The following is a 57,258-nucleotide window of genomic DNA, read 5'->3' as shown; positions in this document are numbered from 1 at the left end:
GCGGCACCAGGCCGGCCCCGGCCATCACCTCGGCGGTGTCGATCGCGAACACGTCGGAGTCGTGCCGGGCGTCGTACCCGATGACGACGGGGGTCCCCGGAGGCGTCCCCTCCGCCAGGAGGTACGACGCCAGGCCGGCCGCGGCGCGGATGACGACGACGCGGTTCATCCGGTTGGGCCCGGCGCCGAGCGCACCGCGCAGACCCGCCGTCCCGAACTCGAGCGTCCCCCGGAAGCGGTCGGCGAGGTCGTCGCGCGCGTCCACATCTCCGGCCTGCACGGCGGCGATCACGCGGGTCAGCTCGTCGCGGGTGCGCTCGTCGGGGTCCTCGGCGAGCCATGCTCGGGCCCGGGAGATCAGGAGGTCGGTGTCGGGCGTGGTCACCGGGCCACGGTAGCGGCCCGGTGACCCGGTGCCCGTCCGGTCAGGCGTCGATGGTGCTCAGGTCGGCGTACCGGTCCCCGGCGACGGCATCCCGCGGGACGGCGGCCTCGAGCGCCGCGAGGTCGGCGGGGGCGAGCTGCACGCCGAGCGCGCTGACGTTCTCCTCCAGGTAGCGGACCCGCTTCGTGCCGGGGATCGGCGCGATGTCATCGCCCTGCGCGAGCACCCAGGCCAGCGCCAGCTGCCCCGGCGTGCAGCCGTGCTGGGCCGCGAGGGCGCGGACCTTGTCGACGAGCACCAGGTTGGTGGCGAGGTTGTCGCCCTGGAAGCGGGGGAAGCGGCCGGTCGAGCGGGCGTCGTCGTCGGCGTCCGCCGGGACGGTGCCGGTGAGCAGGCCACGGCCGAGCGGGGAGTAGGGGACCAGGCCGATGCCGAGCTCGCGCAGCGTCGGGAGGACGGCGTCCTCGAGGTCGCGGGTGAAGAGCGAGTACTCCGACTGCAGGGCCGTGATCGGGTGGACGGCGTGCGCGCGGCGGATGGTCGCCGCGGAGGCCTCGGACAGGCCGAGGTGGCGGACCTTGCCCGCGTCGACGAGCTCCTTCATCGCGCCGACGGTCTCCTCGATCGGGACCGTCCTGTCGACGCGGTGCTGGTAGTAGAGGTCGAGGTGGTCGACGCCGAGTCGCTCGAGCGAGGCATCGGCGGCCCTGCGGACGTAGTCGTGGCGGCCGTTGACGCCGACCCAGCTGCCGTCGGGGGTGCGCTCGTTGCCGAACTTGGTGGCGAGCTGGACCTCGTCGCGGCGACCGGCGATGGCCTTCCCGACGAGGCGCTCGTTGGTGAAGGGGCCATACATGTCCGCGGTGTCGAGGAAGGTAACCCCGAGGTCGAGGGCGCGGCGGATGGTGGTGATGCCGCCGGCCTCGTCGGGGGTCCCGTAGAACTCCGACATGCCCATGCAGCCGAGGCCGAGGGCGGAGACGGTGAGGGGGGACGTCGTGCCGAGGATGCGGTTGGGGATGGGGATCGTCATGTCCGCAAGCCAACTCCTTCGAGCGCGCTCCAGGGCAAGCGGTCGGTTCGAGGACTTCCAGCTTGTGCTCGTAGATGCCGATCTTGTGGTCGATCGCACCGAGGTGGCCGGTGACCTCGGCGAGCTCGCGCAGCACCGTCTCGCGGTGGGCGCGCAGCAGGGCCAGGCGCTCCTCCTCGTTGCCGTCGCCCTCCCGGACCAGCGCGGCGTAGCGGCGCACGTCGCGGATCGGCATGCCGGAGGCACGCAGGCGGGTGACGAGCTTGATCCAGCGCAGGTCTGGCTCGTCGTAGGTCCGGTGGCCGCTGGAGGAGCGGGGGACCGGGCGCAGCAGCAGACCGTCCCTCTCGTAGTAGCGCAGCGTGTCGGCGCTCAGGCCGAGCTGGTCGGCCGCCGTCGCGATCGTCACTCCCGTCATCCTCGAATCCTCCACCCTGAAGTGCACTCCAGGTCAAGGGCCCTGGGGTGTCGCGGCATGATGGACGCGTGGCCCGCGCCTACGAGTTCGCCGACACCTGGGAGGTCGCGGCCTCCGTCGACGAGGTGGCCGGCGTGCTCACCGACCTCGAGCACTATCCGCGGTGGTGGCCGCAGGTCCGGGCGGTCGCGAAGCTCGGACCGGACACGGCCTGGGTGCGCTGTCGCTCGACGCTGCCCTACACCCTCGACCTGGTCCTCGACGCGGTCAGCCGTGAGGCGCCCGTCGTGGAGGTCGCGCTCAGTGGCGACCTGGAGGGCTTCGCCCGCTTCACGCTCACCGCGGAGGACGACGGCACCCGGCTGGACTTCGCGCAGGAGGTCACCGTCCGCGGTCGGCTGGCCCTGGCGTCGTACGTCCTCCGCCCGGTGCTGGAGTGGAACCACCGCCGGATGATGACCGGCTGTCGCACCGGCCTGACGGAGTGGCTCAGCCAGCGGCGGCGCGCTGCCTCTCCACGAACTTCGTCCCGGACCTGAGGATGAAGCCGGGCGCCAGGCGGCCGAGGCGCCAGGCGATCCGGGCCTGCACCGGCTCGACGACCAGTGGCCGGTTGGCTCGGACCGCGTCGAGGACCTTGCGGGCCAGCGCGTCGGGGTCGACCGGCCGCTTGATGCCCTGGCCCTTGAGGAAGTAGTCGCGGCCGCGGACCGGGCCCAGCTCGCCCTTGTCGAGGATCGGCGTGTTGACGGCGGCGGAGCAGATCGCGGTCACCCCGACGTTGCGCGAGGCGGCCTCGGTCCGCAGGGCGAGGGAGAGCCCGACGACGGCGTGCTTGGTCATGACGTAGGACGTCAGCAGTCCCGCCGCCATCAGCCCGCCGGCCGAGGCGGTGTTGACGATGTGGCCGCCGCCCTGGGCGATCATCCGCGGATAGGCAGCGTGCACGCCGTGGACGACGCCGCGGATGTTGATGTCGATGATCTGGTCCCAGTGGTCCAGGGTCAGCGACTCGGCGTCGCCGAGCAGGCTGATCCCGGCGTTGTTGAACATCAGGTCGAGGCGCGCGTGCTCGCCCGCGACCTCGTCGACGAGGCTCTCGACCGCGGCGGCGTCGGTGACGTCGACCAGGGCGGCACGTGCCGAGCCGGGGCCGGTGACGTCGGCCGCGACCTTCTCCGCCGCCGGGAGGTCGACGTCGGCGGCGACGACGTGGGCGCCGGCCGCGACCAGCGCGCGGGTCAGCGCCGCGCCGATCCCGGAGCCGCCTCCCGTCACGATCGCGGAGCGACCCTCCAGGGAGCTGACGGGCGTGCTCCTGCGGGGTCCCCGCGGCGTTGTTCGGGGGCGCTAAGCGGAGGAGAAGAACGTCGTGGGGTGCTCATGAGAAGGCCTTCTCGACGAGACCCACGAGGTCGGGATAACGCATCAGGTGGGCTCCTCCGTTGATGTCGAGGGTCTCGCCGGTGATCCACGCCGCGTCGTCGGAGAGCAGGAAGCGGATCGCCGCGGCGATCTCGTCCGGCTCGCCGCTGCGCCCGAGCGGGGTGTTCTCGACGTAGGCCTCGCGGATGCCGGGGATGTCCATCGCCGGCTGGGTGAGCGGTGTGACGACCAGGCCGGGTGCGACCGCGTTGACGTGGACCCGGCGCGGAGCCAGCTCGAGCGCGGTGACCTCGGTGAGGGCCACCAGCCCCGCCTTCGACGCGCAGTACGCCGCCATCCCGCTGCCGGGCTGACGGGCGTTGAGCGAGGTGATGCTGACCAGGGAGCCTCCGTCCGCGACGTGCCGCCCGGCGTGCTTGAGGGCGAGGAAGGCGCCGGTGAGGCTGATGTCGACGACCCGTCGCCACTCGGCGGCGTCGTGGTCGACGACGCGGCTGAGGGTGCTGGTGCCGGCGCAGTTGACCATCCCGTGGAAGCCGCCGTCGGCGACGACCGAGGCGAACAGCGCCTCCACCGAGGCCTCGTCGGTCACGTCGACCTCGGTGTCGGCTGACGTGCCCGCAAGGTCGCCCACCACCACCCGGTGGCCGGCGCCGCGGAGCATCGCGGCGGTCGCGGCGCCGATGCCCGAGGCTCCGCCGATGACGACGATGGTTCGCTCGCTCACTGCTGCTCCTTGACGTTCGTCGGATTCAGTTGACACATGTCAAACGGTGCGCCTAACGTGACGCCCGTCACGCAGGCTTGTCAAGGGTTCACCGGAAAAGGTGACGCGAAGGAGGACCAGGTGGGCGCACCGACCGACATGCCGAGGGTCGCCGTCATCGGTGCCGGCATCAGCGGCCTGACGATGAGCAAGATGCTCGTGGACTACGGCATCGAGTTCGCGACCTTCGAGTCCTCGGACCGCGTCGGTGGCAACTGGGCGTTCGGCAACCCCAACGGGCACAGCAGCGCCTACCGGTCGCTGCACATCGACACCTCGAAGCACCAGCTGTCCTTCAAGGACTTCCCGATGCCCGACGACTATCCCGACTTCCCGCACCACACCCAGATCAAGGACTACCTCGACGCCTACGCCGACGCCTTCGACGTCCGCCGGCACATCGAGTTCGAGAACGGTGTCGTGAGTGCCCGCCGCCTCGACGCGGCCGACGGTGGCGGGTGGGAGCTGGACACCCAGCGCACGGGGACCCGCCGCTTCGACGTACTGCTCGTCGCGAACGGGCACCACTGGGACCCGCGCACGGCGGAGTTCCCGGGCGAGTTCACCGGGGAGACCATCCACTCCCATGCCTACATCGACCCGTGGACGCCGCTGCACCTGATGGACAAGCGGATCCTCGTCATCGGGATCGGCAACAGCGCCGCCGACATCACCGTCGAGCTGTCGCAGAAGGCGATGCGCAACCAGGTCACCCTCTCGACGCGGAGCAGCGCGTGGATCGTGCCGAAGCTGATGTACGGCAAGGCGGCCGACATGAACTTCCGCACCACCCCCCACCTGCCCTTGTCCTGGCAGCGCAAGGCGATGCAGATGGGTCAGGTGATGACCGCCTCCGACCCCACGCTCTACGGCCTCCCCAAGCCCAACCACAAGTTCTTCGAGGCACACCCGACCCAGTCGGGGGAGCTCCCGCTGCGGCTGAAGTCCGGCGACGTGACGCCGAAGGGGGACGTCGTGCGGCTGGACGGGGAGACCGTCCACTTCGAGGACGGCACCAGTGCGGACTTCGACGTGATCATCTACGCCACGGGCTACAACATCACCTTCCCGTTCTTCGACCCCGACCTCATCAGCGCCCCGGACAACGACATCCGGCTCTACAAGCGGGTCTTCAAGCCGGGCATGGACGACCTGGCGTTCGTGGGCTTCGCGCAGGCCACGCCGACCCTGTTCCCGTTCGTGGAGTGCCAGACCCGCATGATCGCGGCCTGGCTGGTCGGTCGCTACGCGCCGCCCTCGATCGCCGAGATGGAGCGGGTCATCGACGAGGACACGCAGCGCTACACCGGCCACATGGTGCAGCGTCCCCGGCACACCCAGCAGCTCGACTACTTCATCTACGAGCACGACATCCGGGTCAAGGAGATCCCCGCCGGGATGGTGCGCGCAGACTCGGCGGCCCGATGACCGAGGAACGCCCCTGGGCTCGGATGGTCGACCGTCGCAGCGTCAACCGCGGCGACCAGCGGCGGGCGGCGCTGCTCGAGGCGCTCGACGCCCTGCTGCGTGAGCAGACGCTGGAGGAGGTCAACGTCGCGGAGATCTCGCGGCGCGCCGGGGTCACCCGATCGGCCTTCTACTTCTACTTCGAGTCCAAGGCGGCCGCCGTGCTCGCCCTCATGGCCGAGCTCTATGACGACGCCTCCGACGCCACCGACCTGCTGGTCAAGGCCGAGGGGGATCCGCGCAGCCGGATCCGCGCGGTCATCACGACGCTCTTCGACTCCGTCGACCGCACGCCGCACACCTACCGGGCGCTCCTGGAGGCCCGCGCGACCAGCCCCGGCGTACGCGAGCTGTGGGATGCCGGGCGGGCCGACTTCGCCCGCCTCGTCGCCGAGATGATCGAGCGTGAGCGGGCCGCCGGCCACGCCCTGCCCGGCCCTGACGCCGCCGCCCTGGCGGCCGTCCTGCTCGACCTCAACGACAACGCCGTCGAGCGGCACGCGCTCGGCGGGACCGCGGAGCGCGACCACCACATCGACGCCCTGACCCATCTCTGGATCACCAGCATCTACGGGAGCACGCCATGACCACCTCCACCCCGGTGCGCCGCACCACCTTCGACTTCCGCTCGGGCGGCGTGCGCTGCGCGGCCACGCACCATCAGCCGGTGGTTGAGGTGCGAGCGTCAGCGAGCCCGCCGGTGCTTGAGGTGCGAGCGTCAGCGACCCTCGAAACCTCCGGCGCCCCGGTCGTCGTCCTGGCCCACGGCCTCGCCGGCACCCAGGACGCCGGCATGGTCGAGTTCGCCGAGCGCTTCGCGGCGGCGGGCCTGCACGCCGTCACCTTCGACTACCGCGGCTTCGGCGCCTCCGACGTCGCGCCGGGCGCGCACCGGCAGGTCGTGTCGCTGGCCGACCAGCTGGCCGACCTCAACGCCGCGGTCGACGCCGCAAAGGAGCTGCCCGGGGTCGACCCGCAGCGGGTCGTGCTCTGGGGCGACTCGCTCGGCGGCGGCCACGTCATCACGGTCGCGGCCGAGCGCGACGACGTCGTGGCGGTCATCTCGGCGGTCCCGCTCGTCGACGGCCTCGCCGCGGCCCGGCTCGCGCTGCGCCATCACACGCCCGCGCAGCTGCTCGCCTCGACCGGGCGCGGCATGGTCTCGGCCGCCCGTCGTCGCCTGGGTCGCGGGCCGACGATGATCCCCGTCGTGGCCCGTCCGGGCGAGGTCGGCGCCCTCACGGTGCCGGGGGCGCTGGAGGACTACCTCGCCATCGCCGGGCCGACCTGGCGCAACGAGATCGCGGCGGACGTGGTGATGGAGCTCGGCGGCCGCGAGCCGGCGAAGGCGGCTCCGGTGCTGGCCGAGCGGGGCATCCCGTGGTTGGTGCAGGTCGCCGACTTCGACCGCTCAGCCCCCGTGCAGGCCGCGATGAAGGCTGCCTTCGCCGGTCGCGCCCAGGTCCGCCACTATCCCGGCGACCACTTCGACCTCTTCGCCGGCAGGCCCTTCCACGAGCCCGCCGTGCGCCACGCGATCCACTTCCTGCAGCGGCTCGGCCTGGCGCAGACGGAGCGGGAGGCGGCCCGTGCCTGACACCGTCCATGGGCTGCTGCACGCGCACCTCGAGCGCGACACCCCCGGCCTGAAGTACGGCGACCGGGTCTGGTCGTGGCGCGAGTTCCTGGCCGAGTCCGCGGCCCGCGCGCACGTGCTGCAGGACCTGATGGCGTCCGCGGAGGGGGCTGCCGGCCATGTCGGCATCCTGCTCGAGAACACGCCGGAGATGGCCATGGCCATTGCTGCCGGAGCGTTGGGCGGCCATGTCAGCGTCGGCATCAACACGACGCGACGGGGGGAGGGGCTCGCCGCCGACATCCGGCGCGGTGACTGCCGCGTCGTCGTCACCGACAGCGCCCATGCGGCCCTGCTCGCGGGCCTCGACCTCGGCGGCGCGGTCGTCGTCGACACCGACACCGACGACTGGAGCGAGCGCATCGCCGCCGCCCCGCGCACGGTCGACGGGTTCCCGACCGTCGGCGCCATGGACACGTTCATGCTGATCTTCACCTCGGGCACCAGCGGGGACCCCAAGGCGGTGCAGGTCGCGAACTTCATGGTGGTCATGTCCGGCACGGTGCTGGCCGACAAGTACGAGCTGACGCCCGATGACGTCGCCTACTGCGCGATGCCGCTCTTCCACTCCAACGCCGTGCTGGCGGGCTTCGCAGTCGCGGCGGCCTCGGGCGCAGCGCTCGCCCTCGCCCAGTTCAGCGCACGGCACTTCCTCGACGACGTCCGGCGCTTCGGGGCGACGTACCTCAACTACGTCGGCAAGCCGCTGGCCTACGTCCTGGCGACCGAGCCGAGGGAGGACGATGCGGACAACCCGTTGCGGGTCGCCTTCGGCAACGAGGCCGCCGAGCGCGACATCGTCGAGTTCGCGGAGCGCTTCGGCTGCACCGTCTGGGACGGCTTCGGCTCGACGGAGACCGCGATCATCATCACCCGCAACGAGGAGACGCCCCAGGGCTCGATCGGCGTGCCCTTCGACGGGGTGGCGGTCTATGACCGCGAGACCCGCACCGAGTGCCCGCGTGCGACGTACGACGAGAGCGGGCGGATCACCAACCTCGACGCCGCCGTCGGGGAGCTCGTCAACACCCAGGGCGCCGGCTTCTTCGGTGGCTACTACAACGATGAGCAGGCGACGGCGGAGCGGCTCGACGGCGGGATGTACTGGTCGGGCGATCTGGCCTACCGGGACGAGGCGGGCTTCGTCTATCTCGCCGGACGCACCAGCGACTGGCTGCGCGTCGACGGCGAGAACCTCGCGGCGGCACCGCTCGAGGCGCTCCTGCTGCGCCACGAGGCGATCTCGCAGGCGGCCGTCTATGGCGTCCCGGATGAACGGGTCGGCGACCAGCTGATGGTCGCGCTGCTGCTGCGCGACGGGGCAGGGCTGACACCGGGGGGCTTTGCGGCGTTCCTGGCCGAGCAGGCCGACCTGTCGGCGAAGGCCTGGCCACGCCACGTGCGGATCGCCACGACGCTGCCCACCACCGCGACCAACAAGGTCCTCAAGCGCGAGCTGCGCGCCCAGGGGACCGAGGTCGGCGCCGACCTGCTGTGGAGCCGGGGTGAGCGGGACCGCGTCTACGTCGTGGTCTGATCCGGACCTCGTTTCACCGGCTGAACGCCACGAGGGCGAGCCGTCCGGCCCGCCCTCGTGGGTGTTGCTGGTGGTGCTGCTCGATCGTCAGCGGGTGACCCGCAGGACGATCTTCCGGTAGGCCGGGCGGGCGACGTTGGCGTTTCCCGTCCAGGTGACGATCGCGCTCCAGTTGCCCTTGGCGAGCTTCGGCAGGTTCACGAGCGCCGTGCCGTTGCGCAGGTTGACGGCGACCTTGCGGGTGACCTTGCCCTTCTTGAGGGTCAGGATCGCGCGCGCCGCGACCTTGTGGCCCGAGCCGGTCGCGAGGGTGACCCGGGCCCGGCCGGTCCGCTTGGTGGTCGGCACCGGGCCTGCCTTCAGCACGGTGAAGCGGCTGGTGGTCTTCTTGACGACCAGGCTGCCGGCGGCGGTGGTGCCCCAGGTCGCGTCGTCGCCCGAGGTCGTCGCGGTCAGGGGGTAGGTGCCGACCGCGAGCGTTGCGGGCAGCGCGAAGGTCGCCGTGCCGTCGACCACGTCGGCAGTCCGGGGGGTGTTCCCGATGCCGGCCAGCGAGACCGTGCCGCCGCCCTGGGCGACGTCGACGGTGACGGTCGCCGGGGCGCCGTACGTCGCGACCGGGGCCGTCAGCGCGGACCCGGTGGTCGACTTGGAGTCGCGGAGCGCGATGAGCTCGGAGGCGTCGACCGGCGTCTCGGTGACCTGACTGGCGTTGGCAGGGATCGTTCCCTGGCCGTGGGCCTTGCGGGTCACGACCGAGTAGAGCTTCTCGGCGTCCAGCGCGGCGAGGTCGTCGAGTCCGAGGTGGATGCTGGTGCTGAACGCGCCGTCGTCGCCGATGATCGCGTTGGCCGCAGGGGTCCCGGTGAGGTCGCCGGGTGCCGTGCCGACCCAGGCCGTCGGACCGTCCATGTCGCCGACGCTGCCGCCGGTGTAGGCCGGGTCGCCCGCGGCGTACTCACGCAGCGAGACATAGACGCCGGGGGCGGTCTTGAGGAAGCCGGTGCCCTCGACTCCCACGTTGATGCCGGTCGAGTCGGTCGACAGGCTCACTGCGGTCTGTGCCGCCGCCACCTCGGCGGTCAGCGTGAAGGGCGCCGGGTAGCGGACGCGGCTGCTGCCGTCGACCAGGTTCTGGAACGTCGTGTGGTAGACGAAGCCGTCGCTGCTGGCGCCGGGCCCCTGGCCGTCCGCGACCCCGTCAGGCCCTGCGAGGTGGGTGACCAGCTCAGGTGCCCACAGGCCGCGCAGGTTGGCGAAGGTGGTGGTGCCCTCGTCGACGGTGGTCGAGAAGCCGTTGGCGTAGGGGTAGTCGTCGTAGGACGCGTCGCCCGGCGTGGGGTTCGGGTTGGCGAGCAGGTCGACGATCTCGACCCGCGTCGGCGCGCCGCCGGGGTGCTCGCCGTTGCCGGGCTTGGCCACCGGCGGCTCGACCCAGGTGCTGGCCGTGGTGGTGCCGTAGGACACCTCGGCGGTCACGGAGCCCGTGCCGGTCGAGTCGAAGGTGAACTCCGGGTCGGCGATGCGGACCCACTGGTTGCCGGTCGACGCCCAGATCGTGAAGTGCCCGTCGTAGCTCAGCGTGGTGACGCCGGTGACGGGGTCGACGCCGCCCTCGCCGTCGGCCCAGTCGATCGTCGAGCAGCGTGGCTGCGGGGTCGGCATGGCGAGCGCATCCGGGTTCGCGTCGACGCACGTCGCGCCGTCGCCGGTCTCGGTTCGCAGGGAGGCGAGCCCCATGCGGTAGTGGCGTGCCAGTTCGCTCACGGCCCAGGAGGCCGTGGCCGTGCCGTCGACGTCGCCCGTCTGGCCGGCGCGGGCCGGAGCGGGGGTCGAGGCGAGCGCGGCGCCGGCGAGAGCCGCAGCGGCGACGCCGGCGAGACCGCGACGTGCGTGGCGACCGTTGAGGATGGTGGTCATGGTTGCCTTCCAGTGGGGGCACCGGCCCGGACCCGATGCGACCTGAACTTAGGTAAGGCTGACCATAGCAGGTTGCTGACGACCTGTCAGAACGGTCGGTCGACGCTCAGCTGTCGAGACGGCGGTAGTCCTCGATGTCGGCCGAGAGCTCGGCGAACAGGGCCTGGTTGAGGTTGAACGCGACCTTGACCTCGGCCACCACGGCCTCGATCCCCGCGGCGTCGAGGCCCAGGTCGTCCAGGCGTGCCCGGTAGGCGTCCTTGTAGGGCTTCGGCTTGGGGATCCCCGGGAACTCGTAGAACGCGACGCCGACGCCCTCGGGCAGGTCGAACGTGCGGGTCAGGATGCGGCCGATGACCTGGCCGCCCGACAGGTCGCCGAGATAGCGGGTGTAGTGGTGCGCGACCAGCAGGCCGCCCCACTCGCCGGCCGCCCGGAGGCGGGTCGCGTAGGCCGACGCGGCCGGCGAGTCGACGCCCGCCGGGTCGGTGCCAGGGGCCCAGTGGGTCAGGTCGGCCTCGATCGCCGCCAGCCGCTCGAGCGCGGCGTCGTGGACTGCCGCGACCAGCGGGTCGGCGGCCTGCTCCCGGACGGCCGCCTCCAGGGCGTCGTAGACCCGATGCAGGCGGAGCAGGAGTGCGGCGTAGGCGTCGGCGTTGAGCTTGCCGTCGAGCAGCTCCGACATGAACGTCGAGTTCTCGGCGGCCTCGTGCTCGGCGCGCGAGCCCTCGCGCATCGCCAGGGAGAGCGAGGGGGTCACGGTGGTGTCAGCGACGGAGGTCACGAGGGGCCCTTCTGGGGGTCGGCGCGAGAGGACGGCGTTATCTTGACACATTGTCAGCAAGATGATGACATGACGTCAAGGAGCAGGTGAGCCTCTCCTAACTTCGAATGATAGCGTGAGCCTCGCACCCAGCAGCGGGATCGGGCCCGCGAGCTTCGGACAGGCCTCGGAGAGGCCTCGAGCCACCCTCGACCAGACAGTGAGACCCATGGCGACCCGACCGAGCCGGTCCCCGAGGCGCCGGGGCCTCCCCGCTGCCGTCCTCCCGGTCATCGCACTGCTGCTCCTCGCACTGGTCAGCGCGTGCGGCCTGAACGCCCCCGGTGCCGGCGACGACCACGGCGGGGCAGGGGGCGGCACGCCCGCACCGGCACTGGCTGACGCGGAGGTGCTCGACGACCCCCGCAGCTGGGACGGCGCGACGACCGCCGTCGTCTCCTCGGCCGAGGTCGACCCCGTCGCCGACGCTCCCGAGCCGCGGTTGCCGGTCACGGTGACCGACGCCCAGGGCACCGAGGTCGAGGTGGCCGACGTCAGCCGCGTGCTGGCCCTGGACGTCTACGGCACGCTGTCGCGCACCGTCTTCGAGCTCGGACTGGGCGACCGGCTGGTCGGTCGCGACATCTCGACCCAGTTCGACGAGGCCGCCGACCTCCCGCTGGTCACCCACAACGGCCACGACCTGTCAGCCGAGGCGATCCTCGCCCTCGACCCCACGCTGATCCTGACCGACACGTCCCTCGGCCCGTGGGACGTCATCCTCCAGATGCGCGACGCCGACATCCCGGTCGTGGTCGTCGACTCCCACCGCGGCCTCGACAACATCACCCGGCTGACCCGCGAGGTCGCCACGGCACTGGGGGTGCCTGACGAGGGCGAGATCCTCGCGCAGCGCACCGAGGAGCAGATCGCGACCACCGTCGACAGCATCGCGGGGGTCGCGCCCACCGACCTGTCCGAGCAGCTGCGCACGGTCTTCCTCTACGTCCGCGGCCAGTCCGGGGTCTACTACATGTTCGGCGAGGGCTCCGGCTCCGACTCCCTGATCGACGCCCTCGGCCTCTACGACGTGGCGGCCGAGCTCGAGTGGGACGGCATGAAGCCGGTCACCGACGAGGCGATCATCGCTGCGCAGCCCGACCTGATCCTGATGATGAGTGGTGGGCTCGACTCCGTGGGCGGCATCGACGGGCTCCTCGATCGGCTCCCGGCCCTCGCCAACACCCCGGCGGGGGAGCACCAGCGCCTCGTCGACATGGCCGACGCGCAGATCCTCGGCTTCGGGCCGCAGACCGCCGCAGTGCTCAACGCACTGGCCGTGGCGATCTATGCGCCCGAGTCCGTCTCATGAAGGTCCGCACCGGAAGGGTCGGACTGATCAGCGCGCTCCTGGTCCTCCTCGGGGTGGCGGTGGTCTTCAGCGCCGCGCAGGGACAGCTCCGGATCCCTCCGCTGGAGGTGCTCGGGTCCGTCCTCCACCGCCTCGGCCTCGACCTCGGGCCGCTCCCGACCCATCCGCGTGGCGAGTCGACCCTGTGGGAGGTCCGCTTCCCGCGGGTCGCGATGGCGGCCGTCGCGGGAGCGGCGCTGGCGACGGCGGGAGCTGTCATGCAGGGCACCTTCGGCAACCCCCTGGCGGAGCCCGCGGTCGTCGGCGTCTCCTCGGGCGCAGCCGTCGCGGCGGGCACGGTCATCGTGTTCGACATCGGCCTCTTCGGCAGCTGGACCATCGCGGTCGCTGCCTTCGTCGGCGGCCTGATCACCACGCTGCTGGTCTATCTCCTCTCCCGCGACGGCGGACGCACCGAGGTCGTCACGCTGGTGCTCACCGGCATCGCCCTCAATGCCCTGACCAGCGCCGGGCTGGCCTTCCTGATGTTCCTCGGCGACCAGCAGGCACGCGAGGAGATCGTCTTCTGGACCCTGGGCAGCCTCAACGGCACCCGCTGGGCGGCGGTGGCCGTTGCCGCGCCCCTCGCCGCCGTCGGGATCGCCGCGTCGGTCGTGCTGGCCCGCCAGCTCGACCTGCTCGCGCTGGGCGATCGCGCCGCGCGTCACGTCGGCGTCGAGGTCGAGCGGCTGCGGATCGTCTCCATCGTGGTCGTCGCGGTGCTCACCGCGGCGGCCGTGAGCTTCTGCGGCATCATCGCCTTCGTCGGCCTCGTCGTCCCGCACGTCATCCGGATGCTCGCCGGCCCCGGCCATCGGCTGCTCATCCCGGCCAGCGCCCTGGGTGGCGCCGTGCTGCTGATGCTCGCCGACCTGTGGGCCCGCACGGCGATCGACAACGCCGACCTCCCGATCGGGCTGCTCACCTCGCTCGTCGGCGGCCCCTTCTTCCTGTGGCTCATCCGCCGCTCCCGGCGCACCGCGGGAGGGGGGGCATGACCAGGACCGCCGACGTCATCCTCCCCGCGGGACTGCTCGCCCGGTCGGTGAGCGTCGAGATCGGTGGCGCCCGCATCCTCGCCGACGTCACCCTCCAGGTCGAGCCCGGAGAGGTGGTCGCGCTCGTCGGCCCCAACGGTGCGGGCAAGTCGACCCTGCTCGCTGCCCTGACCGGCGACGTCGAGCCCGCCAGCGGCACCGTCGAGCTGCAGGGGCGCCCCACGGCGTCGTACCGAGCGAAGGAGGCGGCACGCCAACGGGCCGTGCTGCTCCAGAAGTACGCGATCGCGTTCGGCTTCGACGTGCGCCACGTCGTCGAGATGGGGCGTTCGCCGTGGTACGGCACGGCGCGCAGCGACGAGGACGACGTGGTCGTGCGCCGGGCCATGCGGCACGCCGACGTCCTGCACCTGTCGGAGCGATCCTTCCCGACGCTGTCGGGTGGGGAGCAGGCGCGGACCTCCTTCGCGCGCGTGCTGGCCCAGGAGACGCCGGTGGTGCTCCTCGACGAGCCCACCGCGGCCCTCGACATCCGGCACCAGGAGTCCCTGCTCGCCACCACCCGCGACGTCGCCCGGGCCGGGGCGGCGGTCGTGGTGGTCCTCCACGACCTCTCCCTCGCGGCGGCCTACGCCGACCGGATCTGCGTGCTGGCCCGCGGTCGGGTCGCGGCGGACGGGCCGCCGAGCGAGGTCCTCACCGAGGATCTGCTGACCGTGGTCTATCAGCACCCGGTCCGGGTCATCGACCTCGACGGCTCGCCCCTGGTGGTGCCGCTGCGGGCGCCCCATCGGGGCCTGGCCGACCACGACGTCCCCGACGAGACGACCGACGAGACGACCGACGAGACGACCGACGAGACGGAGGCGCGATGACGGCGCTGCGATGCATTCGACTTCTGCTGGCGATCAACCTCGCCGCCGCTCTGGCCGTGCTCGGCCCGTCGCCCTCGGCGACCGCGGCCGGTCGGGTGACCCTCACGAACTCGGCCGGCGCCGCGGTGATCGACGCGACCTATGCGACGACCCTCACCGTCGAGGGCCGCGGCTTCCAGTCGGTCCGGGGCAGCAGCGGCGGCGTCTACGTCTTCTTCGGCACGGTGAGCGGTCGCTGGCAGCCCAGCCAGGGTGGCGACTCGGGTGAGGACTATCTCTACGTCCCCGACTCCCGGAGCAGCGCCAACCAGGGCTACCAACGCTTCCTCGCCTTCACGCCGGGAACCAGCGGGGCCTCGGGCAGCATCAAGCAGGACGGCTCGTTCTCCACCACCATCACGGTCCCGGGAGCGACCTTCAAGGCCGTCGGCCTCAACGGCCGGGCGCGGACCGTCGACTGCCGCAAGGTCCGCTGTGGCGTGATCACCATCGGCGCCAAGGGCGTCCACAACGGCAACAACGAGACGTTCACGCCGGTGCAGGTCGGCGACCTCCACGACGGATCGTCGCCCAGTGCCGACCCGTCGTCCGGTACGACGGACGCCGCTCCGGCCACGGTCGGGGATGCTGTCGAGAGTGCGCCGCAGGTGAAGGGCCCACGACTCCTCGAGGTCGACCGGACAGCGGCCCACACCGGTCGGGTCATGCCCTTCCGGGCCTCGGGGCTCCCGGCGGGCAGTCAGGTCTCGGCCGTCCTCGACGACGGCGTGGCCGCCGCCGGCCCGTTCCTGGTCGGCGCCGACGGCGCGGTCGCCGGCGTGCTGACGCTGCCGGCGGACCTCGACGCCGGCACCCACGAGCTGCGGATCTACGGCCCGGCCAGCCTGGACGCCAAGCCGGTCACCGTGCGCTTCGCCGTGGCTGTTGACGAGGATGCCGGGTCGCCGCCGGCGACCGCAGCGGAGGGAGAGGACAGCGAAGTGCCGTGGGGGCCGATCGTCTTCGGCGTCTCGGCCGTGCTCTTCCTGGCGATCCTCGCCCGGACCGTCGTGTCCGTGACCCGCCGACGGCGCGCACCCCGAGGGGCCGCCGCGCCTCCGGAGCAGTCGTGATCGCGCGGCCGACCCCGACTGCCGTGGCGTCCTGGCGCCGGGTCGTCGCGGTCCTGCTGGCCGTCGGTGCGGCGGTTGCCCTCGCCATCGGACTCGTCGGCGCCCTCACGCCCGCGTCCAGCGCCGCCGAGCCGACGGGAGCGGCGGACGCGACCACCACCGAGCCGACCGAACCCACCGAACCCACGGACCCGACGGAGTCCACGGAGCCGACGGACCCGACGGAGTCCACGGAGCCGACTGAGCCGCCGGACGAGGCGACCGAGCTGACGGATGCCGTGCTGCGCTGGGGCGTCACGCGTGAGGCGAACACCCTCGCCCACGACGGTGTCCGCTACAGCTTCCCCGGCGCCGGCACGAGCGAGGGCAATGGCGGCGAGGCCATCACCGCGGCGCAGTGGCGCCAGCGTGTCGGTGACGTCTCGATCGAGAAGGGCGACCCGGCACTGGGTGGCTACCGTCCGGCGACGTGGGCCGACCACGTGGTCGGCGCCGGAGGGTTCAGTGACCACCAGATCGTCTTCGCAGGGGGCACGGGCTCGGTCGATCCCGCGGCCGGCACGGCCCGCGTCGCGTGGCAGGGCTCCGCGACGATCTTCTTCTACTCGGGCGCCTCGCTCTTCTCCCTCACCGACCCGGTGCTGGAGATCGGCGACGGCCGGGGCGTGGTCACCGCGACGCTGTCGGGCTTCAAGTCCTCGCAGAGCGGCGGCGTCTGGTCGCCGGCTCCGGTCGCGAAGGATGTCGTCGTGGCCACCTTCTCCGCGCTGGGGCCCGACCGCTGGGAGGACTGGGGCTTCACCGCCGCGCCGGACTACCGCGGCGTCCGGGTGGCCGACGTCGCGGTGCCGCAGGTCCGGGGCGGCGACCACTGGGGTGCGTTCCCACAGCCCTTCGTCTCCTACCTCGACATGCTGGGCAGCGGTGCCTTCTGGTACTCGACGGGTGGCTCGCAGCCCAGCAAGGTGGCCCTGCCCGTGACCGTGCAGTTCGGCGCCGACGAAGGCGTCGTACCGCAGCCGTCCCCGCAGCCGACCGACCTGCCGACGGTCGACAACAGTGCCCCGCCTCCGCCGAACCCGGACGAGGTGGTCACCGTCCCGGCCCCCGGCGCTCCGGTGCCGGTCGCCGCCGCGGCTCCTCCCGCCGCGACCGCGGGCCAGGTGCTCGCTCGTCCGATGACCGAGATGCGGCTGACTGCCGCCACCCCACCGTCCGGGCGGGGGAGCGACGGTGGATCTGGCTGGGCGTGGTGGGGCGCCAGCGCACTGCTGCTGGCCGCGGCGGCCCTGCTGCTGATCCCGCCGGCCGGCGTCAGTGCGACGCGACGGGCTGGCTGACGCCGACGGCGCGCAGCACGAAGTCCTCGATCGCCGAGGCCGGCAGGTGCCGGGGGACGAGGCAGGCGTGGATGAGGGAGAGGGCGGCCTCGACGTCGGTCGTCCCGAACTCGCCGCTGGCCTGGCCGTCGAGCACGATCTCGCGCAGCACGGCCTCGACCGACTCGATGTGGTGACGCATCTCCAGGCGCGCGGTCTCCGACAGCTGGCCGACCAGGCTCGGGCCCAGGCCCATGTGGAACTGCTCGCCCGCGGCCAGGTGGTGGTGGACATAGACGCGGAGCCGGTCCGAGGGGGTCGCCGCCTGCTCCAGCGCGGCCCGCAGCTCGGTGACGTAGGCGCGGGTCGTCCGGGTCGCGAAGGCGACCAGGACGGCCTCGCGGTCGCTGAAGTGGTGATAGATCGCGGTGCGACCGAGGCCGGCGCGCTCCGCGATCTCACGCATGCTGATGCTCTCGAAGCTGCGCTCGACCATCAGCTCGGCGAAGGCCTCCAGGACGCTCTGGTGGACCTGGACGCGGTGGTCGCGCAGGGTTTCGCCGTGGATGCGGGGCACGCTCGCGATCCTACCGCCACAGCACCTGCCGTCGTCGGCTCAGATCATCGGCTCAGAACGTCGGCTCAGATGAGCGGCACGACGCGTCCGAGCAGCTCGCCCATCCGGGTCGCCGCCGCGCGGCCCGCCTCGAGCACCTCGGCGTGGTTGAGCGCCTCGCCGCTCAGGCCGGCGGCCAGGTTGGTCACCAGGCTGATGCCGAGGATCTCCATCCCGGCCTCGCGGGCGGCGATGGCCTCGAGGGTCGTGCTCATCCCGACGAGGTGGCCGCCGAGGATCCCGGCCATCCGGACCTCGGCCGGGGTCTCGTAGTGCGGGCCGGGGAACTGGACGTAGACGCCCTCGTCCAGGCTCGCGTCCACGCTGCGGCACAGCTCACGCAGGCGCGCGGCATAGAGGTCGGTGAGGTCGACGAAGTTCGCGCCGACGATCGGGGACTGCCCGGTCAGGTTGATGTGGTCGCTGATCAGCACCGGGGTGCCGGGCGTCCACGACTCCTTGAGCCCGCCGCACCCGTTGGTCAGCACGATGGCGCGGCAGCCGGCGGCGGCGGCCGTCCGGACGCCGTGGACCACGGCGGCGACCCCACGTCCCTCGTAGTAGTGCGTGCGGCTCAGGAACACCAGCAGGTGGCGGTCCGGGGCGCCGTCGGCGCCGCGCACGCGGATCGAGCGGATCTTGCCCGAGTGACCGGCGACCGCTGACGCGGAGAAGCCGGGAAGGTCCGTCACCGACAGCTCCGTGGTGTCCGCGCCTCCCGACGCGTCGAGCGCGTCGGCGGCGGGCAGCCAGCCGGACCCGAGGACGAGCGCCACGTCGTGACGGGCAACGCCGGTGATCTCGGTGAGTCGGGCGGCGGCCTCGTCGGCCAGGGCGTACGGCGTGGGGGTCTCGCTCACGGGACGACCCTACTCACCGATCGCTCACCCAGCCGTCACCACGTGCTCGCGAGCGCCTCCGGGACGTAGCCGTGACGCACGCGCTGCGGGTGGTTGCCCACCGGGAGGTAGGCGAGCTCCTCGCCGGTCGCGGTGGAGAGGACCGCCACCGCGTCGTCGTCGGACAGCGACACCCAGCAGGTCTCGTTGAGCCCCTCGGTGGACCAGTAGGGCTTGCCGTAGCCGTGGCCGGTCGTCTCCTCGTCGAAGTAGGTCGCCTCGCCGGTCGACGCGTCGACGAGCGCGGCGTAGTCGTCCATCGTGCCGGCGACGCAGAGCGTCGCGCCGTCGGCGCTGATCGCGATGCCGTGGTGGGCGGAGTCGTTGACGTAGGCCTCGCGCGGCATCGTCGGCACCCGGTTGTCCAGCTCGACGACGTCGGTGACGGCGCCGGTGGACGGCTCGGGCTCGCCGCCCAGCGTGTAGTCGCTGGTCCCGTTGAGGTCGGCGGCCTCGGTGTCGAAGACGACATAGCCGTGGAGGAAGGAGACCTGGAGGAACAGGTGCCGACCGTCGGGGTGGACCGCGACGGGCCGGACCGCGCTGCTCATGCCGGGATGGCCGGCCTCCGCGAGCTCCTTGCTCATGTCCCAGCGCTGCAGGACCTCGAAGTCGTCGACGGAGACGTACTGCAGCCAGCGGTCGGCCTTGACCGCCTGGTCGAGCGCACCCCACGGCAGGCCGATGAGGAAGCGGTCCAGGCCGAGCAGCCGCGCGATCGGGCCCAGCTGCAGGCCCATCAGGGTGCCGTCGGTGGCGTCGAGGTCGTCACCGGGCAGATAGACGCGGCCGATCGAGGCGTGCAGGATCCGCTCGCCGTCCTCGGTGTAGTTGCTCTCGTGCGGCGTCTCGCCGGAGGGGAAGGTCCGCAGCCGGTCGCCCATCTTGACGACGGTGCCGTCGTCGAGGGTCTCGTCGACCATCGAGTACTCGATCACCTGGCGCTCGGTCGAGTCCGACACCAGCAGCCGGCGGCCGTCGTTCGACAGCTGCATGTGGTCGGTCCGGAAGCCGTCCATCTGCTGCTCGCGCACGATGGAGTCCGTGCGTCCCGCCGTCGCCTTCGCGATGTCGATCCACACGACGTCGGCGAAGCTCGGGCGGGAGACCGCGAGGTACTTGCCGTCCATCGTCGTGAACATGTCGTCGACGTACTGGTTGTGCCCCTGGCCCGGGCCGGCGTTGATCGCCAGGAAGAACACGAGGTCGATCGGGCTGGAGATGATGCGGCGGTTCTCCTCGGCCTTGTCGGGGATCAGGTTGATGCCGCGCTTGAGGACCTCGAGCGAGTCGGCGTCGACCACGCTCGCGGTGCCGTCCCAGTTGTTGCCCACCCACATCACCGAGCGCAGGCCCGGATCAGCCGGTCGTACGGCGATGGGCAGCTCGTGCTGCGCCTCCGGGGTCTCGGGCTCAGGAACCGACGTGGCGGTGCCGCAGGCGGCGAGCCCGCCGAGCGCGGCGAGGAGCAGGGCACAGGACGCCACGGCGACGGGGCGGGGAGCACGCATGACCTGACAACGATTCAGGTTCGCCGCGGTCACGCCGCGGTCGGCCTCAGAGTCCGGTGGACCGGCAGGGCCGGATCCGCAGGGCGTTGACGTAGTCGTCCGGCGCGTCGGCCGACTCCGCCGCGTCCGCGAGCACCCCGAGGTAGGACGCGGACGGCAGGCCGCCCTCGAAGGCGTCGAGGACATAGGTCCAGGCGACGATCTCGCCGACCATCGTGGAGATCCGCACCTTGGTGCGGCGGTAGAGGCCGGAGTCGGCGGACTCCCACTGGTCGAGGGCCCGCTCGTCGAGCGGGCTGACGTCATAGACCGCGACGAAGACCTGCTCGAACGGGTCCTGGACGATCGTGGCCAGGGCGCCGTCCCAGCCGTGCTCCTCGCCACCGAAGGTGAGGCGCCAACCGGTCAGCCACCCGGTCGTCCGGAGGGGGGAGTGGGGACACCGCTCGCCCATCCGCGCCGGGTCGAGGTTGGTCCCGTAGGCGGCGTACGACGTCACGGGCTCAGGGTAGTGCCTGCGGCGACCATGATCTGGCCACGACCTGGCCATGACCTGACCGTGACGTCGCACGCCGACCGGTCATCCGCCGACGTACAGCAGGTGGTTGGCGGGGGTGGCGGGCGAGCAGAGGATCAGCAGCACGCAGGTGCGCGCCGTGCCGGTGACCTTGCCCTTCGTGCTCGCGGCGACGATCGCGCTGCTGACCGTGGCCGGCGTGGCCGACGGATTGGCCTGGAGGTAGAGGGCTGCGGCCGCGGCGACGTGGGGCGAGGCCATCGAGGTCCCGCTGATCGTCCTGGTGCCGTTGGCGAGCCAGGCCGAGGTGATGTCGACGCCGGGCGCGAACAGGTCGACGCAGGTGCCGCGGTTGGAGAAGCTGGCGCGTGCGTCGTTGCGGTCGCTGGCGGCGACGGTGAGAGCGGCCGGCACCCGTGCGGGGGAGACGCGGCAGGAGTCGGCGTCCTCGTTGCCCGCGGCGACCGCCATCGCGACGCCGTCGGCGATCACCCGCTGGACCGCGGTGTCGAGCGCCGTCGAGGCGCCGCCGCCGAGGCTCATGTTGGCCACGGCCGGGGCGCCGGCCGCGTGGTGCGCGACGACCCAGTCGAGTCCGGCGATCACGTCGGAGTTGGAGCCGGAGCCCTCGCAGTCGAGCACGCGGACGCCGATCAGCCGGGTCTGCTTGGCCAGGCCGTGTTGCACGCCGCCGATGGTGCCGGCGACGTGGGTGCCGTGGCCGTTGCAGTCGGTCGCGTTCGTGTCGTCGTCGATCGTGTCGGTGCCGTGGACCGCGCGCCCCCCGAGGTCGGGGTGGGTGGTGAGGATGCCGGTGTCGATGACGTAGGCGTCGACGCCGGCTCCGGTGGCGCCGTAGGTGTAGCTGTTGTCGAGCGGCAGGCTCCGCTGGTCCACCCGGTCCTGACCCCAGCTGCCGGTCGGGCTCTGGGTGTCGCTGACGCTCACCCGGCGGTCGAGCTCCACGGACAGGACCCGCGAGTCGCCACGCAGGAGCGCGAGGAGGGAGTCGGTCAGGGTCGCGGCGAAGCCGTTGAGCGCGTGCTCGTAGACCTGGGTGACCGCACCGCCGCGGTTGCCGACGAGGGAGTCGGCCGTCCGCTCGGCGTCGGCGGACGGCGCGAGCGTGACGATGACGTCGAGGAGACCCGCTGCCTGAGCGGGGGCCGGTGCGGCGTGGGTGGGGCTGGGCGAGAGGGGGACGAGGCCGGCGACGGCGAGCGTGCAGGCAGCGGCGAACCCGAGAATCCGAGACATGTGGGAGCACTTCCTCGTTCGTGGTCGACGCCCCGAGCGGCGTCGTACCGGAAAGTAGCTGCACTCTGCCCGAGCACGATGTCGGGCACAAGCACCACGGCACTAGTGGTCATCTCCGGAAGTTCTCCGGGGGTCCCGCGCCCCGAGCGCGCACCTCGCGGCGTTGCTGACGCTCGCAAGACGACCCGGTATGGCGTCGCGTCTGCGCCTTGCGATGCACGCACTCGGAGCACGGGCCACCCCCGAACAACTTCCGGAGATGACCACTAGGCTGGGAGCGTGACCCACTTCGATGTCCTCGTCCTCGGTGCCGGCCCCGGTGGGTACGTCGCCGCGATCCGCGCCGCACAGCTCGGCAAGTCCGTTGCCGTGATCGAGAAGAAGTACTGGGGCGGCGTCTGTCTCAACGTCGGCTGCATCCCGTCGAAGGCGCTGCTGAAGAACGCCGAGCTGGCGCACACGCTCACCCACGAGAAGGCCAAGTTCGGCATCGAGGGTGACGCCACGATGGCCTTCGGTCCGACGCACGCGCGCTCCCGCCAGGTGAGCGCCGGCATCGTCAAGGGCGTCCACTTCCTGATGAAGAAGAACAAGATCACCGAGGTCGACGGCTGGGGCACGTTCACCGGGCCGAAGACGATCTCGGTGAAGGCCGAGGACGGCTCGACCACCGACTACACCGGCGACAGCATCATCATCGCCACCGGTGCGACCGTCCGGACCGTCCCCGGTGTCGAGGTCAACGGCAAGAACATCGTCAGCTACGAGGAGCAGATCCTCGACGAGAACCTCCCGGGCTCGGTCATCATCGGCGGCTCCGGCGCGATCGGCGTCGAGTTCGCCTACGTGATGAAGAACTTCGGCGTCGACGTGACCATCGTCGAGTTCCTCGACCGGATGGTCCCGACCGAGGACGCCGACGTCTCCAAGGAACTCGCCAAGCACTACAAGAAGCTCGGCGTGAAGGTCCTGACCTCCACCGCCGTCAAGGGCGTCGAGGACACCGGTTCCGGCGTGAAGGTCCGCATCGCTCCGGCCGCGGGTGGTGACGAGCAGGTGCTCGAGGCCGACAAGTTCCTCGCGGCCTTCGGCTTCGCCCCGCGCATCGAGGGCTACGGCCTCGACGCCGCCGGCGTGAAGGTCACCGAGCGCGGCGCGGTCGAGATCGACGACTACTGCCGCACCAACGTCGAGGGCGTCTACGCCATCGGCGACTGCACGGCCAAGATGATGCTCGCCCACGTCGCCGAGGCCCAGGGCATCGTCGCCGCGGAGACCATCGGCGGCGCCGAGACGATGCCGATCGACTACGACTTCATCCCGCGCGCCACCTACTGCATGCCGCAGATCGGCTCGTTCGGCTACTCCGAGCAGCAGGCCAGGGACAAGGGCTACGACGTCAAGACGGCGTCCTTCCCGTTCTCGGCCAACGGCAAGGCTCAGGGCCTCGGCGAGGCCGTCGGCTTCGTCAAGATCGTCGCCGACGCCGACTACAACGAGATCCTCGGCGCGCACATGATCGGCCCCGACGTCACCGAGCTGCTGCCCGCGCTGACGCTGGCCCAGAAGTGGGACCTGACCGCCGACGAGGTCGGGCGCAACGTCTTCGCGCACCCGACGCTGACCGAGGCGGTCAAGGAGGCGATCCACGGGATCGCCGGCCACATGATCAATCTCTGAGGCAGCGTCCGTCCGAGGAACGAGGGCGGGCGCGTGGGCCGAAGAGGTCGAGCAGGCGCCCCCCTGCGAGCCTGCGAGCAGGGGTGACCGCCGTGTCGAGACCCACCAACCGCGCGAACGAGGAGTGTCCGGTGACCCGAGTAGTGATCGTTGGCGGCGGACCCGGTGGCTACGAGTCGGCCCTGGTGGCGGCGCAGCTCGGCGCGGAGGTCGTGGTGGTCGACTCCGACGGGCTCGGCGGCTCGGCGGTGCTCACCGACTGCGTCCCCAGCAAGACCCTGATCGCCACCGCCGAGGTGATGACCGACCTGATCGAGGCGGGCGAGCTCGGCATCGAGATCGAGCGACCCCGGGTCGACCTGGCGAAGGTCAACCAGCGGGTCAAGGCGCTCGCCCTCGCCCAGTCCGCCGACATCGGGAGCCGGCTGGCCCGCGAGGGCGTGACCGTCGTGCCCGGCCGCGGCCGTCTGGACGGCCCGGCGCGGGTGGTCGCGACGCTGGCCGACGGCACCGAGCAGACCTACGACGCCGATGCCGTCCTCGTCGCGACCGGCGCCGCGCCGCGCGTGCTCCCGTCCGCCGTACCGGACGGGGAGCGGATCCTGACCTGGGAGCAGGTCTATGACCTCGACGTCGTTCCCGAGCACATGATCGTCGTCGGCTCCGGTGTCACCGGAGCGGAGTTCGCCAGTGCCTACCAGGCGCTCGGCATCCCCGTCACCCTCGTCTCCTCGCGCGAGCGGGTGCTGCCGGGGGAGGACCAGGACGCCGCACAGGTGCTCGAGGACGTCGCCACCCGACGCGGGATGACCGTCCTGGGCCAGTCCCGGATGCAGTCGGTCGGCCGCGACGGCGACCAGGTCACCGTGACCCTGCAGGACGGCCGCACCGTCACCGGATCGCACTGCATCCTCGCCCTCGGGTCGGTGCCCAACACCGCCGGCCTGGGGCTCGAGGAGGCCGGGGTGCACCTCGACGAGGGCGGCTTCGTCGAGGTCGACCGGGTTTCGCGCACGTCCGCACGGGGGGTCTACGCCGCCGGCGACTGCACGGGCGTCCTCATGCTCGCCTCCGTCGCGGCGATGCAGGGCCGGATCGCGATGCGGCACGTCCTCGGCGACGCCGTCGCTCCGCTGGACCTGCGTGACGTGTCCTCCAACGTGTTCACCTCTCCCGAGATCGCGACCGTCGGGGTCACCCAGCAACAGGTCGACGCCGGCAAGGTGCCCGCCGAGGTGGTCCTGCAGCCGCTCGCCACCAATGCCCGCGCGAAGATGCAGGGCATCACCGACGGCTTCGTGAAGCTCTTCATCAGCCCCGGGTCGGGCCAGCTCCTCGGCGGCGTCGTCGTCGGCCCGCGCGCCTCGGAGCTGATCCACCCCGTCACGCTGGCCGTCACGGAGCGGCTGACGGCCGATGAGTTCGCCGACACCTTCACCGTCTATCCGTCGCTCAGCGGCTCCATCGCCGAGGCAGCGCGGCGCCTGCACGGCTCCTGACGACGGCGTTTCGCGAGGGGTGCACCCGACCTGAGAGGATCGGCGGCATGCGCGTGCACCTCGGCTGCGACCACGCTGGCCTCGAGCTCAAGTCCCATCTCACCGACTGGCTCACCGAGCACGGCTACGAGCCGGTCGACCACGGTCCCTTCGTCTACGACGCGCTCGACGACTACCCGGTCTTCTGCCTGCGCGCCGCCGAGGGTGTGCGCGCCGACCGCGAGGCCGGACTCGACAGCCTCGGCGTCGTGATCGGCGGCTCGGGCAACGGCGAGCAGATCGCGGCCAACAAGGTGCAGGGCATCCGCGCGGCGCTGGCCTGGTCGGAGCAGACCGCGAGCCTGGCGCGCGAGCACAACGACGCCTGGGTCGTCGCCGTGGGCGGCCGCATGCACTCCCTCGAGGAGATGACCCGCCTCGTCGAGGTCTTCCTGACCACGCCCTTCCCCGGCGACGAGCGGCACGTGCGGCGCATCGGCCAGCTGTCGTCGTACGACGCGACGGGCGAGCTGCCGCCCCTGCCCGAGTCGGCGCTCGGGCACGGGGATGCCTGAGGGCCACACGCTCCACCGACTGGCCGACGAGATCACCGACGTCTTCGGCGGCGCCCTCGTCGCCTCGGGCAGCCCGCAGGGCCGCTTCGCCGAGAGTGCCGCCCGGATCGACGGGGCCCGGCTCATCGACGCGGACGCGTGGGGCAAGCAGCTGTTCGTGCGCTTCGAGGGAGACCGGTTCGTCCACGTCCACCTCGGGCTCTACGGCACCTTCGACATTCGCAGGGATGTCGCCGAGGTGCCGCTCCCGGTGGGACAGGTGCGGTGGCGCCTGGTCCGCACCGACGGTGCCTCCGGCACGGCGTCCTACGGCGACCTGCGGGGACCGACCGCGTGCGCGCTGGTCACCGACACCGAGCGTCAGGCGGTGGTCGCCAGGATCGGACCGGACCCGCTGCGGGCCGATGCCGACCCCGACCGCGCGTGGGCGAGGATCAGCCGGAGCAGCGTCGCGATCGGTGCCCTGGTGATGGACCAGAGCGTGCTCGCGGGCGTCGGCAACGTCTATCGCGCCGAGGTGCTGTTCCGGCACCGGATCCATCCGCTGCGACCGGGTCGGTCACTTCGGGTCTCACAGTGGCGCTCGATCTGGGACGATCTGGTCGTGCTGATGAGGGAGGGAGTGCGGACGGGTCGGATCGACACCGTCCGTCCCGAGCACACCCCCGAGGCGATGGGCCGTTCGCCACGCGTCGACGACCACGGCGGAGAGGTCTACGTCTACCGCCGGGCCGGCATGGCCTGCCACGTCTGCGGAGCAGGCGTGCGCACCGAGGTCCTCAATGCCCGCAACTCCTTCTGGTGCCCCCGCTGCCAGCCGGTCTTCCGATCGCGAGCCGCGCGGTGATCGCCACCGGACGCCGGTGGTTCACCTCCGACCGTGGCATCGCGCTGCTCCTGGCGGCTGTCTCGACGGCGGCGGTCGTGGGCATCGCCGTCAACCCGATGGCCGTGCCGATCAATGCGGTGTTCGTGCCGCTGGTGATGGCCGTGCTGCTGCTCAGCAACCGGGTGCTGCCGTGGTTCGGGGCCTACATGCTCGTGGCCCTCGGTGTGGCGGCTTCCCTCCAGGAGGAGTGGACTTCCCGCAGCGTCATCGCGGTCACGGTCATGTTCCTGCTGACGTGCGCCGTGATCCTGCTCGCGCGGGGTCCGCGCCGTCTCGCGGTCAGCCGGTTCCGCGGCGAGTCGATGCTCGTCGACCTCCGCGACCGGATCCTCGCCCAGGGCGAGATCCCGTCGCTGCCCTCGACCTGGCTCGTCGAGTCGGCCATGTCGTCCGCCGGCGGGTCCGGCTTCGCCGGCGACTTCGTGGTGGCCACCTCCCGGGGCCATGGTCACCGCATCGAGCTGGTCGTCGTCGACGTCTCCGGCAAGGGGGAGGCCGCCGGCACCCGTGCCCTGCAGCTCTCCGGCGCGATGGGCGGCCTCGTCGCGGCCCTGCCGCCGGATCGCTTCCTCCCCGCCGCCAACGACTACCTGCTGCAGCGTGCGTGGGAGGAGGGCTTCGCCACCGCGGTCCACCTCTCCGTCGAGCTCTCCACCGGCGACTTCGAGCTGCGCAGCGCGGGCCATCCGCCGGCGGTGCACCGCCAGGCGGGCTCGGGCCGGTGGGAGGTGCTGCGGGCCGACGGTCCGATCCTCGGGGTGGTCGACGAGGTCGACTACGACTGCGTCCGGGGCCGGCTGGCCCCGGGCGACAGCATGCTGCTCTACACCGACGGCCTGGTGGAGCGCCCACGCCGCGACATCGAGCTCGGCATCGACCAGATGAACGGCGAGGCCGAGTCGCTGCTGCGTCGCGGCTGGGACGGGCTGGCCGAGCGGCTGGTGGCGGCGGTCGGCTCGCCCGACGACGACCGCGCTCTCGTGGTCGTCCACCGACGCCCCTGAGTTACAGCAGGGCGGGGCCCATGTGGCACGATTGCCCGTGCCTTTCGGGCCGCCACGCGCGGGCCGGGAAGCGTCCGGGGATGTAGCTCAATGGTAGAGCCTCAGTCTTCCAAACTGATTACGCGGGTTCGATTCCCGTCATCCCCTCGAAGTGCGGTCTGCAGCCCTGTCGGACGGGGCCCGCAGGCCGGCAGACGGGGCGTAGCGTAGTGGCTAGCGCGCCTGCTTTGGGAGCAGGAGACCGCAGGTTCGAGTCCTGTCGCCCCGACTCGCAGATGCCGTCCGATCATCCCGATCATCCCGATCAACGGCGGGCCACCGGCCCGCGCACCATCCACTGAACAGTAGGAGAAGACCTGTGAAGAGCGCCGTCGAGACCTTGAGCCCGACCCGGGCCAAGCTGACCGTCGAGGTGCCCTTCGAGGAGCTCAAGCCGAGCCTCGACGCGGCCTACCAGACCATCGCGAAGCAGATCAACATCCCCGGCTTCCGCAAGGGCAAGGTCCCGCCGGCCGTCATCGACCGCCAGATCGGTCGCGGTCCCGTGCTCGACCAGGCGATCAACGACGTGCTGCCGAAGGCCTACGTCGAGGCGCTGCAGGAGAACAACCTGACCCCGCTGGCCCAGCCGGAGATCGAGGTCACCAAGCTCGAGGACAACGATGTGCTGGAGTTCACCGCCGAGGTGGACGTCAAGCCCGAGATCGACCTCCCGGCCTACGACGGCCTCGCGGCCAGTGTCGAGGACCTCGCCGTCAGCGACGAGGACGTCACCGAGCAGGTCGACGCGCTCCGCCAGCGGTTCGGCACCCTGATCGACGTCGAGCGGGCCGCGCAGGACGGCGACTTCGTCGTCATCGACCTCGTCGCGACCAAGGACGGCGAGGTCGTCGACGGCGCCGAGATCTCCGGCTTCTCCTACCAGGTCGGCAAGGGCGGCATGATCGACGGCCTCGACGAGGCGCTCGCCGGCGTCGCCGTCGGCGAGGAGAAGGCGTTCACCACCCAGCTCGTCAGCGGCGACCTGGTCGGCCAGGACGTCGAGGTCAAGGTCGTCGTCAACCAGGTCCAGGAGCAGGAGCTCCCGGAGCTTGACGACGACTTCGCCCAGGAGGCCTCGGAGTTCGACACCCTCGAGGAGCTCAGCGCCGACGTGCGCGAGCGGCTCACCCGCGGCAAGCGCCTCGAGCAGGCCGCCGCGGCACGTGACGCCGTCCTCGAGGCCCTGCTCGAGAAGGTCGAGGTGCCGCTGCCCGAGACGATGGTCACCGAGGAGCTCAACGCCCGTCGGGAGAACCTCGAGCAGCAGCTGCAGCTCTCCGGCATGACCCTGGAGGCCTACCTCGATGAGGAGAAGCAGACCCAGGACGAGTTCGAGGCCGACCTCGAGCGCCGGGTCCGCGACGCGGTCGCCGCGCAGTTCCTCCTCGACGAGATCGCCGACAAGGAGGAGATCGGTGTCGACCAGGGCGAGCTGACCCAGCACATGATCCGCCGGGCCCAGCAGTCCGGTCAGGACCCGCAGGAGTTCGTCAACCACATGTTCGAGCACAACCACGTGCCCGACCTGGTCCAGGAGATCCGCCGCGGCAAGGCCCTGCAGCTCCTCGTCGAGGGCGCCGAGGTCAAGGACGGCTCCGGCAACGTCGTGGAGCTGAAGAACCTCCAGGCCGACGGCACCTTCGCCGAGCCGGTGGAGGAGACCGAGGCCCCGGCCGAGGAGTCCGCCGAGGAGTCGACCGAGGAGTCCGCGGACGCCTGAGGCACCCGCTCGAGTCCATCGGCCCGTCGCGTCCCGCGGCGGGCCGATGGCTTTCCTGCAGTGCGCGCGTTGAGTGTACGGCTGTGCACTCAACCGGATACGCTGCGTCCATGAGGCAGGACCCGACCATCATCGAGGCGATCGCCCTCGCCACGGCCGTCGTCGACGAGCTCGTGGTGGCGACGGCCCGCGACACGCACCACGCCGTCACCGACCGGGTGCACGGCCTGCTGCGGCGTGGCCTGGGGCCCGCCGGCACTCCCGCAGAGCTGCTCCACCGCGGCATCTCGGGCACCGTCTACGGCGCGGTCGGCCTCGGCCTGCGAGGAGCCAGCCGGGGACTGGCGCGCGTCGCCGACTCCGGCCACGGCCCGGGGTTGGAGGAGGGGCCGCGGGGGCGCTTCGTCAGCTCGGCGATCAACGGCCTGATCGGCGAGGAGCTGCGCCGCGAGCGTCCTCGCCTTGCCATCGAGATGGGGGTTCGTCGCCACGGCCACGACGTCCGCCTGACGCGGCCCGACGTCGCCGCGGCGTTCCCCCGGGCCACCGGACAGCTGGTCGTCTTCCTCCACGGCCTGTGCGAGACCGAGGACTACTGGCGGCGCCATCGTGACCGCACCGGCGCGACGTACGGCGAGACGCTCGCCGGGCACGGATGGACTCCGGTCTACCTGCGGGCCAACACCGGACTCCCGCTGCGGGAGAACGGCGTGGTGCTGGCGTCCCTGCTCCAGCGGTTGGTCGACGTCTGGCCCACCGACGTCACGCGGATCGCGCTCGTCGGGCACTCCCTGGGCGGCCTGGTCATCCGGGCCTCGTCCGCGGTCATCGCCGACGGCGAGGCCCCGGCCGCCTGGACGCGGCTGGTCAGCGACGTCGTCACCCTGGGCACCCCGCACCTCGGCTCCTGGTTCGCGGTCTCCGCCGACCGGGCGAGCCGGAGGATGTCCCGCATCCCCGAGGTCGCGCCGTTCGGCCGGATCATCGACCGGCAGGCGCCCGGGATCCACGACCTCATCGAGGGCCTCGCCCACGACGTCCCGCCGCTGCCCCATGCTCGCTACCGGCTGGTGTCGGCCAGCCTCAGCGGGTCACCGCGCCACCCGGTTGCGCGGTCCCTCGGCGACCTCCTGGTCACGCCCCTGTCCGCCGTCGGACGCGACCGGCAGGGCACCGATCTGTTCCCCGACGCCTCGACCCTGCACGTCGGGCGCGCCGACCACTTCGACCTGCTCAACCACCCCGAGATCCACCGGGCGCTCGTGGAGTGGCTGGTCGAGCCCGCGCGGGAGGTGCCGGCGCCGGTCCCGGCCTCGGCCGGGTGAAATCCGCTGTCGGCGAACAGCGGCCCGTATCGCGTGGATCTGGCGCACCGGGCGGCTAGTGTCGCTCGCGTGACTCAGAATCTTCCCGGTGGCTCCGCCCCCTCTGCGCGCGGGCCCGAGATGAACGGCGGCGCGGGGATCAACTTCCTCGACGACAACATCTACAGCCGGCTGCTCCGCGAGCGGATCGTGTTCCTCGGCTCGGAGGTGCGCGACCAGAACGCCAACGCGATCTGCGCCCAGCTGCTCCTGCTGTCGGCCGAGGACCCCGAGGCCGACATCTTCCTCCACATCAACAGCCCCGGTGGCTCCGTGGACGCCGGCATGGCGATCTACGACACGATGAACTACATCCCCAACGACGTCGCGACGGTCGGCATGGGCCTGGCTGCGTCGATGGGCCAGTTCCTGCTGTGCGCCGGCGCCAAGGGCAAGCGTTACGCCCTGCCGCACGCGCGGATCATGATGCACCAGCCGTCGTCCGGCATGGGCGGCTCGGCCTCCGACATCAAGATCCAGGCCCAGCAGTCGCTGCACATCAAGAAGGTGCTGCTCGACCTGATCGCCGAGCACACCGGCCAGAGCGTCGAGCAGGTCACCGAGGACGCCGACCGCGACCGCTGGTTCACCGCCCAGGAGGCACTGGACTACGGCCTGGTCGACCAGGTCATCAAGAGCGCCAGGGAAGCCGTCGACGAGGGTCGTCCGGCCCACAAGAAGGACTGAGGCACGTCATGAACTACTACATCCCGCAGTGGGAGGAGCGGACCTCCTACGGGTTCCGCCGCATCGATCCCTACGCCAAGCTGTTCGAGGACCGGATCATCTACCTCGGCACGCCGATCTCCGACGACGTCGCCAACGCCGTCATCGCGCAGCTGTTGTGCCTGCAGTCGATGAACCCCGACCAGGACATCAGCATCTACATCAACTCACCGGGCGGATCGTTCACGGCGCTGACCGCGATCTACGACACGATCCAGTTCATCAAGCCCGACGTGCAGACGGTGTGCATCGGCCAGGCCGCCTCGGCCGCCGCGATCCTGCTCGCCGCCGGCGCCAAGGGCAAGCGTCTCGCGCTGCCCAACAGCCGGATCCTGATCCACCAGCCCTACACCGAGGGCACCTTCGGCCAGACCTCGGACATCGAGATCCAGGCCAACGAGATCCTCCGGATGCGCGAGCTGCTCGAGAAGATGATCAGCGACCACTCCGGCAAGTCGATCGACGAGGTCAGCCGGGACATCGAGCGCGACAAGATCCTGACCGCTCAGGGCGCCATCGACTACGGCCTGATCGACTCGATCCTCGAGTCGCTCAAGACCCCGGCACTCGTCTGACCAGCAAGCAACGATGAGCACCCCGATCGACGTACGGTCGACCCCGTGTCCCGCCCCCCAACGGGCGCGGCACGGGGTACCGTCGGGGAGTTCACACCTGAGGAGGACCCGTGGCACGCATCGGTGACGGTGGCGACCTGCTGAAGTGCTCGTTCTGCGGCAAGAGCCAGAAGCAGGTCAAGAAGCTCATCGCTGGTCCGGGTGTCTACATCTGTGACGAGTGCATCGATCTCTGCAACGAGATCATCGAGGAGGAGCTGGCCGAGGGCAGCGAGGTCGAGATCGCCGACCTCCCCAAGCCCAAGGAGATCTTCGACTTCCTCAACTCCTACGTCATCGGTCAGGAGCAGGCCAAGAAGTCGTTGGCCGTCGCGGTCTACAACCACTACAAGCGGGTCCAGGCCGGCGTGCAGGCGGTCGGCGGCGCGTCCGGCAAGCACAGCAAGGACGAGGTCGTCGAGGTCGCCAAGTCCAACATCCTCGTCATCGGCCCGACCGGCTGCGGCAAGACCTATCTGGCCCAGACCCTGGCGCGGATGCTCAACGTGCCGTTCGCGATCGCGGACGCCACCGCGCTGACCGAGGCCGGCTATGTCGGCGAGGACGTCGAGAACATCCTCCTCAAGCTGATCCAGGCGGCCGACTACGACGTCAAGAAGGCCGAGACCGGCATCATCTACATCGACGAGATCGACAAGGTGGCCCGCAAGGCCGAGAACCCGTCGATCACCCGCGACGTCTCCGGTGAGGGCGTGCAGCAGGCGCTGCTCAAGATCATCGAGGGCACGACCGCGTCGGTGCCCCCGCAGGGTGGCCGCAAGCACCCGCACCAGGAGTTCATCCAGATCGACACGACCAACATCCTGTTCGTCGTCGGCGGCGCCTTCGCTGGTCTGGAGCACATCATCGAGCAGCGGGTCGGCAAGAAGTCGCTGGGCTTCACCGCCGAGCCCCGCGGCGAGGCCGAGCGGGCCGCCGACGACCTGCTCGCCCAGGTCCGTCCCGAGGACCTCACCAAGTTCGGCCTCATCCCCGAGTTCATCGGCCGCCTCCCGCTGATCGCCAGCGTGAGCCCGCTGGACCAGGAGGCCCTGGTCCAGATCCTCACCGAGCCCCGCAACGCGCTCACCAAGCAGTACAAGAAGCTCTTCGAGCTCGACGGTGTCGAGCTGGAGTTCACCGAGGACGCTGTCGCGTCGATCGCCGACAAGGCGCTCGAGCGCGGCACCGGCGCCCGCGGCCTGCGCGCCATCATCGAGGAGGTCCTCCTCCACGTGATGTACGACGTCCCCAGCCGCGGCGACGTCGAGAAGGTCATCGTGACCGGCGACGTCGTCATGGACGACGTCGCGCCCACCCTGGTCCTGCGCGAGTCCAAGCCCAAGAAGAAGTCCGCCTGAGCAGCGACCGCGCGAGGAACGAGCGCGGTCGCGTCGCGAAGGCGGGTTGAGGAGCGCCCGCGACCGAGGCACGAGGTCGTCGCGAAGAGGCATCTGCCCGAGCTGCCGCGGCACGAGCCACGTTCGGGGACCGATTCACCACGGTATGTAGGTGAGTTGTCGCTTGCCGGGTGGAACTCCGCCATAGAACTGTCCACTTGCCTACATACCGTGGTGAATCGGACGCCCCAGGTCTGACCGGATTTGCTCCACAGGCAGCAGAATCGCTGGTCGCTGTCCCCAGCGCTGCAGCGACGCGGCCCCTGGTGGGGTGCCTCGCACACACGATGGTCCGATGGATCCACTCCGAATTCTGACGGCGACCTTCGGCTTCTTCACCCGCCAGGAGGCGCTCAGCGCCGGATACCTCGACAAACACCTCACCCAGATGGTGCGGTCACGCACGTGCATCCGGTTCCGCCGCGGGTTCTACGCGTTCGTCGATGAGTGGGAGGCGGCCGACGATGTCCAGCGTCACCTGATCCGCTCGCGCGCCGTACTCCGATCGCTGGGGGACTCGGTCGCCCTGAGCCACGCCTCCGGGGTCGTGGCGCATGGCATCGACGCATGGGGCCTTGGACTCGGACGCATCCACGTGACCCGGCTCGACGGCGGCCAGGGTCGAGTCGAGGGTGACGTCGTCCATCACGAGGGAGTCGTCGACGATCACGACCTCGTCGACACGGAGGTCGGAAAGGTGTTGAGAGCCCCGAGGTGCGTTCTTGAGGCAGCCTCACGACATCCGAGTGAGGTGGCGATGTGCGTGCTTGACTCGGGACTGCGCTCGGGCCAGTTCGTCATTGATGACCTGTGGTCGCTGCACGCGCGCCTGCAGAGGTGGCCGGCAGCACCTGCAGATCCCGCTCCGTATGGCGTACGGGCGAGCCGGCTCGGTGGGAGAGAGCCGCGGGCGGTGGTCGTTCCGCTCGCTCGGCTTCCCCGCGCCCGAGCTCCAGTGGGAGGTCCGTACGTCGTCGGGTCTGCTCGTGGGGATCTGCGACTGGGCGTGGCCGAAGTACGGGTTGCTCGGCGAGTTCGATGGAAGGGTCAAGTACGGCCGGTTGCTCCGGGATGGGCAGGAGCCTGGCGACGCGGTGTTCGATGAGAAGAAGCGTGAGGATCTGCTCCGGGAGGAGACCGGATGGCCCATGGTGCGTTTCGTGTGGCGCGATTACGAACGGCCGTCGGAGATCGGACGGCGCCTCGACCGGTGGCTGCCGCGTTTCCGCGACCTGCCTGCCTGACCGGCACTCGCCGGTCACGTCGGCTACGACGGTTGCCGATTCACCACGGTATGTAGGCGAGTTGGTGCTGCCCGCGGCGAACTCCAGACGGGAAGCGGAAGGTCGTCTGCATACCGTGGTGAATCGGTTGCCGATTCACCTACATACCGTGGTGAATCGGCGCGCCCGTCCTCGCCGAGCGCCATCGCCGGTCCGGAGCAGATCATCGAACAGCGGGTCCGCACGAGGTCGCGACGGCGCGTCTCGAAACCCGGTCGTCGCGAAGCGGCATCCGCCCCGGCCCGACCGCGGATGGCTGGGTGGGCCGTATCGCTTTCCCGCGTTCGGGAACCGTCCAGGAGACCGTTCGCGATCCTGGGAGGCCGAGATGACCATTCCATCGTCCTGGAGGCAGGACACCGAGAAGCACGGAGCCGACGACCCGACGACGGGTGAACTCGTGGCCCGGGTGACCGAGGACGTGCGGACCCTCGTCCGCGACGAGCTGCGGCTGGCGCAGCTGGAGATGACCGGCAAGGCCAAGCGCGCCGGCATCGGCGCGGGGCTGTTCGGCGCGGCCGGGCTGCTCGCGCTCTACGGGGTCGCCGTCCTGGTCGCGGCAGCGGTGATCGCGCTCGCGTTGGCGGTGCCGGCATGGTTGTCCGCGCTCCTCGTGGGTCTCGCGCTGCTGGCTGGTGCCGGCGTCGCCGCTGTGGTCGGCAAGGGCCAGGTGGCCGAGGCGACGCCTCCTGTCCCGGAGGCTGCCCTCGCGGGCGTCAAGGCCGACATCGACGCCGTCAAGCACCACGGCGCACGGTGACGGGAGGAGAGCAGATGACCGGGAGCACCGGCCGCCACGCGGCCACCGAGAGCACCAACGGGACCGCCCCCGACCGGCACGAGGTCGAGCGGGAGATCGAGCGCACCCGTGAGCAGCTGGCACGCGACATCGACCAGCTCGCCGCCAAGGCCGACGTCGTGGGTCGCACCCGCCGGCGGGTCGACGAGGTCGGCCAGACGAGGGTGATCGCGGTCGTCGGCCTGCTGGCCGCCGCCGTCGTGACCGTCGTCGTGGTCCGGCGCCGGCGAGGTGGTCGACGATGACCGCCGAGAGGACGGAGAAGAGGACCAGCCGGAGCGCGAAGCTGCTCTATCGCCCGTGGGGCCTGATCGGCAGCCTCATCGGAGGTCTCGTCGCCGGCCAGGTGTTCCAGCAGGTGTGGCGGCGGGTCGACCCGGACGCCTCCGAGGACCCGCCGAAGCCCTTGCAGTCCGAATACCGGCTGCGCAAGGTCCTGGTCGCGGCGATGCTCCAGGGCGCGATCTTCTCGGTGGTCCGGGCGCTCATCGACCGTGGTGGCGCCCGCGCCTTCGAGCGCTGGACGGGGGAGTGGCCGGGCGACTGAGGCCCGACCGCACGAGAACCCGGCCCCGACTGCTCAGGCTGCCCGGACTCCCGACTACTCGGGCTGCTCGGCGATCTCCGCGGCGACCGTGATCTCGTTGGCGTCCTCCGCGACGGTGAACTCGAGGTCGCCCACCACGTTGCCCGTACGACGGAGGTCGTCGGCGGCCTTCTGCGCGGACTCGATGAGCTGCGCCGGGCCGGTGACCTCGACGCGCGCGAGCGGGGCGCGCATCTTCACCTTGGCGGCCGACTTCGCGCCGCGGATGCCCGACAGGGCGGACGCGACCGCGTCGATCATCGAGCCGTCGGACGCCGCGGCCGAGCCGAGCTCGGTCACGGTCGGCCAGGGGGCGCGGTGGGCCGAGCCCTCCTGCCACCACGACCAGACCTCCTCGGTCACATAGGGGAGGAACGGAGCGAGCAGGCGGAGCTGGACCTGGAGGGCGAGCGCCAGGGTCGCGCGGGCCGAGTCGGACGCGTCGCCGCCCTCGGCGTCGTAGGCCCGCTCCTTGACCAGCTCGAGGTAGTCGTCGCAGAACTCCCAGAAGAACTTCTCGGTCGTCTCGAGGGCCGTCGTGTAGTCGTAGGCCTCGAACGCCTCCGTGGCCCGGGTGACGACGCCGGCGAGGCGGCCGAGCAGGGCGGTGTCGACGGGCTGGCTGACGAGTGCCACGCTGAACTCGGTCGCGCCGACGCTGCCGAGCACGAACTTCGAGGCGTTGAGGACCTTCATCGCCAGTCGGCGGCCGACCTTCATCTGGGTCTCGTCGAAGGGCGAGTCCAGGCCGGGGCGGGCGATCGCGGCGCGCCAGCGGACGGCATCGGCGCCGTACTTGTCGAGGATCTCGTTGGGCACGACGACATTGCCCTTGGACTTCGACATCTTCTTGCGGTCGGGGTCGACGATGAAGCCGGAGATCATCGCGTGCGACCACGGGGCCGCGCCGTTCTCGAAGTGCGCACGCACGACGCGGCCGAACAGCCAGGTCCGGATGATGTCGTGGGCGTGGGTGCACAGGTCCATCGGGAAGACCCGCGACCACAGGTCGGGGTCGGACTCCCAGCCGCCCGCGATGTGCGGGGTCAGGGACGACGTCGCCCACGTGTCCATCACGTCGGGGTCGCCGACGAAGCCGCCGGGCTTGCCGCGCTGGTCCTCGGTGTAGCCGGCCGGAGCCTGGGTCGACGGGTCGACGGGCAGCTCGGCCTCGGTCGGCACGAGCAGGCGGCCGTGGTCGGGCTCGCCGTCGGCGTCGAGGGGATACCAGACGGGGAAGGGGATGCCGAAGAAGCGCTGGCGCGAGATCAGCCAGTCGCCGTTGAGGCCGCCGACCCAGTTGTCGAAGCGGTGCTTCATGTGCGTCGGCAGCCAGTCGATCTCCGCGCCGCGCGCGAGCATCTGGTCCCGGACGCCGGCGTCGCGGCCGCCGTTGCGGATGTACCACTGGCGAGTGGAGACGATCTCGAGGGGCTTGTCGCCCTTCTCGTAGAAGTTCGCCATCCGCTGGGTCGGCTTCGGGTCGCCGTCGAGGTCGCCGCTCTCCTTCAGCTTCGCGACCATCGCCTCGCGGGCGGAGTGCACGGTCTTGCCCTGCAGGTCCTCGTACGCCGCCGAGGCGACGTCGGAGGAGAGCCACTCGGGCGTCTCGCGGGTGAAGCGGCCGTCGCGGCCGATGACGGTGCGGACCGGCAGCCGCAGCTCGCGCCACCACTGCACGTCGGTGAGGTCACCGAAGGTGCAGCACATCGCGATGCCGGCGCCCTTGTCCTTCTCGGCGGCCGCGTGGGCGAGCACGGGGATCTCCACGCCGAACACCGGGGAGGTGACGGTGGTGCCGAAGAGGTCGGCGTACCGCTCGTCGTCGGGGTGCGCGATGAGCGCGACGACCGACGGGATCAGCTCGGGGCGCGTCGTCTCGATGAACACCGGCGAGCCGTCGGGCTTGTGGAAGGCCACGCGGTGATAGGCGCCCGCGTAGTCACGCGCCTCCAGCTCGGCCTGCGCGACCGCGGTCTGGAAGGTGACGTCCCACAGGGTCGGCGCCTCCTGGAGGTAGGCCTCGCCGCGGCTCAGGTTGCGCAGGAAGGCGCGCTGGCTGACGGTCTGCGCCTTCGCGCCGATCGTCGTGTAGTTGATCTTCCAGTCGACGCTGAGGCCGAGGGTGCGCCACAGGTCCTCGAAGATCTTCTCGTCCTGCTCGACGAGCTGCTCGCACAGCGCGATGAAGTTGGGCCGGCTGATCGGCACCTGCCGCTTGGGGTCCGGCTTCTCGGGCGGAGTGAAGTCCGGGTCGTAGGGCAGCGACGGGTCGCAGCGGACGCCGAAGTAGTTCTGCACCCGGCGCTCGGTCGGCAGGCCGTTGTCGTCCCACCCCATCGGGTAGAACACCGACTTGCCCTGCATCCGCTGGAAGCGCGCGATCAGGTCGGTGTGGGTGTAGGAGAAGACGTGGCCGACGTGCAGGCTGCCGCTGACGGTCGGCGGCGGGGTGTCGATCGCATAGACGTTGTCGCGCGGCTGCGTGCGGTCGAAGCCGTAGGTGTCGTCGGCCTTCCACTGCGCGGCCCACTTCTCCTCGAGCCCCTCCAGCGCCGGCCGGTCGGGTACGACGACGCCGCTGGTCCCAGCGGGCGTCGGGTCCGTGGCCTGGGTGCTGTCGCGCTCGGTCATGGTCATGGATCCTAGTTCGCTCGCACCTGCGTCCTTTAACCGGCGGCTACCCTCGACAGATGCTCGGAACCTCGGGATTGACGCGCATCACACTGCTCAGCCTGCTGCTGGGTGCGGCCGCGACCCTCAGCGGCCTGCCCGCCCCCGCCGCGCCGGCCGCGGGCCCGGCGTCGGTCACGCTGTCCGGATCCGGCTGGGGCCACGGCCACGGCCTCTCGCAGTACGGCGCGCAGAACGCCGCGGAGAACCTGGGCAAGAGCACCAACCAGATCCTCGACTTCTACTACCCGGGCACACGCAATGCACGGGTCGGCGGCACCATGCGGGTGCTGCTGACGGCGAACCCCGCGGACTACACCGTGGTCGGCGCCCGGTCGAACCTGACCGTCCGCAGCGCGCGCACCGGCACCTCGTGGCGGCTCGCGCGCACCGGGGCCACCCGGTGGCGGCTCTCGCCGGTCGACGGCAACCGCAACACCCGGCTGTGGGTGCTGACCGACCGGTGGCGGGCCGTGCGCGACATCCCCGGCGAGGCCGAGTTCCGTGCGGCCGGAGCGGCGATGCGGCTCTTCCACCGGGGCGGCACGTCCACCTACCGCGGCGCACTGCGCTCGGCCGTCCCCGGCGACGGCGTGGGCCGCGACAGCGTCAGCATCGTCTCGCTCGAGACCTACCTGCGCGGCGTCGTCCCGGCCGAGGTGCCAGCGCTCTGGAGCCCGCACGCCGTACGCGCGCAGGCCGTCGCCGCCCGCACCTACGCGGTCTTCGAGCGGAGCAGCACCCACCCGCGTCACTACGACCTGTGCGACACCGCCTCCTGCCAGGTCTATCGGGGAGTGAGCGTCGAGCACTCGGCCAGCGACCGCGCGATCGCGGCGACCGCGGGCATCGTGCGGACCTATGCGGGCAAGCCGATCTTCGCCCAGTTCTCCTCCAGCAGCGGCGGCTGGACGCTCGCGGGGGCGCAGCCCTACCTCGTCACGAAGCGTGACCCGTGGAGCCAGTGGTCGGGCAATCCCAACACGTCCTGGGAGGTGACGCTGAGCGACGACGCGATCGAGAAGTCGTTCCCCGGCATCGGTGACTTCCAGCGACTCGAGATCACCGAGGTCGCGAATGCCGGGGGACGGGCGGCCAGCGTCAAGGTGGTCGGCGCCAGCACGTCGACGACGCTGACCGCGGATGCCTTCCGGATCCGCTTCGGCCTCAAGTCGACGATGTTCGAGGTGAAGTAGGTCTGAGCGGTGGGCGCGCCAGGAAGGCGCGCAGCAGCAGGCCGACGACCAGCGCCCAGAAGGCGGCGCCGATCCCCAGCACGGTGACGCCGGAGGCGGCGACCACCAGGGTCGCGGCGGCGGCCTCGCGCTCGGACGGGTCGGCGAGGGCCTCGGCCAGCGCGGCACCGAGTGTCCCGAGCAGGGCCAGGCCGGCGGCGGCCTGCATGACGCCGTCCTCGGCGGCGACCACCATGGCGGCGAGGGCGCTGCTGCCCACCGCCAGCACGAGGTACGACGCCAGGGCACTCACCGCCGCCAGCCACCGCCGCTTCGGGTCGGCTCCCGCGGCCGGTCCCGCGGCGAGGGCGGCGCTGATCGCGGCGAGGTTGATCGCGTGGCCCCCGGTCGGCGCGCCCAGGGTGGTGCCGATGCCCGTGACCGCGAGGGACTCGCGCCACGGCACGCGGTAGCCGAAACCGGCCATCACCGCGACGCCCGGGACGTTCTGCGAGGCCATGGTCACGACATAGAGCGGCAGGGCGATGCCGACCAGCGCGGACAGCGACCAGGTCGGGGTGGTCCAGGTCAGGCTGGGCGCCAGCGCGGACGCGGGGACGTGCGCAGTCAGCAGCACCGTCCCGAGGGCGACCGCGAGCGCCCCGGGCACCGCCCACCGGGGAGCGAGGCGCAGCAGCACCAGCCAGGTGAGGATGATCGGCGCGACCTGGCGCGGGGCATCGACGACGGCGAGGACCGGCGCGAGGCACAGCGGCAGCAGGACCCCGGCCAGCATCGCGCGGGCCAGGCTGTGGGGGATCGCGGCGACGAGGTCGCCGAGCCCCGGCACCAGGGCGGTCAGGAGGATCAGCAGCCCGGTGACCACGAACGCGCCGATGGCAGCCGACCAACCGCCGGCCACCCCGGCCATCGACGCCAGCAGCGCGGCGCCGGGCGTGGACCAGGCGAGCGTCACCGGGATCCGGTGGCGCCAGACGAGCCACGCCATCCCGAGCGCCTGCGTGACGCAGAGCGTCGCCAGGCCGGAGGCGGCCTGCTCGGCGCTCGCGCCCATCGCGGTCAGGCCGGCGAGGACGACGACGAAGGAGCTGCTGAAGCCGACGACCGCGGTGATGATGCCCGCGAGCACGGGACCATGACCCTCGACCTGTCCATCGACCGGGCCCTCGACCGGGCCCTCGACCGGGCCCTCGACCGGGGTGGACGGCTCCTCGGGGGCGGTCATCGCGGGTCGGAGTCCAGCGCGGCCCGCGCGGCGATCACCGCGTCATAGACCGGGCGCGCGAGGGCGGCGCCCTCCCGTCGTACGTCCGCGGCGGGGAGGATAACGAGCCTGTTGAGCCGCACCTCGCTCGGGCGGCCCTCGCGGTCCCAGCCTCCGGTGCCGACGTCCATCCACAGGCGACCGGCGGCCGCCTCCTGCGCAGTGTCGCGGTCGTGGTCCTTGCTGGTCAGGACCAGGCAGCGCACCAGCAGGTCGCCGTCGGTGGCGGTCTCGGTGCCGATCACGAGCACCGGTCGGTCCTTGCCCCGGGCCGGGTCGTCCTCGAAGGGCACCCAGGCCCACACGACCTCGCCGGGATCGGGACGGCCGTCGCTGAGCGGCGCATAACTGCCGTCGGGGCTGCCGTCGGGGCTGCCGTCGGGGCTGCCATCGGGCTGGTCGGTCATGGACCCTCCTCCGCTGGGTCGAGCAGGAACTGGTCGATCAGGCCGGGCGTCGCGGCGACGGCGAGCGCGCAGGCGGCGGGCACGGGCATGTCGTCGACCTGGATGCTGCCACGGCCGCCGGCGGTCGTCGCGCTGACCGAGACCAGGCCGGCGCGGCGCTGGAACCAGGTCGCGCGGTGGTTCCAGCCGATCACGTGCCGATCGGCGAGGGCGTCGCGGCTGCGGGCCAGCGACCCGGACCGCATCACGACGTGGCCGGCGAGGTGCGCGTGCCCGAGCGCGCGGCTGCGGTCGATCGCGAGGAGCAGACACAGGACGACGACCAGCGCGGAGAGGACCAGGAGTCGGGGCGTCGCCTCCGTGAGCAGTACGACGACGACCGGCGCCGCGGCGAAGGGCAGCCCGCCGAGCAGGGCACGGGTGAAGCGTCGCGTGCGCGCCGCCGGACCGTGCGGGGTGAGCGTGCCCGTGGCCGGCTCGGGCGTGTCGAGCACGGCGGCGGCGACCTGCCGGGCGGTCGAGGCGGGGGCGGGGGGCAGCAGCACGGCCGAGCTCGACTGGTCGGAGCCGAGGCCGGTCACGATGGCCCGGACGCGCCGCCCGCGCACCCAGCGCAGGACCGCCGGCTCGGCGATCGAGACGCCGGCGAGACGGGCCACGTCGATGCTGGTCTCCCGCCGGGTGACCAGGCCGCGTCGTACGTGCCAGGCGGCGCCCTGGCGGGACAGCAGGAAGCCGCCGTTGGTCACGAGGTAGCCGACGACGCCGAGGAGCAGCGCCACCACGAGGCCCGCGACGGCGACGGCTGCGACCAACCTGGCATCGACGAGCGCGAAGTCCTCCTCCGAGATCCTGATCTCGACGAGCTCGGCGAGCTGGCCCACTGCAGCCAGCACGGCACCGACGGCGACGAGCACGGTGCCGCTGAACGGCGAGTACCAGAGCCAGCGGACGGAGAAGCGGGTGACGACGACCTCGGGGGCGATGACCGGCGCCGCGTAGCCCGCATCGGGGTGCTCGGCTCCGGCGCCGCGGGAGTGGAGCAGCCTGGTCCGGAGCCCGGCGGCCTGCTCGCGGGGGAGCGCGTCGAGCTCGAGCCGCTCGTCGGCCTCGGACGTGACGCTGCCGGTGCCGATGACCACCTTGGCCAGCCCGAGCACCCGGTGGACCGGCGGTGCGGTCAGGTCGACGGTGCGCACCCGGTCGACGGGCGTCGAGAGGTTGTGTCGTTGGAGCAGCCCTCGGCGCAGCTCGACGCGGTCGTCGTGGATCCGCCAGGTGGTGGTGAGATAGCGGACCACGCCGAGCGCGACCGGGACGCCGACACCGAGCAGTGCCCACGGACCGGTGCCGGAGGCGCCGCCGGCGACGAGCAGGCCGATCAGGACAGGCAGGAACTTGCCGACCTCGATGATCGGGTGGACCAGCAGCATCCGCGGGTCGAGCCGCTCCCAGTCTGGCTGCCCCGTAGGCCCCGCCTGCGTCGTGTGCGCCGTCGGGCCGATCGTCACGTCGCGTCGCCCGCGTCGAGGTCGGCCTTCAGGGTGAGGTCGTCGACCAGCCGGATTGCGACGGCCTGGTCGAGCCCCTCGATCTGCAGCGGGCCTGCCGCCGAGGCGGTCGTGACCGTGACGGTGGCGAGGCCGAAGATCCGGGCCATCGGGCCCTGCGCGAAGTCGACGGTCTGCACCCGCGACATCGGCGCGATCCGCCGCTCGCGGGCCCACCAGCCGCGCTGGGTGTAGACGGCCGTGTCCGACACCTCCCACCGGTGCACCTGATAGCGCCACTGCGGCACGACGAGAGCGACGGTGGCGCTGACGACGACGACGGCCGCGGCCAACGCCCACCGCCAGGGGTCCGGTACGACGAGCACGGCACCGACCACGCCCACGACCATCACGACCAGCGCCTCGAGCACCGCCTCGACGTACCAGAGGGTCCGGGCGCGGGGACTCACCCGGTGGGCGGGGTCGCGAAGGCGGGTCACGACCGCGAGCCTACGGTGCCCGGGCCCGAGACCTTGGTCCCCCATCGGGGGGCCGGTCCACCCCCGGAAGTGACCACGTCTCGGTCCGTTCGGTCAGATTTCGGCCCGGAGCGGGCCAGCGATCCCGCGTTCGGCAGCTGGAGCGCTCGTCGGCGACCTAGCCTTGCCGCGTGTTGGACACCTTCACCCTGCGCGTGGCCTTCGGGCTGGTGGCGCTGTGCGTGCTGGTGCTCTTCTACGGCGCGACCTACCGCACGACCCGCGCGGCCTACAGCGGCTGGTGGTGCGCGTCGCTGGCGTGCTTCATCACCGGCGCGCTGCTGTTCCTCTTCAACGGCACCGCCGTGCAGGTGGTCGCCAACCCGGCCGGCAATGTCGTCGGGGCGATGGGCGCCGGATGTCTCGTCGGCGGGGCGCGGTCACTGGGGGAGCGGGACACCACCTGGTGGCAGCTGGCCGTCGTGCCCACCGGGGTGCTGCTGGCCTCCGCTGCCGGCACGCCGTCGCGCGACGTGTGGTCGGGCGGCGCGGCCTATCTCGCGGGCATGGCGGTCCTCATCGGCTGGTCGGCGGCCGAGGTGCGCCGGGTGTTGACCGCTCTCGACCACGTGCGCCCGCAGATCCACTTCGCGCTGGCCTCCATCGCCCTGTCCTCTGCGGCGATCGGCTCCTTCTATCTCCTGAGGGCCGTCGTGTTCGTCGTCGTCGGACCCGACCACCCGGTGTTCAGCATCGGCTTCGGGAGCCCGACCACGACCCTGTTGACGCTGATGTTCCTCGTCGTCGTGACCTACTCGATGTCGGCGTTGAGCCACGAGCAGCAGACCTCTGAGCTGCGGGTGCGCGCCACCCGCGACGACCTCACCGGACTGCTCAACCGTGCTGAATTCCTCCGCACCGCCCAGCGCCAGGTCGACGGCCTGCGGCTCGGCAGCCACGGCGCGGTGGTCCTCGCCGACCTGGACCGTTTCAAGCGGCTCAACGACGGCAGCGGTCACGCCGCGGGTGACGAGGCGCTGCGCGCGTTCGCGCTCGCCTGCGAGGAGGTCGTCGGCGACCGGGGCCTGGTGGCCCGGCTCGGCGGTGACGAGTTCGTGCTGCTGACCGCGGGCTGTCCGGCCGAGGAGATCGCGGCGTCGATCGTCCGCAGGTACGCCGACAGTGCCCCGTCGCGCCCGACGGTCAGCTTCGGGATCGCTGGTGTCGCCCGCGGTGAGGATGTCGAGGCCGCGCTCGCGCGCGCCGACGTCGCCCTCTACGAGGCGAAGCAGGCCGGTCGGGACCGGATCGTGACGGCCTGACGCAGGACCGCCCCGGTCATCGAGGAGCGAGCGCCAGCGAGCGTCACGAGATGCCTGTGCTCACCTCGACGAGGTCCGCACTGTGGTCTCGAGACGCGTCGCTCGGCCCTCGCAGGCTCGGTCCGAGCCGACGCTCCTCGACCTGCGGACGCTGTCGGCGCCTTCGCAAGCTCAGGCGCCGGCGTCCTTGAGCTCGCAGACGACCTCGCCGTTGCCGATGGTGGCGCCGACCTCGGCCGCGAGGCCGGTGACGGTGCCGGCCTTGTGGGCCTTGAGGGGCTGCTCCATCTTCATCGCCTCGATGACGACGACGACGTCGCCCTCGGCGACCTCCTGGCCGTCCTCGACGGCGACCTTGACGATGGTGCCCTGCATCGGGCTGGTCACCGAGTCGCCCGAAGCGGCGGCGCCGGCTTTCTTGCCACCGGCGCGCTTCGGCTTCTTGGCTCCGGCGGCCGGACCGGAGGCGATGCCACCGAGTCCTGCGGGCAGGACGACCTCGACGCGCTTGCCGCCGACCTCGACCACGACGGTCTGTTTCTCGGCGGGCTCGTCGGCCTCGCCGGCACCGCCCTGGTAGGGCTCGATCGTGTTGTTGAACTCGGTCTCGATCCACGTCGTGTAGACGTCGAAGGAGCCCTCGCCGGTCGGGTTGGACGACGCCACCCAGGCGGGGTCGTTGACGATGACCTCGTCGAAGGTGAGCGCGGTCGGCATGCCGTCGACCTCGAACTCGGCGATCGCGCGCCGGGAGCGCTCGATCGCCTGGGTGCGGTCGCGGCCGGTGACGATCAGCTTGGCGATGAGGGAGTCGAACGAGCCGGGGATGGTCTCGCCGTTCTCGTAGCCGCCGTCGACGCGGATGCCCGGGCCCTGCGGCGGGTTCCACTTGGTGAGCGTGCCGGGGGCCGGCATGAAGTTGTTGCCGCCGTCCTCGGCGTTGATCCGGTACTCGATCGAGTGACCGCGGACCTCGGGGTCGTCGTAGCCGAGCTCCTCGCCCGCGGCGATGCGGAACATCTCACGGACCAGGTCGATGCCGGTGACCTCCTCGGACACGCAGTGCTCGACCTGGAGGCGGGTGTTGACCTCGAGGAAGGAGATGGTGCCGTCGGCGGCGACGAGGAACTCGCAGGTGCCGGCGCCGACGTACTTGGCCTCGCGCAGGATGGCCTTGGAGGACTCGTAGAGCCGCTCGTTCTGCTCGTCGGTGAGGAAGGGCGCGGGGGCCTCCTCGACCAGCTTCTGGTGGCGGCGCTGCAGCGAGCAGTCGCGGGTGGAGACGACCACGACGTTGCCGTGCTGGTCGGCCAGGCACTGGGTCTCGACGTGGCGCGGCTTGTCGAGGAACTTCTCGACGAGGCACTCGCCGCGACCGAAGGCCGAGATGGCCTCGCGGGTCGCGGACTCGTAGAGCTCGGGGATCTCCTCGAGGGTACGGGCGACCTTGAGGCCGCGTCCGCCACCGCCGAAGACGGCCTTGATGGCGACCGGCAGGCCGTGCTCCTGGGCGAAGGCGACGATCTCGTCGGCGTCCTTGACCGCGTCCTTGAGGCCGGGCGCGAGCGGCGCGCCGGCCGCCAGGGCGATCTGCTTGGCCTTCGCCTTGTCGCCGAGGCCCTCGATGGCCGCGGGGGAGGGGCCGATCCAGATCAGCCCGGCGTCGAGGACGGCCTGGGCGAACTCGGCGTTCTCGGCGAGGAAGCCGTAGCCGGGGTGCACCGAGTCCGCGCCGGACTTCTTCGCGACGTCGATGATCTTCTCGATCACGAGGTAGGAGTCACCCGGCGTCGAGCCGTTGAGCGAGTAGGCCTCGTCGGCGAGGCGGACGAACAGGGCGTTCGCGTCGGGCTCGGCGTAGACCGCGATGGACTCGATGCCGGCGTCCTTCGCAGCCCGGATCACGCGGACGGCGATCTCTCCACGGTTGGCGATGAGGACCTTGCGCAGCGGCTGCACGGACTGGGACACGAAAGACACTCCTGACGGCTGAGTCGGTGGCGGCGGTTCACGCGCCACCGACGGAGTCTAGGGCCCGTGGGACCCGGTCTCGTCCACCTATCCGCTAACCGGTCAGTAATGACTGGTGGATGTGTCCGGCGCCACACCTTGCGGCCATCACCTCCTGCGGGCTCCTCAGGTTAACAATCGTTAACCAGACGACCTAGGATGGCGACCATGACCCAGTTCGAGCTGTCCCGCGAGCACGAGGCGTTCCGTCGTACGGTCCGCGACTTCGCCGAGGCGACGATCCGCCCCCACGTCGGCGAGTGGGACCGCGCCCACCACTTCCCGACCGACGTGGTGCAGAGGATGGGTGACCTGGGACTGTTCGGTCTCACCTCCCCCGAGGAGTACGGCGGCGCCGGGATCGATCCCGCGGACGGCCCGTTCACGTCGCTGTGCCTGGCGATCGAGGAGCTGGGACGCATCGACCAGTCGCTCGGCGTGACGCTCGAGGCCGGCGTCGGCCTGGGGATCAACCCGATCCTCACCTACGGCACCGAGGAGCAGAAGGCGACCTGGCTGCCCGACCTGGTCGCCGGACAGCGTCTCGCCGGTTTCGGTCTGACCGAGCCCGGGGCGGGCTCGGACGCCGGGGCGACGAAGACCCGGGCCGAGCTCGAGAACGGCGAGTGGATCATCAACGGGTCCAAGCAGTTCATCACCAACTCCGGCTCCGACATCACCTCGCTGGTGACGGTCACCGCGCGCACCGGCGTCAGTGACACGGGCCGCCCCGAGATCTCCGCGATCATCGTGCCCGCGGGGACGCCCGGCTTCGTCGCGGAGCCGGCCTACGACAAGCTCGGCTGGAACATCTCCGACACCCATCCGCTCGCCTTCTCCGACTGTCGGGTGCCCGAGGGCAACCTGGTCGGGGAGCGTGGCCGGGGCTACGCACAGTTCCTCGCCATCCTCGACGACGGACGAGTCGCGATCGCCGCGCTGGCGGTCGGCCTGATCCAGGCCTGCGTCGACCTGTGCGTCGAGTACTCCCTGGATCGGCAGACGATGGGCGGACCGATCGGTCGCAAGCAGGGTGTCGCCTTCCAGATCGCCGACCTGGAGGTCATGCTGCACGCCTCGCGGATGCTGACCTACCGCGCGGCGGCCATGAAGGACGCCATGCTCGGCGGCGGCGGTCCGTCGATGAAGGACTTCAAGCAGGCCGCCTCCGTCGCCAAGCTCTACACCAGCGAGTCCGCCGTCACCGCGACCCGGATCGCCACGCAGGTCTTCGGCGGCTACGGCTTCATGGAGGAGTATCCCGTCGCGCGCTTCTATCGCGACGCCAAGATCCTCGAGATCGGCGAGGGCACCTCCGAGGTCCAGCGCATGCTCATCGCCCGGGGGCTCGGCCTGCCCGTCGAGTGACCCCGAGGTGGGCAGGTTTCTCGACCGAGGTGGGGAGGTTTCTCACCCGAGGTGAGGAAGTTTCTCTGTCGTACGTCGACCCGATCGGATCAGCGCAACCAGAGATCGGTCCACCGGTGGCCGAGCTCGCGGACCATGGTGCGCACGAGGGGAAGGCTCACCCCGACCACGTTGTGGTGGTCGCCCTCGATGTGGGTGACGAACGCGCCGCCCAGGCTGTCGACGGTGAACGCTCCGGCCACGTGCAGTGGCTCACCGGTGGCGACGTAGGCCGCGATCTCGTCGTCGTCGACCTCGGCGAAGTGCACGGTCGTCGAGGCGGTCGCCGCGGACTGGCGCCGGCCCGTCGTGTCGCGCAGGCAGTGGCCGGTGTGCAGGACCCCGGACCGTCCGCGCATCGCCTGCCAGCGGGCGAGGGCGTCGTCGGCGTCGGACGGCTTGCCCAGCGCCTCGCCGTCGAGCTCGAGCACCGAGTCGCAGCCCAGGACGAGTGCCTCGGGGGGCAGGTCGTCACGGTCGGCGACTGCCCCGCACTTCAGCTCGGCCAGACGCAGGGCGAGCTCGGCGGGCGGCACGTCGACCACCTGTGACTCGTCGACCCCGGACACGATCACCGTCGGGTCGAGCCCGGCGGCGCGGAGGGTCGCCAGGCGTGCGGGCGAGGCGGAGGCGAGGACGAGGACGGGCACGCCGCCACCCTACTGACCGGTGTCGGGCGTCAGATGCGGGCGAGGGCCATCTTGAGCGGGTCGAGACCGATCGAGCCGAGGTCGAGGGCCGCGGTGTGGAACGCCTTGAGATCGAAGGCGGCGCCGTGGCGCGCCCGCGCCTCATCGCGCGCCTCGAGCCAGATCCGCTCGCCGACCTTGTAGGACGGCGCCTGCCCCGGCCACCCCAGATAGCGGTTGACCTCGAAGCGGAGCGAGCCGTCGTCCATCCGGCTGTGGGCGCGCAGGAATTCATGGACGAGGTCGGCGTCCCAGGTCTCGCCACCGCGCCAGCCGAACGGGTTGTCCTGCGGGATGGTCAGACCGAGGTGGACGCCGATGTCCACCACCACGCGCGCGGCGCGGAAGCCCTGCATGTCGAGGAAGCCCAGCCGGTCGCCGGGGTCGGCGAAGTGGCCGAGCTCGTCCATCAGCCGCTCGGCATAGAGGGCCCAGCCCTCGCCGTGCCCGCTGACCCAGCTCATCAGTCGCTGCCACCGGTTGAGGAGCCCGGCCTGGAAGACCACCTGGGCGCACTGCAGGTGGTGGCCCGGGACACCCTCGTGGAAGACGGTCGTGGTCTCCCGCCAGGTCGAGAACCGCTCGTGGTCGTCGGTGAAGGAGAACCACATGGTGCCCGGCCGCGACAGGTCCTCGGAGGGAGGCGTGTACCAGGCGCCGCCGTCGTTGATCGGCGCCACCTTGCAGTGCAGCGTGCGGATCGGCTCGGCGATGTCGAAGTGCTGGCCGTTGAACGTCGCGAGAATGGTGTCGGACTTCTCCTGCATCCACGCCTGGAACGCCTCGCGGCTGCCGAGGTCGCGGGCCGGGTCGGCGTCGAGCGCCGCGACGGCATCGGCGACCGATCCGCCGGGGACGATCCGCTGCGCGGTGTGCGCCATGTCGTCCTCGATGCGCTTGAGCTCCTCCCAGCCCCACAGATAGGTCTCCTCGGGGTCGACGCTCGCGCCGAGGAAGCCGCGGGAGGCCAGGGCATAGCGTTCCCGGCCGACCCCGTCGACCTCGCGCCCGCGGGGGAGCAGGTCCGCCTCGATGAACCGGCCGAACTCCGCGTACGCCGCGCTGGCGCCGGCCGCCACCTTCGTCAGCGACTCGCGGCGGGCCTCGGGTGCCTCGGCGACCAGTCCGGCGAAGAAGTCGCCGGCCGAGCCCTCCTGCCCGGTCCAGCCGCGGACCTGGGCCGCCACCTCGACGTACTGCCGACGGGCGGAGACCCGTCCCTGCGTCGCCTCGTCCAGCAGGGTCGCGCGGTAGCCGGCGAGTGCCGTGGGGATCGCGTCGAGGCGAGCGCCGATGACGTCCCAGTCGTCGTCGGTGTCCTGGGGCATCAGGTCGAAGACCTCGCGCACGGCGTGCAACCCGCTGGAGATCACCGAGAACTCGCTGCGCTCGACTCCCGCGTCCGCCTGCTCGACGGCGAGACCGACCCGCTCCCGGAAGCCGTCCTGTGCCACCTGCTCGCGCTCGTCCGTCGGCGTCAGCGCGGTGACCTCCGCCAGCGCCCGGCGGTGCAGATCCTCCCGGGCGGTGAACCCGTCGGGGGAGAGGTCCGGAAGGCGGTCGTCGTGCCCCGCGACCCCGGCGAACGTCGCCGTGATGGGGTCGAGCGCGCAGAGTTCGTCGACGAACTGGTCACTGCGGGCATCCACGGGGCGGGTCATGGGCTCGACCCTATGCGTCGACGCCGACGTCGCGCTCCCGACTATCGGGTGAGCCGCACGCTCCGGGAGACGCGGGACGTGGCCACCGTCGTGCTGCCGAGGTACGACGCCACGACCACCGCCCGGGCCGTGCGCGGCAGCCGGGGGAGTCGGTAGGAGACGGTGCGCCCGGCCACGGCGAGCGTCGCCACCGCCCGGCCGTTGACGGAGATCCGCACGCGGCCCCGAGCGATGCTCGTCGTCCCCAGCGCGGCGACCGCCACCCGGATGGTGGGACGCGACCCGCGGCGGGCCGTGGTCGGCGCGCGCAGCGTGGTGCGGCTGGCGTACTTCGGGACGGTGAGCGCCACCGTCGTCGTGGGCGAGGTGCCGACACCGTTGACCGCGCGAACCCCGAAGGTGTGCCGACCCGGTGCGAGGCTCAGGACGGTCGCCGAGTTCTGCGGCGCGGCCAACGCCGAGACGAGCTCGTCGTCGACGAGCACCTCGTAGGTGGCCACGGCTGAGCCCCCGTCGTCGGCCGGCGGCAGCCAGGTGAGGGCCACCGTGCGTCCGGCCCTCACCCATGCCGCCGTGAGGTTCCCGACCGTCGTGCTCGCAGTCGTCGGCGTCGCCGCGGTCGTGGCGTCGTCCGTCGCGCTGGGGCCTGTGCCGGCACCGTTCACCGCCGCGACCGAGAAGTGGTAGGTGGTCGCGGGAGCGAGACCGATGAAGGTGTGGCTGGTCTCCGTCGCCGGCACCGTGACACTCGTTGCGCCGCTCCGGCCGACCACGTAGGAGGTGATGGCGCTGCTGCCCGGGGACGCCGGCGCTGCCCAGGTCAGGGTGATCTCGGCGGCAGTGGCGTGAGGAGTGGCTTCGACCGACGAGGGGGCGCCCGGCTTCGTCGGGGCCGGGGTCGGGCTGCAGTCCCCGACGACGCTGAGGCGGTAGGGCCCCACGCTGCCGTAGTCGTCGGCAGCGGAGTTGGCGACGCCGTCGACGCGGACGTAGGTGGCGCCTTCCGAGGCAGGGCTCGTCACCGTCGCGTTGAGGCCGGTCGCCGTCGCCGCCGAGGACTGACCGGTCGGGGGAGCGGCGCTCGCGATCGTGGCGCCGGTGCCGTCGAGGAGTTCGAGCCCGATGTCGAGGTTGGCGCCCTTCGCCGCCCCTTGGGCTGCCACCTCGACGGGGCCGGTGCAATGTCCCAGCGCGAAGGTGTCCTGGTCGCCGGCATCGGTGATCCACGCGATGTCGGAGTCGAGGGGTGGGGCGGCGACGACGGTGTTGCCGCTCTCGTCGTCGCGCACACCCAGGATGTCACCGATGATGGCGATGTCGTCCTGCAGAGGAATGGGGACGGGGGTCAACTCGTAGGGGTCGAGGTTGACGGCGTCGGGAAAGTTGCCGTTGCTCCACTGGGTCAGTGCGCGCGTGTAGGGCGCCCCCATCAGTGGGCCCCATGCGCCGGTGCCGCTGTAGTACGACGGCGCCAACCCCTGCTGGTCGTGCACCAGCCCGAGCGTGTGCCCCACCTCGTGGGTGATCGCATCGGCGATGTTCTTCGGGCTGTCGTATAGCGCGTTGCCGAAGACCCACGCGGGTTGTGCCGCGCTCCATCCGGGAGTGTCGAAGACGTCGATGAACGCGACGCCTCCGCACGGCGTTCCCTGGCACACGTAGGAACGGGCGTCGATCGCACCCGTCATCGTCTCGGTGATGAGGACCCGCATCCCGTAGGTCGTGTCCGCACTGCTGCTGCGTTGGAGGGCGGTCTCACCCGGGTCCTCCGTGGTCACGTCGACCGCGAACGGCGCGTAGTCCTCGGCCACCCGTGCCCAGATCTCGCGGATGCGACCCTGCTCGTCGTCGCCGAGCGCCGGATCGGCGTCGACGCTCCACGCGGCGTAGTCCCCGTCGGGCAGCGGCGCGGGGCCATCCTCGACCTGCTGGTTCCACCACGTCCCGGCCACCCGGGCACCGTCGAAGTCGAGGAAGATCGTCAGGTTGGCCCCCTCGTCACTGTGGAGTTGGTCGAAGGGGAGGTCCGCTGCCCCGACGACGGCGGTCGCGGTCGACGAGGCGAGCACTTCGACCGGCGGCGCGGTGGTGGGGGCCGGGTCGATCGCGACCAACCGGTCGCGTCCCGTCGAGACGGCGGAGTGCTGGTCGTCCTGGGACGAAGCCGGACCGCCGAGCGCGGTCAGGGTCGTTCCGGCCACGGCGAGCCCGCAGGCCACCGCTGCACCGCGACGCCACCACACCCGCATCCGCGTCCCTCCTCGAATTGCTCGGAACGATCTTTCCCGAGATCGGTCAGCGGGCGCTGCGGATCAAGCAATTCTTGGCGATCGGGGGTCGACCCCAGCCCGCCGTCAGCGAGGCAGGCCGCTGGCGCGCCACGCGCCCCGGCCGTGCGGGAAGCCCCGCACCGCCGTCGAGCGTGCGGCCCGGGCGGGCGAGGCCCACTCGCGCACCGGCGCGGCAGGAGCCGGCGCGGATCCGCCCATCGCAGAGAGGACGGCGACGATGGCCGCCACCTCCTCGGGCGTGGTGTTGGGCGTGATCACCCGCAGCAGCGGGGTGGCGGGAGCCGGGGCCTCCGTGGCTTCGGTGTCGGTCGATTCGTTCACAGCGGGATGTTCCCGTGCTTCTTGGGCGGCAGGGTCTCCCGCTTGGTGCGCAGGAGACGGAGCGCCTTGACGACCTCGGCCCGCGTCGCGGACGGCTTGATGACGCCGTCGATGTAGCCGCGCTCGGCCGCGATGTAGGGGTTGGCGAGCGTCGTCTCGTACTCGTCGATGAGTTCGGCGCGCTTCGCCTCGACGTCGCCGCCCTCGGCCTCGACCGCTGCGAGGGTCTTGCGGTGGACGATGTTGGCCGCGCCCTGCGCGCCCATCACCGCGATCTGGCCGGTGGGCCACGACAGGTTGATGTCGGCACCGAGGTGCTTGGAGCCCATGACGTCGTACGCACCGCCGTAGGCCTTGCGGGTGATGACGGTGACGAGCGGGACGGTGGCCTCGGCGTAGGCGTAGATCAGCTTCGCGCCGCGGCGGATGATGCCGGTGTGCTCCTGGTCGACTCCGGGGAGGAAGCCGGGGACGTCGACGAGGGTGAGCACCGGGATGTTGAAGGCGTCGCAGAACCGCACGAACCGGGCGGCCTTCTCCGAGGCGTCGATGTCGAGCGTGCCGGCGAACTGCATCGGCTGGTTGGCGACGACGCCCACCGAGCGGCCCTCGACCCGGCCGAAGCCGACGATGAGGTTGGGGGCGAAGAGCTCCTGCACCTCCAGGAAGTCGGCGTCGTCGACGATGGTGCCGATGACGTCGTGCATGTCATAGGGCTGGTTGGGGCTGTCCGGGATCAGCGTGTCCAGGGCGAGGTCCTCGGCCGTGGGCTCGAGGTCGGCGACCTCGTCGAACGACGGCACCTCGTCGAGGTTGTTCTGCGGCAGGAAGGAGATCAGGCCCTTGACGTACTCGAGGGCGTCGTCCTCGTCGGAGGCCATGTAGTGGGCGTTGCCGGACTTGGTGTTGTGGGTCCGTGCCCCGCCGAGCTCCTCCATCGAGACGTCCTCACCGGTGACGGTCTTGATGACGTCAGGGCCGGTGATGAACATCGCCGAGGTCTTGTCGACCATGATCGTGAAGTCGGTGACGGCCGGGGAGTAGACGTGACCGCCGGCGCAGTTGCCCATGATGAGGGAGATCTGCGGGATCACGCCCGAGGCGTGGACGTTGCGCTGGAAGATCTCGCCGTAGAGGCCCAGCGAGACGACACCCTCCTGGATGCGGGCGCCAGCGCCCTCGTTGATCCCGATGATGGGGGAGCCGGTCTTGATCGCCAGGTCCATGACCTTGACGATCTTCTCGCCGTAGACCTCGCCCAGCGATCCGCCGAAGACGGTGAAGTCCTGGGAGAAGACACAGACCTGGCGGCCGTCGATCGTGCCGTAGCCCGTGATGACGCCGTCGCCGTAGGGCCGGGTCTTCTCGAGACCGAACGCGGTCGAGCGGTGGCGTGCGAACTCGTCGAGCTCGACGAAGGAGCCCTCGTCGAAGAGGATCTCGATCCGCTCGCGAGCCGTCTTGCGGCCCTTGGCGTGCTGCTTCTCCTGAGCCTTCGCCGCGGGCGCGTGCACCGCCTCATCGGTCCGACGGTCCAGGTCGGCGAGCTTGCCGGCCGTGGTGTGCAGGTCGATGTCAGCCGACTGGGGCTGTGCGGTCACTGGTGCCTCCTCGATCGTGACGGACCCCAGGGGTTTCGTCGGGGCGTCTGCTGGGACAGGCTAGTGCGTGTGACCGATGGCCCGATCCAGCGCCCTGTCCGTGGACCACTCGACCCCCAGCGCCTCGCCGACGCGTTCGCCGCGAGTCCTGACATCAGTGTCGAGCTGCTCCCCGAGACCCCGTCGACCAACGAGGTGGCTGCCGAGCGTGCTCGCTCGGGAGCCCAGGAAGGCCTCGTGGTCGTCGCCGACCACCAGGCGGCCGGCCGCGGCCGGCTCGACCGCACCTGGGTGACGCCGCCCGGGACGGCCGTGACCTTCTCGCTGGTGCTGCGACCCAGCGTGGAGCCCGCCCGGTGGCCGTGGTTGCCGCTCCTGGTGGGGCACAACGTCGCCAAGGCGCTGACGACGCTCGGCTACGACGCCCGCGTCAAGTGGCCCAACGACGTGCTCCTCGACGGTGACCGCAAGGTGGCGGGCATCCTCGTGGAGCGGGTCGAGACCCCCACCGGTCCCGCCGCGATCGTCGGAGTCGGCATCAACGTCGCGATGACGGCCGAGGAGCTCCCGGTGGAGACCGCGACCAGCCTCGCGATCGCCTCGCCGGGAGCGCCGGACCGTGAGCAGGTGCTCACCGGGGTCGTCCTCGCCGTGCGGGAGGGCTACGACGTGTGGCAGGCAGGCGGTGACCTCGCGACGACACGGCTCGCGGCGTCGTACCGCTCGCACTGCGCGACCCTCGGGCGCGACGTCCGGGTCGAGCTGCCCGGCGGCGGTCAGCTGCTGGGCCGGGCGAGCGACGTGGACGACGACGGGCGTCTCGTGGTCGACACCCCGAACGGTCCCGAGCGGGTCGGCGCGGGCGACGTGGTCCATGTCCGTCCCACCGATTGACCCGTGCGTGGGATGATCCCTCCGTGGCCATCTCACCGAAGCTGCTGAACCCGGGCGAGAAGCTGATCATCAGCACTCGCGAGCACCCCAAGGCGCTGTTCGGCGCGATCTTCGCGCTGGTGCTGCTGCTCGCGGCGGGCGTCGCGGGGCAGGTGCTTCTCGACAGCGACGGCTTCCAGGGCATCCTCCAGCTGATCCTCTGGGTCCTCGTCGGACTCGGGATCCTGTGGTTCTCCGTGCGCCCGTTCCTCGACTGGTTCGCCACCGTGCACGCCTTCACCGACCGGCGGATCATCACCCGGCGCGGCATCCTCACCCGACGCGGGCACGACATCCCGCTGGCGCGGGTGAGCGACGTGTCCATCGAGATCAACCTCCTCGACCGGCCCTTCGGCTGCGGCAGCCTGCTGATCTCCGACGCCTCCCCGAGCGGTGTCGCGCGCCTCAACGACATCCCGCGCGTCGAGGAGACGCAGCGCCGGCTGCACGAGCTGCTGCACGAGCTGCATCGTGGACCAGGACGCGACGAAGGCGCCTGAGCCGGTGTCCCCGGCCCCCGGATCGGGGGACGGGGCACGGCTCACGGCCGCCGAGGTGGCGGAGCGGGCCGGTCTCGGCGTGGACCGGGCACGCCGGCTGTGGCGCACCCTGGGCTTTCCCGAGCACGGCGAGAGCCGCGCCTACGACGAGGCGGACGTCGACGCGCTCGGCCTCATCACCGACGTCCTCGACGAGGGCATCCTCGACTTCGACATCGCCCTCAACCTCGCCCGTGGCGTCGGCCTGACCATGGCGAGGCTGGCCGACTGGGAGGTCGGCGAGCTGCTGCAGCTGGCAGAGGAGACCTTCGACCAGGCCATCGGCGCCGGGGGACAGGAGCCCAGCGCCTGGCTGGCGGAGCAGTACGGCGACCGGTTCGAGCAGCTGTTGCTCTATGTCTGGCGACGCCACCTCGACGCCGCGATCACCCGCATCCAGGCGTCCCGCAGCGGTGAGACGGAGGTCGGGACGACCGACCTGACCGTCGGGTTCGCCGACATCGTCGGCTTCACGGCGCTGTCCAACGAGGTGACGCGGCAGCGGATCGGGGAGCTCGTCGAGATCTTCGAGACCCGCTGCGGCGACGTGATCTCGCGCGAGCAGGGTCGCCTCATCAAGAGCATGGGCGACGCGGTGCTCTTCGTGAACGACGATCCCCTGGCCGCGGTGCAGACAGCCGAAGGCATCATCAACGTCATCGGCCGTGACCCGCGGATGCCCGACGTCCGCGTCGGCCTGGCCACCGGCGGCGTCGTCCTGCGCCTGGGCGACGTCTTCGGTCCGCCGGTCAACCTCGCGGCCCGGCTCACCCAGGTGGCCCGTCGCAACCGGATCATCGTCGACCACGCGACCGCCGACCTGCTGTCCCCGGACGTGATCGAGGCGCGGCCGCTGCCGGCGCGGCCGGTGCGGGGCTTCGGCGTCGTCGAGCCCGTCGCCGTACGCCGGGCCTGAGCGTCTCGGCGGCGTTGCTGTCGACCTGAGGTGCCGAAAGGTAAATTCTGCGGGTTTCCCGGCGGGGAGGACG

Annotated in this window: 53 protein-coding genes, 2 tRNA genes and 1 pseudogene (1 of these 56 running past the window's edge); 32 read left to right on the top strand and 24 right to left on the bottom strand. The window is 71.4% G+C overall.

Annotation, left to right across the window (positions count from 1 at the left end; translation table 11 throughout):
• From E9934_RS05660 to E9934_RS20170, 3 genes and pseudogenes are all read right to left on the bottom strand, one after another.
• Positions 1–385, bottom strand: the 5' portion of a protein-coding gene (locus tag E9934_RS05660; protein ID WP_136561872.1) for a phospho-sugar mutase. The gene continues 1,289 nt to the left of window position 1, outside the view; only the first 385 of its 1,674 coding nucleotides appear in the window; its start codon is at positions 383–385; its stop codon lies beyond the left edge, outside the window.
• Positions 386–425: 40 nt separating this feature from the next.
• Complete coding sequence (locus E9934_RS20015) at positions 426–1,418, bottom strand: aldo/keto reductase (protein ID WP_202977204.1); 993 nt, start codon at positions 1,416–1,418, stop codon at positions 426–428.
• A gap of 217 nt (positions 1,419–1,635) precedes the next feature.
• Positions 1,636–1,836: pseudogene (locus E9934_RS20170) on the bottom strand (MerR family transcriptional regulator); the annotation flags it as partial.
• Positions 1,837–1,904: 68 nt separating this feature from the next.
• Between E9934_RS20170 and E9934_RS05650 the strand changes: the two are divergent.
• Entirely contained in the window at positions 1,905–2,375 is a 471-nt protein-coding gene (locus E9934_RS05650) for an SRPBCC family protein (protein ID WP_136561871.1), read from the top strand.
• Here the strand turns inward: E9934_RS05650 and E9934_RS05645 are convergent.
• On the bottom strand, positions 2,326–3,114 hold the full coding sequence (locus tag E9934_RS05645) for an SDR family oxidoreductase (protein WP_136561870.1): 789 nt from the start codon (positions 3,112–3,114) through the stop codon (positions 2,326–2,328). The genes E9934_RS05650 and E9934_RS05645 overlap by 50 nt on opposite strands.
• A 103-nt stretch (positions 3,115–3,217) precedes the next feature.
• Positions 3,218–3,949, bottom strand: a complete 732-nt coding sequence (locus E9934_RS05640; protein WP_136561869.1) for an SDR family NAD(P)-dependent oxidoreductase — start codon at positions 3,947–3,949, stop codon at positions 3,218–3,220.
• 120 nt (positions 3,950–4,069) lie between these two features.
• Here E9934_RS05640 and E9934_RS05635 point away from each other — a divergent pair, with 120 nt between their 5' ends.
• From E9934_RS05635 to E9934_RS05620, 4 genes are read left to right on the top strand one after another with little or no spacing between them, the layout of a single operon-like run.
• Positions 4,070–5,416, top strand: a complete 1,347-nt coding sequence (locus tag E9934_RS05635) for a flavin-containing monooxygenase (protein WP_238694786.1) — start codon at positions 4,070–4,072, stop codon at positions 5,414–5,416.
• The gene (locus E9934_RS05630; protein ID WP_202977202.1) at positions 5,413–6,042 is read left to right on the top strand and encodes a TetR/AcrR family transcriptional regulator; all 630 of its coding nucleotides are present in this window, start codon (positions 5,413–5,415) and stop codon (positions 6,040–6,042) included. The genes E9934_RS05635 and E9934_RS05630 overlap by 4 nt, the downstream gene beginning before the upstream one ends.
• The gene (locus E9934_RS05625; RefSeq protein ID WP_136561868.1) at positions 6,039–7,052 is read left to right on the top strand and encodes an alpha/beta hydrolase; all 1,014 of its coding nucleotides are present in this window, start codon (positions 6,039–6,041) and stop codon (positions 7,050–7,052) included. Before E9934_RS05630 ends, E9934_RS05625 begins: the two co-directional genes overlap by 4 nt.
• Positions 7,045–8,628 carry an AMP-binding protein gene (locus E9934_RS05620; protein WP_136561867.1) on the top strand — a complete coding sequence of 528 codons (1,584 nt, stop codon included), beginning with the start codon at positions 7,045–7,047 and terminating at the stop codon, positions 8,626–8,628. The genes E9934_RS05625 and E9934_RS05620 overlap by 8 nt, the downstream gene beginning before the upstream one ends.
• 87 nt (positions 8,629–8,715) lie before the next feature.
• Here the strand turns inward: E9934_RS05620 and E9934_RS05615 are convergent, their stop codons facing one another.
• Both E9934_RS05615 and E9934_RS05610 read right to left on the bottom strand, forming a co-directional pair.
• Positions 8,716–10,548, bottom strand: coding sequence for an Ig-like domain repeat protein (locus tag E9934_RS05615; protein WP_136561866.1), 1,833 nt, complete (start codon positions 10,546–10,548; stop codon positions 8,716–8,718).
• 106 nt (positions 10,549–10,654) lie between these two features.
• A complete protein-coding gene (locus E9934_RS05610) occupies positions 10,655–11,332 on the bottom strand; it encodes a biliverdin-producing heme oxygenase (protein ID WP_238694785.1) in 678 nt (225 codons plus the stop codon).
• Positions 11,333–11,540: 208 nt separating this feature from the next.
• Here E9934_RS05610 and E9934_RS05605 point away from each other — a divergent pair, with 208 nt between their 5' ends.
• Genes E9934_RS05605 through E9934_RS05585 form a run of 5 tightly spaced genes read left to right on the top strand, consistent with a single transcriptional unit; the run spans position 11,541 to position 17,047 of the window.
• On the top strand, positions 11,541–12,683 hold the full coding sequence (locus E9934_RS05605) for a heme/hemin ABC transporter substrate-binding protein (RefSeq protein WP_136561864.1): 1,143 nt from the start codon (positions 11,541–11,543) through the stop codon (positions 12,681–12,683).
• On the top strand, positions 12,680–13,720 hold the full coding sequence (locus E9934_RS05600; RefSeq protein WP_136561863.1) for a FecCD family ABC transporter permease: 1,041 nt from the start codon (positions 12,680–12,682) through the stop codon (positions 13,718–13,720). Before E9934_RS05605 ends, E9934_RS05600 begins: the two co-directional genes overlap by 4 nt.
• A complete protein-coding gene (locus E9934_RS05595; protein WP_136561862.1) occupies positions 13,717–14,595 on the top strand; it encodes a heme ABC transporter ATP-binding protein in 879 nt (292 codons plus the stop codon). The genes E9934_RS05600 and E9934_RS05595 overlap by 4 nt, the downstream gene beginning before the upstream one ends.
• Positions 14,592–15,707 (top strand): hypothetical protein, encoded by a 1,116-nt coding sequence (locus E9934_RS05590; RefSeq protein WP_136561861.1) that lies wholly within the window; start codon positions 14,592–14,594, stop codon positions 15,705–15,707. The genes E9934_RS05595 and E9934_RS05590 overlap by 4 nt, the downstream gene beginning before the upstream one ends.
• Positions 15,704–17,047, top strand: a complete 1,344-nt coding sequence (locus tag E9934_RS05585) for a hypothetical protein (protein WP_136561860.1) — start codon at positions 15,704–15,706, stop codon at positions 17,045–17,047. The genes E9934_RS05590 and E9934_RS05585 overlap by 4 nt, the downstream gene beginning before the upstream one ends.
• Here the strand turns inward: E9934_RS05585 and E9934_RS05580 are convergent.
• From E9934_RS05580 to E9934_RS05560, 5 genes are all read right to left on the bottom strand, one after another.
• A complete protein-coding gene (locus E9934_RS05580) occupies positions 17,022–17,603 on the bottom strand; it encodes a TetR/AcrR family transcriptional regulator (protein ID WP_136561859.1) in 582 nt (193 codons plus the stop codon). The genes E9934_RS05585 and E9934_RS05580 overlap by 26 nt on opposite strands.
• A gap of 65 nt (positions 17,604–17,668) precedes the next feature.
• Positions 17,669–18,502 (bottom strand): purine-nucleoside phosphorylase, encoded by an 834-nt coding sequence (locus tag E9934_RS05575; RefSeq protein WP_136561858.1) that lies wholly within the window; start codon positions 18,500–18,502, stop codon positions 17,669–17,671.
• Between the two features lie 35 nt (positions 18,503–18,537).
• A complete protein-coding gene (locus E9934_RS05570; RefSeq protein ID WP_136561857.1) occupies positions 18,538–20,052 on the bottom strand; it encodes a YncE family protein in 1,515 nt (504 codons plus the stop codon).
• A 46-nt stretch (positions 20,053–20,098) separates the two neighbouring features.
• Complete coding sequence (locus E9934_RS05565; RefSeq protein WP_193556868.1) at positions 20,099–20,551, bottom strand: gamma-glutamylcyclotransferase family protein; 453 nt, start codon at positions 20,549–20,551, stop codon at positions 20,099–20,101.
• Positions 20,552–20,632: 81 nt separating this feature from the next.
• Positions 20,633–21,826, bottom strand: a complete 1,194-nt coding sequence (locus tag E9934_RS05560; protein WP_136561855.1) for a S8 family peptidase — start codon at positions 21,824–21,826, stop codon at positions 20,633–20,635.
• Positions 21,827–22,105: 279 nt separating this feature from the next.
• Between E9934_RS05560 and lpdA the strand changes: the two genes are divergently transcribed.
• The 12 genes from lpdA (at position 22,106) to clpX (ending at position 33,279) form a co-directional block, all read left to right on the top strand.
• Positions 22,106–23,506, top strand: a complete 1,401-nt coding sequence (gene lpdA / locus E9934_RS05555) for a dihydrolipoyl dehydrogenase (protein WP_136561854.1) — start codon at positions 22,106–22,108, stop codon at positions 23,504–23,506.
• A 131-nt stretch (positions 23,507–23,637) separates the two neighbouring features.
• Positions 23,638–25,005, top strand: coding sequence for an NAD(P)H-quinone dehydrogenase (locus E9934_RS05550; RefSeq protein ID WP_136561853.1), 1,368 nt, complete (start codon positions 23,638–23,640; stop codon positions 25,003–25,005).
• Between the two features lie 47 nt (positions 25,006–25,052).
• Positions 25,053–25,559: a ribose-5-phosphate isomerase gene (locus tag E9934_RS05545; RefSeq protein WP_136561852.1), complete on the top strand. Its 507-nt coding sequence runs from the start codon at positions 25,053–25,055 to the stop codon at positions 25,557–25,559.
• Entirely contained in the window at positions 25,552–26,406 is an 855-nt protein-coding gene (locus tag E9934_RS05540) for an Fpg/Nei family DNA glycosylase (protein ID WP_136561851.1), read from the top strand. Before E9934_RS05545 ends, E9934_RS05540 begins: the two co-directional genes overlap by 8 nt.
• Positions 26,403–27,452 (top strand): PP2C family protein-serine/threonine phosphatase, encoded by a 1,050-nt coding sequence (locus E9934_RS05535; RefSeq protein ID WP_136561850.1) that lies wholly within the window; start codon positions 26,403–26,405, stop codon positions 27,450–27,452. The genes E9934_RS05540 and E9934_RS05535 overlap by 4 nt, the downstream gene beginning before the upstream one ends.
• Before the next feature lie 76 nt (positions 27,453–27,528).
• A tRNA-Gly gene (locus E9934_RS05530) sits at positions 27,529–27,599 on the top strand.
• 48 nt (positions 27,600–27,647) lie between these two features.
• Positions 27,648–27,720 (top strand) — tRNA-Pro (locus E9934_RS05525).
• 90 nt (positions 27,721–27,810) lie between these two features.
• Positions 27,811–29,214, top strand: coding sequence for a trigger factor (tig, locus tag E9934_RS05520; protein ID WP_136561849.1), 1,404 nt, complete (start codon positions 27,811–27,813; stop codon positions 29,212–29,214).
• Positions 29,215–29,324: 110 nt separating this feature from the next.
• Positions 29,325–30,539 (top strand): esterase/lipase family protein, encoded by a 1,215-nt coding sequence (locus tag E9934_RS05515; RefSeq protein WP_136561848.1) that lies wholly within the window; start codon positions 29,325–29,327, stop codon positions 30,537–30,539.
• 120 nt (positions 30,540–30,659) lie between these two features.
• Positions 30,660–31,265, top strand: a complete 606-nt coding sequence (locus E9934_RS05510; RefSeq protein WP_136561966.1) for an ATP-dependent Clp protease proteolytic subunit — start codon at positions 30,660–30,662, stop codon at positions 31,263–31,265.
• 8 nt (positions 31,266–31,273) lie between these two features.
• Positions 31,274–31,879 (top strand): ATP-dependent Clp protease proteolytic subunit, encoded by a 606-nt coding sequence (locus E9934_RS05505; protein WP_136561847.1) that lies wholly within the window; start codon positions 31,274–31,276, stop codon positions 31,877–31,879.
• Between the two features lie 110 nt (positions 31,880–31,989).
• Positions 31,990–33,279: an ATP-dependent Clp protease ATP-binding subunit ClpX gene (gene clpX / locus E9934_RS05500; protein WP_136561846.1), complete on the top strand. Its 1,290-nt coding sequence runs from the start codon at positions 31,990–31,992 to the stop codon at positions 33,277–33,279.
• 436 nt (positions 33,280–33,715) lie between these two features.
• On the opposite strand, the gene E9934_RS05495 is transcribed toward clpX, so the two are convergent.
• Positions 33,716–33,988, bottom strand: a complete 273-nt coding sequence (locus tag E9934_RS05495; protein WP_158294935.1) for a hypothetical protein — start codon at positions 33,986–33,988, stop codon at positions 33,716–33,718.
• A gap of 223 nt (positions 33,989–34,211) precedes the next feature.
• Between E9934_RS05495 and E9934_RS05490 the strand changes: the two genes are divergently transcribed.
• From E9934_RS05490 to E9934_RS05475, 4 genes are all read left to right on the top strand, one after another.
• A complete protein-coding gene (locus tag E9934_RS05490; RefSeq protein WP_136561844.1) occupies positions 34,212–34,562 on the top strand; it encodes a hypothetical protein in 351 nt (116 codons plus the stop codon).
• A gap of 367 nt (positions 34,563–34,929) precedes the next feature.
• Entirely contained in the window at positions 34,930–35,361 is a 432-nt protein-coding gene (locus E9934_RS05485; protein WP_136561843.1) for a phage holin family protein, read from the top strand.
• 14 nt (positions 35,362–35,375) lie between these two features.
• On the top strand, positions 35,376–35,645 hold the full coding sequence (locus tag E9934_RS05480; RefSeq protein WP_136561842.1) for a DUF3618 domain-containing protein: 270 nt from the start codon (positions 35,376–35,378) through the stop codon (positions 35,643–35,645).
• Positions 35,642–35,947 carry a DUF4235 domain-containing protein gene (locus tag E9934_RS05475; RefSeq protein WP_136561841.1) on the top strand — a complete coding sequence of 102 codons (306 nt, stop codon included), beginning with the start codon at positions 35,642–35,644 and terminating at the stop codon, positions 35,945–35,947. Before E9934_RS05480 ends, E9934_RS05475 begins: the two co-directional genes overlap by 4 nt.
• Positions 35,948–36,001: 54 nt before the next feature.
• Here the strand turns inward: E9934_RS05475 and valS are convergent, their stop codons facing one another.
• Entirely contained in the window at positions 36,002–38,626 is a 2,625-nt protein-coding gene (gene valS, locus E9934_RS05470) for a valine--tRNA ligase (protein ID WP_379191276.1), read from the bottom strand.
• 53 nt (positions 38,627–38,679) lie between these two features.
• On the opposite strand from valS, the gene E9934_RS05465 reads away from it, so the two are divergent.
• Positions 38,680–39,855 carry a SpoIID/LytB domain-containing protein gene (locus E9934_RS05465; protein WP_136561839.1) on the top strand — a complete coding sequence of 392 codons (1,176 nt, stop codon included), beginning with the start codon at positions 38,680–38,682 and terminating at the stop codon, positions 39,853–39,855.
• Here E9934_RS05465 and E9934_RS05460 read toward each other — a convergent pair.
• The 4 genes from E9934_RS05460 to E9934_RS05445 are packed head-to-tail and all read right to left on the bottom strand — an operon-like array spanning position 39,827 to position 43,516.
• Positions 39,827–41,080 (bottom strand): benzoate/H(+) symporter BenE family transporter, encoded by a 1,254-nt coding sequence (locus E9934_RS05460; protein ID WP_136561838.1) that lies wholly within the window; start codon positions 41,078–41,080, stop codon positions 39,827–39,829. The genes E9934_RS05465 and E9934_RS05460 overlap by 29 nt on opposite strands.
• Positions 41,077–41,526: a type II toxin-antitoxin system PemK/MazF family toxin gene (locus E9934_RS05455; protein WP_136561837.1), complete on the bottom strand. Its 450-nt coding sequence runs from the start codon at positions 41,524–41,526 to the stop codon at positions 41,077–41,079. The genes E9934_RS05460 and E9934_RS05455 overlap by 4 nt, the downstream gene beginning before the upstream one ends.
• On the bottom strand, positions 41,523–43,037 hold the full coding sequence (locus tag E9934_RS05450) for a PH domain-containing protein (RefSeq protein WP_136561836.1): 1,515 nt from the start codon (positions 43,035–43,037) through the stop codon (positions 41,523–41,525). The genes E9934_RS05455 and E9934_RS05450 overlap by 4 nt, the downstream gene beginning before the upstream one ends.
• Entirely contained in the window at positions 43,034–43,516 is a 483-nt protein-coding gene (locus tag E9934_RS05445; protein ID WP_238694784.1) for a PH domain-containing protein, read from the bottom strand. Before E9934_RS05445 ends, E9934_RS05450 begins: the two co-directional genes overlap by 4 nt.
• A gap of 170 nt (positions 43,517–43,686) precedes the next feature.
• On the opposite strand from E9934_RS05445, the gene E9934_RS05440 reads away from it, so the two are divergent.
• Positions 43,687–44,817: a GGDEF domain-containing protein gene (locus E9934_RS05440; RefSeq protein ID WP_136561834.1), complete on the top strand. Its 1,131-nt coding sequence runs from the start codon at positions 43,687–43,689 to the stop codon at positions 44,815–44,817.
• Between the two features lie 171 nt (positions 44,818–44,988).
• Here E9934_RS05440 and E9934_RS05435 read toward each other — a convergent pair whose 3' ends face one another.
• Positions 44,989–46,788, bottom strand: coding sequence for an acetyl/propionyl/methylcrotonyl-CoA carboxylase subunit alpha (locus E9934_RS05435; RefSeq protein ID WP_238694783.1), 1,800 nt, complete (start codon positions 46,786–46,788; stop codon positions 44,989–44,991).
• Positions 46,789–46,995: 207 nt separating this feature from the next.
• Between E9934_RS05435 and E9934_RS05430 the strand changes: the two genes are divergently transcribed.
• A complete protein-coding gene (locus E9934_RS05430; protein WP_136561833.1) occupies positions 46,996–48,195 on the top strand; it encodes an acyl-CoA dehydrogenase family protein in 1,200 nt (399 codons plus the stop codon).
• Positions 48,196–48,284: 89 nt separating this feature from the next.
• Here the strand turns inward: E9934_RS05430 and E9934_RS05425 are convergent, their stop codons facing one another.
• The 5 genes from E9934_RS05425 to E9934_RS05405 all read right to left on the bottom strand — a co-directional run bounded on the left by E9934_RS05425 (position 48,285) and on the right by E9934_RS05405 (position 54,797).
• The gene (locus tag E9934_RS05425) at positions 48,285–48,884 is read right to left on the bottom strand and encodes a Maf family protein (protein WP_136561832.1); all 600 of its coding nucleotides are present in this window, start codon (positions 48,882–48,884) and stop codon (positions 48,285–48,287) included.
• 29 nt (positions 48,885–48,913) lie between these two features.
• Positions 48,914–50,584, bottom strand: coding sequence for a DUF885 domain-containing protein (locus tag E9934_RS05420; RefSeq protein ID WP_136561831.1), 1,671 nt, complete (start codon positions 50,582–50,584; stop codon positions 48,914–48,916).
• Between the two features lie 41 nt (positions 50,585–50,625).
• On the bottom strand, positions 50,626–52,833 hold the full coding sequence (locus E9934_RS05415; protein ID WP_136561830.1) for a fibronectin type III domain-containing protein: 2,208 nt from the start codon (positions 52,831–52,833) through the stop codon (positions 50,626–50,628).
• 105 nt (positions 52,834–52,938) lie between these two features.
• The gene (locus E9934_RS05410; protein WP_136561829.1) at positions 52,939–53,196 is read right to left on the bottom strand and encodes an acyl-CoA carboxylase subunit epsilon; all 258 of its coding nucleotides are present in this window, start codon (positions 53,194–53,196) and stop codon (positions 52,939–52,941) included.
• A complete protein-coding gene (locus tag E9934_RS05405) occupies positions 53,193–54,797 on the bottom strand; it encodes an acyl-CoA carboxylase subunit beta (protein WP_193556866.1) in 1,605 nt (534 codons plus the stop codon). Before E9934_RS05405 ends, E9934_RS05410 begins: the two co-directional genes overlap by 4 nt.
• Positions 54,798–54,866: 69 nt before the next feature.
• On the opposite strand from E9934_RS05405, the gene E9934_RS05400 reads away from it, so the two are divergent.
• From E9934_RS05400 to E9934_RS05390, 3 genes are read left to right on the top strand one after another with little or no spacing between them, the layout of a single operon-like run.
• On the top strand, positions 54,867–55,691 hold the full coding sequence (locus E9934_RS05400) for a biotin--[acetyl-CoA-carboxylase] ligase (protein WP_136561827.1): 825 nt from the start codon (positions 54,867–54,869) through the stop codon (positions 55,689–55,691).
• A gap of 23 nt (positions 55,692–55,714) precedes the next feature.
• Positions 55,715–56,230: a PH domain-containing protein gene (locus E9934_RS05395; RefSeq protein ID WP_136561826.1), complete on the top strand. Its 516-nt coding sequence runs from the start codon at positions 55,715–55,717 to the stop codon at positions 56,228–56,230.
• The gene (locus tag E9934_RS05390; protein ID WP_238694782.1) at positions 56,202–57,185 is read left to right on the top strand and encodes an adenylate/guanylate cyclase domain-containing protein; all 984 of its coding nucleotides are present in this window, start codon (positions 56,202–56,204) and stop codon (positions 57,183–57,185) included. Before E9934_RS05395 ends, E9934_RS05390 begins: the two co-directional genes overlap by 29 nt.
• Positions 57,186–57,258 lie beyond the last annotated feature (73 nt).

Origin of the sequence: Nocardioides caeni, from assembly GCF_004912195.1 — a bacterium.
Taxonomy (GTDB): Bacteria; Actinomycetota; Actinomycetes; order Propionibacteriales; family Nocardioidaceae; genus Nocardioides; species Nocardioides caeni.
The sequence above is the reverse complement of the archived record's forward strand: the minus strand, read 5'-3'. Positions and strand labels throughout refer to the sequence as shown.

Bases quoted from the DNA above. Each gene is read 5' to 3' on its own strand.
- E9934_RS20015 (WP_202977204.1), bottom strand. From the start codon at position 1,418: ATGACGATCCCCATCCCCAACCGCATCCTCGGCACGACGTCCCCCCTC.
- E9934_RS05630 (WP_202977202.1), top strand. From the start codon at position 5,413: ATGACCGAGGAACGCCCCTGGGCTCGGATGGTCGACCGTCGCAGCGTC.
- E9934_RS05625 (WP_136561868.1), top strand. From the start codon at position 6,039: ATGACCACCTCCACCCCGGTGCGCCGCACCACCTTCGACTTCCGCTCG.
- E9934_RS05615 (WP_136561866.1), bottom strand. From the start codon at position 10,548: ATGACCACCATCCTCAACGGTCGCCACGCACGTCGCGGTCTCGCCGGC.
- E9934_RS05605 (WP_136561864.1), top strand. From the start codon at position 11,541: ATGGCGACCCGACCGAGCCGGTCCCCGAGGCGCCGGGGCCTCCCCGCT.
- E9934_RS05600 (WP_136561863.1), top strand. From the start codon at position 12,680: ATGAAGGTCCGCACCGGAAGGGTCGGACTGATCAGCGCGCTCCTGGTC.
- E9934_RS05595 (WP_136561862.1), top strand. From the start codon at position 13,717: ATGACCAGGACCGCCGACGTCATCCTCCCCGCGGGACTGCTCGCCCGG.
- E9934_RS05590 (WP_136561861.1), top strand. From the start codon at position 14,592: ATGACGGCGCTGCGATGCATTCGACTTCTGCTGGCGATCAACCTCGCC.
- E9934_RS05570 (WP_136561857.1), bottom strand. From the start codon at position 20,052: ATGCGTGCTCCCCGCCCCGTCGCCGTGGCGTCCTGTGCCCTGCTCCTC.
- E9934_RS05560 (WP_136561855.1), bottom strand. From the start codon at position 21,826: ATGTCTCGGATTCTCGGGTTCGCCGCTGCCTGCACGCTCGCCGTCGCC.
- E9934_RS05545 (WP_136561852.1), top strand. From the start codon at position 25,053: ATGCGCGTGCACCTCGGCTGCGACCACGCTGGCCTCGAGCTCAAGTCC.
- E9934_RS05540 (WP_136561851.1), top strand. From the start codon at position 25,552: ATGCCTGAGGGCCACACGCTCCACCGACTGGCCGACGAGATCACCGAC.
- E9934_RS05515 (WP_136561848.1), top strand. From the start codon at position 29,325: ATGAGGCAGGACCCGACCATCATCGAGGCGATCGCCCTCGCCACGGCC.
- E9934_RS05510 (WP_136561966.1), top strand. From the start codon at position 30,660: ATGAACGGCGGCGCGGGGATCAACTTCCTCGACGACAACATCTACAGC.
- E9934_RS05505 (WP_136561847.1), top strand. From the start codon at position 31,274: ATGAACTACTACATCCCGCAGTGGGAGGAGCGGACCTCCTACGGGTTC.
- E9934_RS05485 (WP_136561843.1), top strand. From the start codon at position 34,930: ATGACCATTCCATCGTCCTGGAGGCAGGACACCGAGAAGCACGGAGCC.
- E9934_RS05480 (WP_136561842.1), top strand. From the start codon at position 35,376: ATGACCGGGAGCACCGGCCGCCACGCGGCCACCGAGAGCACCAACGGG.
- E9934_RS05475 (WP_136561841.1), top strand. From the start codon at position 35,642: ATGACCGCCGAGAGGACGGAGAAGAGGACCAGCCGGAGCGCGAAGCTG.
- valS (WP_379191276.1), bottom strand. From the start codon at position 38,626: ATGACCATGACCGAGCGCGACAGCACCCAGGCCACGGACCCGACGCCC.
- E9934_RS05465 (WP_136561839.1), top strand. From the start codon at position 38,680: ATGCTCGGAACCTCGGGATTGACGCGCATCACACTGCTCAGCCTGCTG.
- E9934_RS05460 (WP_136561838.1), bottom strand. From the start codon at position 41,080: ATGACCGCCCCCGAGGAGCCGTCCACCCCGGTCGAGGGCCCGGTCGAG.
- E9934_RS05455 (WP_136561837.1), bottom strand. From the start codon at position 41,526: ATGACCGACCAGCCCGATGGCAGCCCCGACGGCAGCCCCGACGGCAGC.
- E9934_RS05430 (WP_136561833.1), top strand. From the start codon at position 46,996: ATGACCCAGTTCGAGCTGTCCCGCGAGCACGAGGCGTTCCGTCGTACG.
- E9934_RS05420 (WP_136561831.1), bottom strand. From the start codon at position 50,584: ATGACCCGCCCCGTGGATGCCCGCAGTGACCAGTTCGTCGACGAACTC.
- E9934_RS05415 (WP_136561830.1), bottom strand. From the start codon at position 52,833: ATGCGGGTGTGGTGGCGTCGCGGTGCAGCGGTGGCCTGCGGGCTCGCC.